At 49.9% G+C, this 57,671-nt stretch carries 46 protein-coding genes, 1 tRNA gene and 1 pseudogene (2 of these 48 only partly in view); 42 read left to right on the top strand and 6 right to left on the bottom strand.

Features of this window, described 5'->3' with window-relative positions; genetic code table 11:
• Nucleotides 1-475 carry the 5' end (the start) of a glycoside hydrolase family 88 protein gene (locus CRO03_RS11915; protein ID WP_097111849.1) on the bottom strand. Its footprint begins 2,012 nt before the window's first position, so only the first 475 of its 2,487 coding nucleotides appear in the window; its start codon is at nucleotides 473-475; its stop codon lies beyond the left edge, outside the window.
• 174 nt (nucleotides 476-649) lie between these two features.
• Entirely contained in the window at nucleotides 650-3,421 is a 2,772-nt protein-coding gene (locus tag CRO03_RS11910) for a TonB-dependent receptor (protein ID WP_097111848.1), read from the bottom strand.
• 420 nt (nucleotides 3,422-3,841) lie between these two features.
• On the opposite strand from CRO03_RS11910, the gene kduD reads away from it, so the two are divergent.
• The 34 genes and pseudogenes from kduD (at nucleotide 3,842) to CRO03_RS11745 (ending at nucleotide 42,422) form a co-directional block, all read left to right on the top strand.
• Entirely contained in the window at nucleotides 3,842-4,600 is a 759-nt protein-coding gene (gene kduD, locus CRO03_RS11900) for a 2-dehydro-3-deoxy-D-gluconate 5-dehydrogenase KduD (protein WP_097111846.1), read from the top strand.
• A gap of 28 nt (nucleotides 4,601-4,628) precedes the next feature.
• Entirely contained in the window at nucleotides 4,629-5,471 is an 843-nt protein-coding gene (gene kduI / locus CRO03_RS11895; RefSeq protein WP_097111983.1) for a 5-dehydro-4-deoxy-D-glucuronate isomerase, read from the top strand.
• A gap of 92 nt (nucleotides 5,472-5,563) precedes the next feature.
• Nucleotides 5,564-6,574 (top strand): TRAP transporter substrate-binding protein, encoded by a 1,011-nt coding sequence (locus CRO03_RS11890; protein WP_097111845.1) that lies wholly within the window; start codon nucleotides 5,564-5,566, stop codon nucleotides 6,572-6,574.
• Nucleotides 6,567-7,067 (top strand): TRAP transporter small permease, encoded by a 501-nt coding sequence (locus CRO03_RS11885; RefSeq protein ID WP_097111844.1) that lies wholly within the window; start codon nucleotides 6,567-6,569, stop codon nucleotides 7,065-7,067. The genes CRO03_RS11890 and CRO03_RS11885 overlap by 8 nt, the downstream gene beginning before the upstream one ends.
• Entirely contained in the window at nucleotides 7,067-8,362 is a 1,296-nt protein-coding gene (locus CRO03_RS11880; RefSeq protein ID WP_097111843.1) for a TRAP transporter large permease, read from the top strand. The genes CRO03_RS11885 and CRO03_RS11880 overlap by 1 nt, the downstream gene beginning before the upstream one ends.
• 42 nt (nucleotides 8,363-8,404) lie before the next feature.
• On the top strand, nucleotides 8,405-9,190 hold the full coding sequence (locus CRO03_RS11875; RefSeq protein WP_097111842.1) for an IclR family transcriptional regulator: 786 nt from the start codon (nucleotides 8,405-8,407) through the stop codon (nucleotides 9,188-9,190).
• Between the two features lie 10 nt (nucleotides 9,191-9,200).
• On the top strand, nucleotides 9,201-10,241 hold the full coding sequence (locus CRO03_RS11870) for a LacI family DNA-binding transcriptional regulator (protein WP_097111982.1): 1,041 nt from the start codon (nucleotides 9,201-9,203) through the stop codon (nucleotides 10,239-10,241).
• 259 nt (nucleotides 10,242-10,500) lie between these two features.
• Entirely contained in the window at nucleotides 10,501-11,868 is a 1,368-nt protein-coding gene (locus CRO03_RS11865) for a glycoside hydrolase family 28 protein (RefSeq protein ID WP_212682409.1), read from the top strand.
• A gap of 58 nt (nucleotides 11,869-11,926) precedes the next feature.
• Nucleotides 11,927-13,483 (top strand): UxaA family hydrolase, encoded by a 1,557-nt coding sequence (locus CRO03_RS11860; protein WP_097111840.1) that lies wholly within the window; start codon nucleotides 11,927-11,929, stop codon nucleotides 13,481-13,483.
• 96 nt (nucleotides 13,484-13,579) lie between these two features.
• Nucleotides 13,580-15,013, top strand: a complete 1,434-nt coding sequence (uxaC, locus tag CRO03_RS11855; protein ID WP_097111839.1) for a glucuronate isomerase — start codon at nucleotides 13,580-13,582, stop codon at nucleotides 15,011-15,013.
• Nucleotides 15,014-15,232: 219 nt separating this feature from the next.
• Nucleotides 15,233-16,699: a mannitol dehydrogenase family protein gene (locus CRO03_RS11850; protein ID WP_097111838.1), complete on the top strand. Its 1,467-nt coding sequence runs from the start codon at nucleotides 15,233-15,235 to the stop codon at nucleotides 16,697-16,699.
• Nucleotides 16,699-17,370: a bifunctional 4-hydroxy-2-oxoglutarate aldolase/2-dehydro-3-deoxy-phosphogluconate aldolase gene (gene eda / locus CRO03_RS11845; protein ID WP_097111837.1), complete on the top strand. Its 672-nt coding sequence runs from the start codon at nucleotides 16,699-16,701 to the stop codon at nucleotides 17,368-17,370. The genes CRO03_RS11850 and eda overlap by 1 nt, the downstream gene beginning before the upstream one ends.
• Nucleotides 17,371-17,380: 10 nt before the next feature.
• Nucleotides 17,381-18,337 (top strand): sugar kinase, encoded by a 957-nt coding sequence (locus tag CRO03_RS11840; protein ID WP_097111836.1) that lies wholly within the window; start codon nucleotides 17,381-17,383, stop codon nucleotides 18,335-18,337.
• Between the two features lie 442 nt (nucleotides 18,338-18,779).
• Nucleotides 18,780-20,393, top strand: a complete 1,614-nt coding sequence (locus CRO03_RS11835; protein WP_097111835.1) for an NADP-dependent glyceraldehyde-3-phosphate dehydrogenase — start codon at nucleotides 18,780-18,782, stop codon at nucleotides 20,391-20,393.
• A 47-nt stretch (nucleotides 20,394-20,440) separates the two neighbouring features.
• The gene (locus CRO03_RS11830) at nucleotides 20,441-21,706 is read left to right on the top strand and encodes a pectate lyase (RefSeq protein ID WP_097111981.1); all 1,266 of its coding nucleotides are present in this window, start codon (nucleotides 20,441-20,443) and stop codon (nucleotides 21,704-21,706) included.
• 15 nt (nucleotides 21,707-21,721) lie between these two features.
• The gene (locus tag CRO03_RS11825) at nucleotides 21,722-22,105 is read left to right on the top strand and encodes a VOC family protein (RefSeq protein ID WP_097111834.1); all 384 of its coding nucleotides are present in this window, start codon (nucleotides 21,722-21,724) and stop codon (nucleotides 22,103-22,105) included.
• Between the two features lie 101 nt (nucleotides 22,106-22,206).
• Complete coding sequence (locus CRO03_RS11820) at nucleotides 22,207-22,488, top strand: type II toxin-antitoxin system Phd/YefM family antitoxin (protein WP_097111833.1); 282 nt, start codon at nucleotides 22,207-22,209, stop codon at nucleotides 22,486-22,488.
• 17 nt (nucleotides 22,489-22,505) lie between these two features.
• Complete coding sequence (locus CRO03_RS11815) at nucleotides 22,506-22,793, top strand: type II toxin-antitoxin system RelE/ParE family toxin (protein ID WP_097111832.1); 288 nt, start codon at nucleotides 22,506-22,508, stop codon at nucleotides 22,791-22,793.
• 104 nt (nucleotides 22,794-22,897) lie between these two features.
• Nucleotides 22,898-25,651, top strand: coding sequence for an FAD-binding and (Fe-S)-binding domain-containing protein (locus tag CRO03_RS11810; protein WP_097111831.1), 2,754 nt, complete (start codon nucleotides 22,898-22,900; stop codon nucleotides 25,649-25,651).
• Between the two features lie 86 nt (nucleotides 25,652-25,737).
• Nucleotides 25,738-26,580 (top strand): alpha/beta fold hydrolase, encoded by an 843-nt coding sequence (locus tag CRO03_RS11805; RefSeq protein WP_245861633.1) that lies wholly within the window; start codon nucleotides 25,738-25,740, stop codon nucleotides 26,578-26,580.
• Nucleotides 26,577-28,064 carry a sensor histidine kinase gene (locus CRO03_RS11800; RefSeq protein ID WP_097111829.1) on the top strand — a complete coding sequence of 496 codons (1,488 nt, stop codon included), beginning with the start codon at nucleotides 26,577-26,579 and terminating at the stop codon, nucleotides 28,062-28,064. The genes CRO03_RS11805 and CRO03_RS11800 overlap by 4 nt, the downstream gene beginning before the upstream one ends.
• Before the next feature lie 36 nt (nucleotides 28,065-28,100).
• Nucleotides 28,101-28,487 carry a response regulator gene (locus tag CRO03_RS11795; RefSeq protein WP_097111828.1) on the top strand — a complete coding sequence of 129 codons (387 nt, stop codon included), beginning with the start codon at nucleotides 28,101-28,103 and terminating at the stop codon, nucleotides 28,485-28,487.
• Nucleotides 28,488-28,511: 24 nt separating this feature from the next.
• Nucleotides 28,512-30,989, top strand: a complete 2,478-nt coding sequence (locus CRO03_RS11790; protein ID WP_097111827.1) for a sensor histidine kinase — start codon at nucleotides 28,512-28,514, stop codon at nucleotides 30,987-30,989.
• 32 nt (nucleotides 30,990-31,021) lie between these two features.
• Nucleotides 31,022-31,459 (top strand): annotated as a pseudogene (locus CRO03_RS18680) (GAF domain-containing protein); the annotation flags it as partial.
• A 51-nt stretch (nucleotides 31,460-31,510) separates the two neighbouring features.
• Nucleotides 31,511-33,283 carry a PAS domain-containing protein gene (locus CRO03_RS11785; RefSeq protein ID WP_425427009.1) on the top strand — a complete coding sequence of 591 codons (1,773 nt, stop codon included), beginning with the start codon at nucleotides 31,511-31,513 and terminating at the stop codon, nucleotides 33,281-33,283.
• Nucleotides 33,253-33,738, top strand: a complete 486-nt coding sequence (locus CRO03_RS18545; RefSeq protein WP_245861631.1) for a sensor histidine kinase — start codon at nucleotides 33,253-33,255, stop codon at nucleotides 33,736-33,738. Before CRO03_RS11785 ends, CRO03_RS18545 begins: the two co-directional genes overlap by 31 nt.
• 21 nt (nucleotides 33,739-33,759) lie before the next feature.
• Entirely contained in the window at nucleotides 33,760-35,385 is a 1,626-nt protein-coding gene (locus CRO03_RS11780; RefSeq protein ID WP_097111826.1) for a diguanylate cyclase, read from the top strand.
• A gap of 135 nt (nucleotides 35,386-35,520) precedes the next feature.
• Nucleotides 35,521-37,434, top strand: coding sequence for a molecular chaperone DnaK (gene dnaK / locus CRO03_RS11775; RefSeq protein WP_097111825.1), 1,914 nt, complete (start codon nucleotides 35,521-35,523; stop codon nucleotides 37,432-37,434).
• A 58-nt stretch (nucleotides 37,435-37,492) separates the two neighbouring features.
• Complete coding sequence (gene dnaJ, locus CRO03_RS11770) at nucleotides 37,493-38,644, top strand: molecular chaperone DnaJ (RefSeq protein WP_097111824.1); 1,152 nt, start codon at nucleotides 37,493-37,495, stop codon at nucleotides 38,642-38,644.
• A 100-nt stretch (nucleotides 38,645-38,744) separates the two neighbouring features.
• Nucleotides 38,745-39,545: a M48 family metallopeptidase gene (locus tag CRO03_RS11765; RefSeq protein ID WP_097111823.1), complete on the top strand. Its 801-nt coding sequence runs from the start codon at nucleotides 38,745-38,747 to the stop codon at nucleotides 39,543-39,545.
• Nucleotides 39,546-39,719: 174 nt separating this feature from the next.
• The gene (locus CRO03_RS11760) at nucleotides 39,720-40,322 is read left to right on the top strand and encodes a hypothetical protein (RefSeq protein WP_097111822.1); all 603 of its coding nucleotides are present in this window, start codon (nucleotides 39,720-39,722) and stop codon (nucleotides 40,320-40,322) included.
• Nucleotides 40,322-40,510: a hypothetical protein gene (locus CRO03_RS11755; protein WP_097111821.1), complete on the top strand. Its 189-nt coding sequence runs from the start codon at nucleotides 40,322-40,324 to the stop codon at nucleotides 40,508-40,510. The genes CRO03_RS11760 and CRO03_RS11755 overlap by 1 nt, the downstream gene beginning before the upstream one ends.
• A gap of 2 nt (nucleotides 40,511-40,512) precedes the next feature.
• Nucleotides 40,513-41,370, top strand: a complete 858-nt coding sequence (locus CRO03_RS11750) for an HprK-related kinase A (RefSeq protein WP_097111820.1) — start codon at nucleotides 40,513-40,515, stop codon at nucleotides 41,368-41,370.
• On the top strand, nucleotides 41,364-42,422 hold the full coding sequence (locus tag CRO03_RS11745) for a nucleotidyltransferase family protein (protein ID WP_097111819.1): 1,059 nt from the start codon (nucleotides 41,364-41,366) through the stop codon (nucleotides 42,420-42,422). Before CRO03_RS11750 ends, CRO03_RS11745 begins: the two co-directional genes overlap by 7 nt.
• A 17-nt stretch (nucleotides 42,423-42,439) precedes the next feature.
• Here CRO03_RS11745 and CRO03_RS11740 read toward each other — a convergent pair whose 3' ends face one another.
• Nucleotides 42,440-43,777, bottom strand: coding sequence for a Na+/H+ antiporter NhaC family protein (locus CRO03_RS11740; protein WP_097111818.1), 1,338 nt, complete (start codon nucleotides 43,775-43,777; stop codon nucleotides 42,440-42,442).
• A gap of 166 nt (nucleotides 43,778-43,943) precedes the next feature.
• Here CRO03_RS11740 and CRO03_RS11735 point away from each other — a divergent pair, with 166 nt between their 5' ends.
• From CRO03_RS11735 to greA, 6 genes are all read left to right on the top strand, one after another.
• Nucleotides 43,944-45,815, top strand: a complete 1,872-nt coding sequence (locus CRO03_RS11735) for an MFS transporter (protein WP_097111817.1) — start codon at nucleotides 43,944-43,946, stop codon at nucleotides 45,813-45,815.
• Between the two features lie 111 nt (nucleotides 45,816-45,926).
• Entirely contained in the window at nucleotides 45,927-47,081 is a 1,155-nt protein-coding gene (locus tag CRO03_RS11730) for an iron-containing alcohol dehydrogenase (protein ID WP_097111816.1), read from the top strand.
• Nucleotides 47,082-47,336: 255 nt separating this feature from the next.
• Nucleotides 47,337-48,146, top strand: a complete 810-nt coding sequence (gene dapB, locus CRO03_RS11725; protein WP_097111815.1) for a 4-hydroxy-tetrahydrodipicolinate reductase — start codon at nucleotides 47,337-47,339, stop codon at nucleotides 48,144-48,146.
• Nucleotides 48,147-48,379: 233 nt separating this feature from the next.
• Complete coding sequence (gene carA / locus CRO03_RS11720; RefSeq protein WP_097111814.1) at nucleotides 48,380-49,522, top strand: glutamine-hydrolyzing carbamoyl-phosphate synthase small subunit; 1,143 nt, start codon at nucleotides 48,380-48,382, stop codon at nucleotides 49,520-49,522.
• Nucleotides 49,523-49,550: 28 nt separating this feature from the next.
• Complete coding sequence (gene carB, locus CRO03_RS11715; RefSeq protein ID WP_097111813.1) at nucleotides 49,551-52,772, top strand: carbamoyl-phosphate synthase large subunit; 3,222 nt, start codon at nucleotides 49,551-49,553, stop codon at nucleotides 52,770-52,772.
• The gene (gene greA / locus CRO03_RS11710) at nucleotides 52,769-53,245 is read left to right on the top strand and encodes a transcription elongation factor GreA (RefSeq protein ID WP_097111812.1); all 477 of its coding nucleotides are present in this window, start codon (nucleotides 52,769-52,771) and stop codon (nucleotides 53,243-53,245) included. The genes carB and greA overlap by 4 nt, the downstream gene beginning before the upstream one ends.
• Nucleotides 53,246-53,296: 51 nt before the next feature.
• Here greA and CRO03_RS11705 read toward each other — a convergent pair whose 3' ends face one another.
• The 3 genes from CRO03_RS11705 to CRO03_RS11695 all read right to left on the bottom strand — a co-directional run bounded on the left by CRO03_RS11705 (nucleotide 53,297) and on the right by CRO03_RS11695 (nucleotide 55,565).
• The gene (locus CRO03_RS11705; protein WP_170949004.1) at nucleotides 53,297-54,445 is read right to left on the bottom strand and encodes an RNA polymerase sigma factor; all 1,149 of its coding nucleotides are present in this window, start codon (nucleotides 54,443-54,445) and stop codon (nucleotides 53,297-53,299) included.
• Nucleotides 54,446-54,449: 4 nt separating this feature from the next.
• Nucleotides 54,450-55,397 carry an alpha/beta fold hydrolase gene (locus CRO03_RS11700; protein ID WP_097111811.1) on the bottom strand — a complete coding sequence of 316 codons (948 nt, stop codon included), beginning with the start codon at nucleotides 55,395-55,397 and terminating at the stop codon, nucleotides 54,450-54,452.
• Between the two features lie 94 nt (nucleotides 55,398-55,491).
• Nucleotides 55,492-55,565, bottom strand: a tRNA-Gly gene (locus CRO03_RS11695).
• Between the two features lie 236 nt (nucleotides 55,566-55,801).
• On the opposite strand from CRO03_RS11695, the gene CRO03_RS11690 reads away from it, so the two are divergent.
• Nucleotides 55,802-56,068, top strand: a complete 267-nt coding sequence (locus CRO03_RS11690; RefSeq protein ID WP_097111810.1) for a DksA/TraR family C4-type zinc finger protein — start codon at nucleotides 55,802-55,804, stop codon at nucleotides 56,066-56,068.
• Between the two features lie 59 nt (nucleotides 56,069-56,127).
• On the top strand, nucleotides 56,128-57,671 hold the 5' portion of the coding sequence (locus tag CRO03_RS11685; protein ID WP_097111809.1) for a DUF2339 domain-containing protein. Its footprint extends 1,183 nt past the window's final position; 1,544 of the gene's 2,727 nt are visible here — the first part of the coding sequence; its start codon is at nucleotides 56,128-56,130; its stop codon lies off the right edge, out of view.

Raw genomic sequence — 57,671 nt, 5'->3', positions numbered from 1 at the left:
GAAAGCTGCCGCCACTGTATTTTGCGTCCTGCCACTCGCCACCCACCTTATGTGATATCTCAGCCTGAGTACGTGCCGGCCAGTTACTTTGGTTAGACAAGGCTGGGTCATCGCTGATTGTCAGGCTTTGCCGGCTTGCTGCAGCTACATCCAGCTGGACAAACAACGTATCAGCCTGACCGTCGCCACTGCGGTCAATTTGTTGCGATGGGATGGCCTTGCCATCAACCGTTGCTACCAGCGTGCTGGCCTCTGCTGCCAGCAAACCTAAATCAGCAAAGGGCAGATACAGGGTTTCAGTGCGGGCAAAAGCAGACGGATTGGCTACCTGAAGGCTGGCAACGGCATTGACTGAACCTGCAGCGTTTTTGCTATCAGTTGCAGATTGCTTTGCGGTTGATGGCACAGACGGGTTACAGCCCGCCAATACTGCCAGAGCCACAGCAGCCAATGTATATCGAATACGCTTGTTCACAATAAAATACCTGTTAATAAACTTGGAGTTCCGTCAGAAAAATCGGGCCGTCCCTGGCTCGCGAAGGTATTAAGCAACATTAACACCTGTGACAGTACCACCTGTGACAGTACCACCGGGGCAAGGTTTGTCGCTGGGAGAAAAAAGCAGGCCATTAAGGCCTGCTACTAAGCGTCAGAACTTATACTGGGCGCCCAGATAATACTGACGGCCGGTACCATGGTAGTAAGTTAAGCGATTACCGCTCGAATCTACCCACTGATCGTCAACCTCATCAGTTAAATTAAGCGCTTCAAAGCTCACTTTCCACTGATCGGTCAGCTGGTACGACAGGGCTGCATCGATATTGCGGGTTGCATTGGTTCCTTCCATATCGTTGTTGTTACGTCCCAGCGCATTGGTTAAGTATCTGTCACGGTAGGCCATTGACACCCGGGCACTGAATTTTTCATCTTCATAGTACAGGGTAGCGCTATGGGTATTTTGTGATAGACCCTGCAAATCACGGGTGGCCAGGATCACGCCATCACGGTCTACGTAGTCCAGCTGGGCTTTAACATAGGTAAAGTTACCGATAAAACCAAAGCGATCCCAGAATTCCGGCAGGAAGCTAAATGGCATCTGATACTGAATTTCAAAACCGTACAAATCACCACCAGGACCATTTAACGGCGTATTAGTTTGCCATTCATCATTCTCAGTACAGCCCGTTGCGGCACCATAACCCGGGCCGGCATTACAAGCATCAATGGCAGCCTGAATAGGCAAGCCGGTTTCAGTAAAGGGTTTGGTTTCGCGCAGGCCCTGCACGTAACTGTCTATATCTTTACGGAACACAGCAACACCCAACAGCGATTCATTGTCAAAGTACAGTTCCAGGCCTAAGTCATAGGTTTTGGCTTTAGTCGGCTCCAGCGTCGGGTTACCGCCGCTGACGCTGCGGGCACCGCCTGACACAGACACAGACACATTTGGCCGGATGCTGGCAAGACCTGCCCGGGCCATGACTTCGGCATAGCCAAAGCGAACAACAACATCATCCATGGGTTCAAATACTAGATTTAACGATGGCAGGAACTCATTGTAGTCATGCTCTGCCGTCACCAGTTCCGGCGTACCACCCACGGTGGCCCATGCCGTTGAAGACTGATCGGTGCGGACATAACGGCCACCGACATCACCGCGGATAACGGTATTACCGACTTCAGTATCAAAAGCCAGTTGCAGGTAAGCGCCTAAGGTTTCTTCCTCTGCAGAGTAGTTATCTACCCGGCGAAAATCGGTGCTGACTTCAAAATCACCGGTATTGCTGTAAATATTATAGCGGGCGTCGATTGCGGCTAAATCAGGGATTAGCCAGGGACCTTGCGAACCCAGACCGGAATCGTAGCTGGCAATTAAATCCGGCGTCATCTCTATACCGGCAGTATTCTCTGATTGACGCCGTGCTTCACGGGTTTCAAATTCAAAGGTTTTATAATGCAAACCACCGCGTAAGGTCAGGCTGTCACTCAGTGCATATTCAAGATTAACGGCGGCATTATCAAAGGTGTTTTCTGCGCCCAGCGGCCGTAAGCGCACGCTGTTAGTTGCCCAGCCGGTCGGGTCGTAGATAGGCGCACCAAACAACAGCTCAGGCGCATCGCGTTTAGCACCTCGATAATCGTAGCTGAAGTCGACGCCACGCTTTTCCATAACAATGGTTGTTTGCACCGGGTTATCAAACTCTGACTTGGCGCGGCCAATCATACCGTCAATTTTTAAATCATCAGTTAGTTGATGCTGCGCCGACAAGGTGAATTGCAAAAAGTCGGTAGATAACTCGTCGTAACGGTTTTCATTGCGTACCACGGCATTTTCAAACGAGGCATAGGTAACGGTGTTGGTGCTATCTACTTCATAATCGAGCACATTCATCGCTGCGCCAATGGCGTTATTATTTAAAATGCCCTGGGTGAACACTTCGTTACGGCTGGAATCATCTTTAGAATACAGAATATCCAGATTAAAGCGGGTTTCCATGGTCGGCCGGTACTCAAAGGCTGCTGCCGCGCCGGTCCGTTTTACGTTGTGGGTGTAGGAATCGTAACGCGGTAAGCGTGGCCGGAAAGCATCGTTAATTGCCTGCAGTTCAGGCGCATCAGCACTACCCTGATAACTGCCAAAATCATTGGTATTATCCCAGCGCACGGTACTGGCGCCTTCGTCGATCACATTGCGCTCAGAGAACGCTGCTGAGATTAAATAACCAAAGGTGCTGTCTTCGTTAATATTGCTGAATAAGAAAGAGGCCTTCGGGTCTACTTCTTCCGACAAATCGTTGTAGCCCGCCTGAACATTGGCGGCAAACGTCATAGCGTCATAATCAAATGGCCGGGCGGTGCGCAGGTCTACTGTGGCACCCAGTGAGCCTTCTTCAATATTGGCTGAAGCGGTTTTACGCACAGTCAATTCACTGAACAAATCAGACGAAAAGGTATTAAAATCAAAACCACGGCCACGGTTAGCGCCGCCTACGGCGTCAGTACCGCCACTGGTTGACTGTGCTTCCATACCGTTAATCCGTACCCGGGTAAAATCCGGGCCTAAACCACGAACGGAGATTTGCCGGCCTTCGCCAGCGACCCGGCTAATAGCCACCCCGGGCAGGCGTTGCAGTGACTCCGCTAAGTTAAGATCAGGAAAGTCAGCAATATCTTCCGCTTTAATGGTGTCGGTGGCACCGGTTGCATAACGCTTCTGATTCAGTGCACTGGCCAGGCTGTCGCGGAAGCTACCGGTTACCGTAATCACTTCAATCTCTTGTTCCTGCGCCTGTTCAGGAGTGGTTTCAGCTGTTTGCTGTGCTAATAACGCCGGTGACGCGCTAAGCAGCGTTGCCATTCCAGCCAGTGTCAGAGCCCTTACCAGTTTGGTAGGGCGAAATTGCGTGTTGCGATAAGCCATGTGTGTTCACCTCGTCCTGATTTGTCTTGTTATCATAGCCTGAGTCATGCCCGGCATTTTTTCGATTTTGTCAGGAGCAAAACAGATTGCTGCCTGTTGATTTGTTTGTTTACCAATTCGTTTCTATACTGAGTTAACGCTTTGTCTACCGGTGGCAAAAAAAGCTTGCAATTTTATGCCACCGATGGCAAAAAGCTAACACCATCAACTAAAATCTGTCAATTAATGCTTTAAACAAAATCAGCTTAAATTGTAACAAAAGGCTGTCAGATTGAATTAAGTTGTTGTATTTAAATAAGTATTTTGGTTGTTTTATTTTTTGCGCTGTTCCATATATGAACAATTTAGCGCTGGCAATCAGCAAAAGCACACGGGCAAATAGCAACCTTATATCTGTTAATTTTAAAATTGGAGGCAGCGATGACAGCATTATTTTCCCTGACGGGGCAACGGGCACTGGTAACCGGGGCCAGCCGTGGTTTAGGCCAGGCGATAGCTGTGGCACTGGCCGGGGCGGGCGCTGAACTGATTTGTACCAGTTCCGCAGCCGGCGGTTGTCAGGAGACGGTGCAAAAAATAGTTGCTGCTGGCGGTAAGGCCACCGCGCTGGCTGCTGATTTAAGCGATGAACAGGCTGTTGAGCAATTAGCAAAAGACGCCATGACAATCGGCCAGATAGATATTCTGGTTAATTGTGGCGGTACTATTTTCCGGGCACCGGCCCATCAGTTTCCAATGAGTGAGTGGCATAAAGTCATAGCGGTAAATTTAGATGCGGCTTTTTTGCTGAGTCAGCGGCTGGGAGCCGAGATGATAGCGCGCAAACAAGGCAAAATTATTAATATCGCCTCGATGCTGTCGTACAGCGGTGGCATCACAGTACCGGCTTATACGGCAAGTAAACACGCTATTGCCGGGGTAACTAAAGCGCTTGCTAATGAATGGGCACATCACAATATTCAGGTAAACGCGATAGCCCCGGGTTATTTTCGCACCGACAATACCGCGGCATTGCAAGCCGACACTGAGCGTAATGCCGCCATTACCGCCCGTATTCCGGCTGCACGCTGGGGCGAGCCGGAAGATTTAGCCGGCGCAGCGGTATTTCTGGCATCTGCTGCCAGCGATTACGTCAACGGCCATGTGCTGGCTGTCGATGGCGGCTGGCTGGCCCGCTGAATTCTTAACAAATTTTTATGAGGTTACTATGACAACAATATATGAAAGCCGTTACCCGACTCATCCGGACGACGTGAAACACTACGATACTGACGAGCTGCGCCAGCATTTTCTGGTCGATAATCTGATGCAGGCTGACAAACTGGTGCTGTGTTACACCCATTACGAGCGGGTGATCGTCGGCAGTGCGGTGCCGGTGGCGGGCCCGGTGCAACTGGCGGCACCAGAGCAGTTAAAGGCCGAGTATTTTTTAAAACGGCGTGAACTTGGCATTATTAATGTCGGCGGAACCGGTACGGTCAGCGTCGATGGCGAGCGTTACCAGTTAAAGAACACTGAAGCGCTTTATATTGGCATGGGTGCACGCGACGTCAGCTTTCACAGCGCTGACGCAGGTAAGCCGGCGAAGTTCTATTTAAACTCCGCGCCTGCGCACCATGCTTTTCCTACCAAACATCTGACCATGGATAATTGCACCGTACTGCAGATGGGCTCGCTGGAAACCTCGAACGAGCGGGCTATTCACCAGCTAATGATTAACGATGTGGTGGAAACCTGTCAGCTGCAGATGGGCTTAACGGTGCTTAAGCCAGGCAGTGTCTGGAATACTATGCCAGCGCATCAGCATGACCGGCGGATGGAAGCCTATTTTTATTTTAACCTTGAAAGTGAGCAACGGGTTTGTCATTTCATGGGCCAGCCCCAGGAAACCCGGCATATCTGGGTAGCAAACGAGCAAGCAGTGGTGTCACCAGCCTGGTCTATCCACAGTGGCTGTGGTACCAGCAATTATGCCTTTATCTGGGGTATGGCGGGTGAGAACCTTGATTATCACGATATGGATAAATTCCCGGCCAGCGCGATGAAATAAATGCGACAGCTGCAGTATCGCTGCAGCACTATTTTTATTGAGTAAGGCATGCAGTAAGACATGCCATGCTTGGCAACAGGGCAGGACGAGATATGAAGAAAATTACCCGCCAGGCCACCACGGGCCTGTTGCTGCTGGCCAGTATCTGGCTTAGTGGCTGTCAGCCGCAGCAGGAGCACGTGACGTTGCGCCTGGCGCATACCCTCGATCAGGAGCATGTGGTGCATAAAGCCATGGTGTTAATGGGCGAGCGGTTGCAGCACTATTCAGATGGCAGTATGCAGGTAGAAATATACAGCGGCGGCCAGCTGGGCAATGAACGCGAACTGATAGAGTTGCTGCAAATCGGCAGCTTAGCCATGACCAAAGTGTCGGCCAGCTCGGTGGAGAGCTTTGTACCGCAAATGCGCGTGTTTAGTGTACCTTATATTTTTAACGACAACGCCCACCTGTGGCGGGTGTTGGAAAGCCCGACCGGCCAGCAGTTATTAACGGATCTTGAGCCTGCCCGCTTGCGTGGCCTGGGTTATTATGATGCCGGCAGTCGCAGTTTCTATTCAACCAATACCGAAATTAACAGCCCGGCCGATTTACGCGGTAAGAAATTCCGGGTACTGGCCAGCCAGACTGCGGTGAAAATGGTAGAGGCCTTAGGGGGCGCGGCGACACCGGTGGACTGGGGTGAGCTCTACACAGCATTGCAGCAAGGGGTGGTAGACGGCGCAGAGAATAACCCGCCCAGTTTTTATTTATCCCGTCATTATGAGCTGAGTAAGTATTACACCCTGGATGAACATACTGCCGTGCCCGATGTGATGATAGTCAGTCTGGCGGTGTGGCAGGGCTTAACCAGCCAACAACAGCAATGGTTGCAACAGGCTGCGGACGATTCAGTGGTGTATCAGCGTGAGGCCTGGGCCGAAGCATCAGAGCAGGCGCTGGCAGCAGTAAAAGCCGCCGGGGTGAAAGTAATTTACCCCGATAAACAACCCTTTCGCGACGCAGTAAAGCCGTTTCATCAGAGTTTACAGCAAACAGAAATTGGCCCGGTGCTGCAGCAAATTGCCGCCTTAGCCGAAAAGTCGGAGGCAGCAAATGATTAAGTTAATGCAGCTTATTGATAACGCCTTAAAATGGTTTCTGGCTTTTCTGATGGCGACTATTGTGCTGGTCGTGTGCTGGCAGGTGGTATCACGCTTTGTGCTCAATGCTCCCAGTTCAATGACCGAAGAGCTGTCACGTACCTTACTGATCTGGATAGGCATGATAGGCGCTGCTTTTGCGTATCGCACTGGCGTGCACCTGGGGCTGGATATTGTTACCCAGAAATTCAGCCCGGCGGGACGACGCCGGGTAGCGTTTGTGCTGACTGCCGCTGTGGCATCGTTTGCGGTAGCGGTAATGGTAGTCGGTGGTGGCAATCTGGTAAGGCTGACCTATGAGCTGAATCAGATGTCGGCGGCGCTGGATATTAAAATGGCTTATATCTATCTGGCCATTCCGTTATCCGGGGTGCTGATAGCATTTTACGGGGTATGTCAGCTGTATGCGCTGGCCACTAACCAAAGCCTGCCGGTTGTGAAGGGAGTACACTGATGGAATTAGCCATTTTAGTTTTATTACTGGTATTTTTTGGCTTATTGCTGTTAAACGTACCTATCTCATTTTGTATTGGCCTGGCCACTCTTGCCACTATTTTGCTCAGTGTCGATTTTATGCCGGCTGTGACTACCATGGCCCAGCGGATGGCCGGGGGTATTAACAGTTTTGCCTTACTGGCTATCCCGTTCTTTATCTTGTCGGGGCTTATTATGGGCCGCGGTGGCATTGCCAAGCGCTTAATTGAGTGCGCAATGGCACTGATCGGTATGCTACCCGGTGGCTTAGCGCTGGTAAACGTGGTGTCCTGTATGTTTTTCGGGGCCATTTCCGGCTCGGCAGTCGCCGCAACCTCGGCCATTGGCAGTTTTATGCTGCCGGAAATGAAAAAGCAGGGTTACGACGTCAATTACAGCGCGGCGGTGACCGCAGCAGCTGCCACCACCGGCATGTTAATCCCGCCCAGTAATATTTTAATTGTGTACGCCATTGCCAGCGGCGGGGTATCGATAGCCGCATTGTTTATTGCCGGCTACCTGCCGGGTATTTTGTTGGGTATCTCATTAATGATTGTCTGTGCTGGCTACGCCAAAATAAAGGGCTATCCGGTCGGCGCCCGGCTACCATTTAAACTGGTGGTGCAAAAAATTGCTGCCGCTGTGCCCAGTTTATTTATGATCTTTCTGGTTATCGGCGGCATCATCAGTGGCATTTTTACCGCCACTGAAGCGGGTGCTATAGCCGTGGTGTATTCGCTTATTTTAGCGGTGGGGATATACCGTGAAGTGAAAACTTCTGAGCTGCCGGCAGTACTGATGAAAGCGGCGGAAACAACGGCTATTGTTATGGCACTGATTGCCACCTCATCAGCCATGTCATGGATTTTGTCTTATGAGCAAATTCCGCAGGCGATTAGTGCGGCTATGCTGACCATAAGTGAAAACCCGTTACTGATTTTGCTGATGATTAACCTGATCTTATTGCTGGTAGGAGCCTTTATGGACATGACCCCGGCAGTACTGATTTTCACCCCGATATTTTTGCCGGTTGCAGTAGAGCTTGGCATGAGCCCACTGCATTTTGGCATTATGATGGTGCTTAACTTGTCAATCGGCCTGGTGTCCCCACCGGTGGGTAGCGTGTTGTTTGTCAGTTGCGCCATTGCCAAAACCCGGATAGAGGCCATTATTAAACCGCTGATGCCGCTGTACTTAGCGATGTTTGTGGTGCTGATGCTGGTGACTTATATTCCGGCGATCAGTGAATGGTTGCCAGCGCAGTTTGGGTTTTAACAGCATTGGCTCTTATATCATTAACAGGGCAGGAGAGAACTGATGGTAAGTTATGTTATTCCTAATCTGGCCAATGCCTGTCGTATTATCAGCCTGGTCAGCGAGTCAGAGCAGGGGCTGAGTTTAACAGAGCTGGAACAGCGCCTGGCGTTGCCGCGCACTACCGCGTTTCGGATATTGCAAACCCTTTGCCAGGAGAAAGTGCTGGCAAAACAAGGTAAACGCTATCAGGTTGGCGCCCAGTTGTTTAAGCTGGGCTTAAATGTGCTGAGCTCACAACGTCTGTCGCAACAGGCGCAGCCTTGTCTGCAGCGACTGGCATTGAAAACGGGCTTAAGTTGTCATTTAGCATTGCCGCATGCCACAGGCGCCCTGTTGGTTGAAGTATGCGACAGCCCTAACCCGCTGCGCCTGGCGGCCAGACCGGGCACGGTCGCGGCTTTTAACTGCTCGGCAGCTGGCAAAGTATTTTTAGCACATCATCACCTGGATCAGCTGGACGAGCTGGCTGCAGCCGGGCTTTTTGTCAGTCGCACTAAGCGCAGCCTGACTGAACCGGCTCAATTATATAGCGAATTACAGCGGGTACTGGCCCGGGGTTATGCTGGCGATGAAATGGAATATCACAATGATGTGCGCTGTCTGGCGGCGCCGGTTCGTAACGAACACGGCCAGGTGGTGGCGGCCGTTGGCGCTACCGGGCCGCTGGCGGTGTTTGGCAAACAGCCAATCACTGCTATCATTGCAGCCTTAAAACAAACTGCTATTGATATTGCACTCAGCACCTACCGGCCGCAACTGCTGGCCAGTAACGTCAGTGGTCATTAAGATGAGAAGTATGCAAAAACAAGCCACCATAAATGACGTCGCCCGGATTGCCGGGGTGTCAAAACGCACGGTCTCCAGGGTTATTAACGGCTCACTCAGTGTTGGCGACGGTACCCGCTTGCGGGTAGAAAAGGTCATCAGCGATTTAAAGTACTCGCCGAACACCCAGGCGCGGGGCTTAGCATCCAGCCGTTCATATCTGCTGGGGCTGATTTACGATAATCCCGATGCTTTGTATCTGGACGACGTCCAGCGCGGGGTGCTGGAGGTGTGCTCTAACCTCGGCTACGAGCTGGTAGTGCACCCGTGTCGTTATCGCAGCGAATCGCTGGTGCAGGACTGTCTGCGCTTTATGCAGCGCTCAAAACTGGATGGGGTGATTGTGCTGCCGCCGGTGTCGGAGTCTGAAAGTCTGGCCCAGGCATTAAAAGACTCAGGCAGCCCTTATGTTCGGCTAAGCTCAGTGGCGCTGGACGAACCTAAACATATCGTGGTGTCGGATGACAGAGCCGCGGCTGCTGAAATGGCGCGCTATTTTGCCCAGCTTGGCCATGAAAAAATTGCCTTTATCAGCGGACCGCAACGTTACAAGTCATCGACCGAGCGGATGGAAGGGTTCCAGTTAGGTTTATCTGCTTACGGTATTAAAATTAAGCCGGAGCAGATCATCGAGGGCAATAACACCTATGAGACGGGAATAGAATGCGCCCGCCATATTTTACAAGGTACTGACCGACCTACTGCTATTTTCGCCAATAATGACCAGATGGCCGCCGGTGTGCTGAAAGTAGCGCATACCATGGGCATTAAAGTGCCAGAACAATTATCGGTTGCCGGTTTCGATGACAACATGCTGGCCTCGCGGGTGATCCCGGCACTGACCACCATTCGCCGGCCGGTGCGGCAGATGGCCTTACTGGCCACCAGTAAAATGATTATGTCGATTGAAAATAACGACAAAGCGGCCAGCAATGTTGCGGCTAAAGTAGCGCCAACCCTGGTCGTGCGCGAATCTACGGCCCGGGTTGCAACCTTCTCACCAGACGAATAATTTAGGCTGAAGCATTCGCTCAGATCGCCGGTTCCGATTTTTTTGCTACCGATGGCAAAAAAAATGGCGTTTTGCTTGCCACCGGTGGCAAATTGGTTATTATATCTGTAGCAGCGTGATAGGCAGCCTGTTTATATGACTACCGTCATGGCAAAAAAAGGAGAAACAGATGATAAATTCGCGTAAGCGCCTACACTTGAAAACCCTTGGTCTGGCAAGCGCCAGCCTGTCATTATTATCTCTGCAGGGGTGTTCAGGTATGGCTTTATCAGCTGCTGACAGACAAAATGACAATGTTGCAAGCGCCGACGAAAAACAGTGGCAACAAGCCGATGCCATTATTGCCGGCATAGCCCCAACTGAGTTTCCGGCACGTGACTTTCTAATTACCAGCTATGGGGCGAAAGCTGACAAGGGTTTTGACAATACCAGCGCCATTAAAGCGGCGATTGCAGCCTGCAACAGTGCGGGCGGCGGCCGGGTCGTGGTGCCAATGGGGCGTTTTGAAACCGGTGCTGTTCATTTATTGTCTAATGTCAATTTACACCTGCAGCAAAATGCCGTGTTGTCATTCTACACCGACGCCAAACATTATCTGCCTTACGTGATGACCCGCTGGGAAGGCGTGGAATTAATGGGCTACTCGCCACTTATATATGCTTTTGAGCAGCAGAATATTGCAGTTACCGGCGAAGGTATTTTAGAAGGCAATGGCTCCAACAGCCAGTGGTGGCCGTGGAAGGGCGATTGGGAACGGCGTAGCTGGGATTACGATGCGAGGGTTGATCAGGCATTGACCCGTGCGCCATTGTTTGAGATGGCGGAGCGCGGCGCACCAGTCAGTGAGCGGGTATTTGCGCAAAACTTTTTGCGGCCTCCGTTTATTCAGCCTTATGGTTGTAAAAGAGTATTAATTGACGGCGTTACCATTCGCAATTCACCGTTCTGGTTAATTAACCCGGTGTTGTCGGAAGATGTAGTGGTGCGCAATGTTAACTTTATCAGTTATGGCCCGAACTCTGATGGTTGTAACCCCGAGTCGTGCAACCGGGTATTAATTGAAAACTGCCTGTTCGATACCGGTGATGATTGTATTGCCCTTAAGTCAGGCCGCAATAATGATGGCCGCCGCCTGGCAACGCCGGTGCAAAATGTGGTGATTCAGGACTGCGTAATGCGTGCCGGCCATGGTGGCGTGGTGCTGGGCAGTGAAATATCTGGTGGCGCCCGTAATATTTTTGCCAGGCGCTGCCGGATGAGCAGCCCCAACCTGGCCCGTGGCATCCGGATTAAAACCAATTCGGTACGTGGTGGCCTGATTGAAAATATTTATATCCGTGATATTGAAATTGGCGAAGTGAAAGACGCCATCGTGATTAACTTCTTCTATGAAGAAGGCGACGCCGGCCAGTTTATGCCGCAGGTGAAAAACTTACACATCAGTAATTTGCAGGTGAAAAAAGCCGAGCGTGCCTTTGTACTCCGGGGTTTTGAACGAGCACCCATAAACGGCGTGAGTTTGCATAATGTTCATTTTAAGCAAACTGACAGTTTAGGCATCCTGGAAAATGTGGCGCAGTTGGACCAAGTTGATTTAACGCTAAATGGTCAGGAATTAAAATTGTGATCGCAATTTTTTTATAGATATTTTGCCACCGCTAGACAAAACAGAGATAGGCTGAATTATGAGCACAGAACAAAAACCAGGTTGTAGCGTTACGTTAAATGCCCTGGCCGATCCGGGCGAGCAGTTAACCCTGCTCCAGGTGCACCCGCGCGACAATGTGTTAGTGGCATTGCAACCGCTGGCCGCTGGCACCACTCTGGCTGCGCCTTATCAGCATATCAGTGCTAAACAAGACGTACCGGCCGGCCATAAAGTGGCCCTGACGACCATTGCCAAAGGCGAGCCGGTAATTAAATACGGCTTCGCCATTGGTGCAGCCACTACTGATATCGCAGTAGGGGAACATATTCATTCGCATAATCTGGCTACCTTGTTAAGCGGACAGGTTGATTATCGTTTTGATGGCTGTCAGGCACCAAAGCTGAGTTTTCCGGCAAGCTTGCCAACCGAATTTATGGGTTACCGGCGGGCCAATGGCAAGGTCGGTACCCGCAACGAGTTGTGGATCATTAATACGGTAGGCTGCGTTAACCGCGCCGCGATGCGGGTTGCTGAGCAGGCGGGTAAGTTATATGGCGATGAGATAGACGGCATTCACGCCTTTACTCATCCGTTTGGCTGCTCGCAGCTGGGCGACGATTTAGCCAATACCCGCACCTTGCTGGCGGGGTTAATTCAACACCCTAATGCCGGTGGCGTGCTGGTAATGGGCCTGGGTTGTGAGAACAATCAGTTAAGTAAACTGCTGGCAGCCAGCCCGGGTGTCGATCACAGTCGCATTCGCTCATTTAATGCCCAGCAGGTAGAAGATGAAATAGAACAGGGCCTGGAAGCCGTTGCCGAGTTAGTGGCACAAATGCGCAACGACAAGCGCACGGCCTGCCCGGTGTCTGATTTAGTAGTTGGCATGAAATGCGGCGGCTCTGATGGCTTAAGCGGCTTAACCGCTAACCCGTTAGTGGGCCGGATTGCTGATTTAGTGGCAGCCGCCAACGGCAAGGTGGTGCTAACCGAAACCCCCGAAATGTTTGGCGCCGAGCAGGTATTTATGGCCCGTGCGGCCAACGAGCAGGTGTTTGGCGATATCGTTACTCTGGTTAACGACTTTAAACAGTACTTTATCGATAACAAGCAACCAGTGTATGAGAACCCGAGCCCGGGCAATAAAGATGGCGGCTTGACAACCTTAGAAGAAAAATCACTTGGTGCGATTCAGAAGGGGGGTTCAGCCATAGTAAAACAGGTTATTCGTTACGGTGAAATGGCCAGCCAAAGTGGCTTAACCTTACTGGAAGGCCCTGGCAATGATGCGGTTTCCTCCACGGCATTAACTGCCGCCGGTGCGACCCTGCTGTTATTTACCACAGGCCGTGGCACACCGCTTGGTTTTCCGGCACCTACCGTAAAAATTTCCTCCAACTCGGCGCTGGCCGGGCGTAAACCGCAGTGGATTGATTATGACGCGGGCGGTTTACTGAAAAAGGACCAGGACGCGACCGAATTCAGCCAGCAGTTTTTCAGTTACCTGCTGGAGGTGGCGTCGGGTAAAACTACCCGCAATGAACAAACCGACAATCGCGAAATCGCCATCTGGAAAAACGGCGTGACGTTATAAAAAGTGACGTTATAAAAAGCGACGCTATAACAGCCTAGTTAACTCAGCCCTGGCGGGGCCAAAACGACATTGATAACAGTGAAACAGGATTTGAATATGACAGAGAAAAAACCGGTACAGCCATTAGAACTTCATCCCGACAGGTTATTTCCGTCAGATCCTGTGCAGCGGGATATCGCCAGGCGGCTGTATCAGCATGTTAAAAACTTACCGATCGTCAGCCCACATGGCCATACCGACCCGAGTTGGTTTGCCGATAACGCCAACTTTGACAATGCTACCGCGCTATTGCTGCTGCCGGATCACTATGTATTCCGCATGCTATACAGCCAGGGCATTAAGTTGGAACAGCTGGGTATTCGCCGTAAAGATGGTGCCGTGGTGGAAACAGATTACCGGAAAATTTTCCAGATCTTTGCCAGGCATTACTATCTGTTTCGTGGCACGCCGTCACGTATCTGGCTCGACAGCGTGTTTTCGGAAGTATTCGGCTTGGCAGACAGTTTGTGCGAGCAAACGGCTGATCACTACTACGACAGCATTAACGAACAGCTGGCCAAGCCAGAATTTAAGCCGCGCGCCTTGCTGGACCGCTTTAACATCGAACTGATTGCGACTACTGAAGGTGCGTTAAATGACTTAAAACACCACGCCAAACTTAAAGGCAGTGGTTACGAGCATAAAGTGATTACCACCTTTCGGCCGGATGATGTGGTTGACGCCGACCGCGCTGATTTTGCTGCCAATGTGGCGAAACTGGGCGAGCTGACCGGTGAAGATACCCAAAGCTGGCAGGGGTACCTGGCTGCACTGCGTCAGCGCCGGGCCTTTTTCCGTGAGCATGGCGCCACCGCCACCGATCATGGTCACCCGACTGCGATTACTGCCGATTTAAACGAAAGTGACGCAGCAGCCTTGTTTGCACGTTGCCTGGCTGGCGATGCCAGTAGCGCTGATGCCGAGCTATTCCGTGGCCAGATGCTGACCGAAATGGCTGGCATGAGCCTGCAAGATGGCATGACCATGCAAATTCATCCGGGTGCCCACCGCAACCATAACAAAGTGATTTTTGAGCGCTTTGGCCCGGATAAAGGGGCCGATATTCCGAGCCCAACCGAGTTTGTCAGCAACTTAAAGCCGTTGCTGCAAAAATATGGCAACGAAGCGGGCCTGAATATTATTTTATTTACCCTGGACGAAACCACTTACGCCCGCGAGTTAGCACCGTTGGCTGGCCATTACCCGGCATTAAAACTGGGCCCGGCCTGGTGGTTCCACGACAGCCCGGAAGGTATGTTGCGGTTCCGGCATCAGGTGACGGAAACCGCCGGTTTTTACAATACCGTTGGCTTTAACGACGATACCCGGGCCTTTTTATCGATACCGGCCCGGCACGATGTAGCGCGGCGAATTGACTGTCGCTTCCTGGCTGGTTTAGTGGCGGAGCACCGGTTAACAGAAGCCGAAGCCCATGAGCTGGCGTATGAGCTGACGTATGGCTTAGTGAAAAAAGCGTACCAGTTGAACTAACTGGCTTTGTGAAAGTTACACCAATATCGCAAGCGCAGCTCAGTAGCAGCGAATAACGCTTTGTGAAATTTACACCGATATTGCAAGCGCAGCTCAGTAACAGCTAAACAAAGCGTCTGCCGCATGGATGCGGCAGAGGAGCCCCCACGGATGGGTTTACGGCGTCTTTGTGTGCTGTTACTGAGTGGAGCCAACACTGCACAATAAGCAGGAATAACCATGAAACAACTAAACAATCAAACCCTGGCCAGCCTGAACGGCAAACTGCCTATTCCAGCTTACAGGTTGGCAGAGCAACAGCCAAAAATTGGCATAGTCCATATTGGCCCCGGCGCATTTTTCCGTGGCCATCAGGCCTGGTATACCGAGCAGGCCCTGCAATTTGGCGGCGACTGGGCCATTAGTGCCGTGTCGATGCGCTCACCAGACGTTAGCCAGGCGTTAAGCCCGCAAGATGGTCTTTATACGCTGGCGGTGCTGGATGCCGAGCAAAGCTATCAGGTTATTGGTTCAGTAGCGGAAGTATTGATTGCCAGCGAACAATATCAGCAAGTACAGGCCCGCTTAACGGCCGCCAGCACCAAATATGTGACGCTAACCATTACTGAAAAAGGCTACTGCCTGAATAATGCCGGTAAACTGGATTTAAAGCACCCGCAAATTCAACAGGACTTAACCGGCACCTCGCAGCCCATAACTGCTGTTGGCATGTTATTCAGCGCGCTTGCCGCGCGCTATCAGGCCAATATTGCGCCCTTTTGCGTTGTAAGTTGTGACAACCTGACCGACAACGGTCATAAGCTGCGCGGCGCTATTATTGCTTATGCTGAGCAGAAAAATGCAACAGTCGCCAACTGGCTGGCGCAGCAACTTATTTGTCCCTGCACCATGGTCGACAGTATTACCCCGGCCACCGACGATGCCCTGCGTGCGCAGGTGACAGAGGTGCTGAATTTAACCGACAATTGGCCAATTAAACGCGAGGCCTTTGTACAGTGGGTTATCGAAGATATTTTACCCGCCGACCGCCCGGCCTGGCAGCAAGCCGGAGTCATTTACGCCCAGGATGTTAGCGCATTTGAAAAAGCCAAACTGCGGCTGTTAAATGCGCCGCACTCCACCCTGGCCTATGTTGGCAGTCTGCTCGGCTACGAAACTGTGTTTGATGCCATGCAGGACCCGCAACTGGTTGACTTTATTGAGCAAATGATTACTGACGAGCTGATACCCTCGTTTAAAGCGCCGGCAGAGCTGGATGTAAAGCAGTACAGCCAGGATATTTTAGCGCGCTTTCGTAACCCGGCTATCCGCCATTTACTCTCGCAAATTGCCTGGGACGGCTCGCAAAAATTGCCAATGCGGGTATTGCCTGCCATCAGCGATAACTTAGCTAAAGGCCAGCCCATTGCCAAACTGGCCTATGCCATTGCCGCCTGGTGCCGTTTTATTGTTAAGCGTTATAACGATAACGAAAAACTGGTCGACCCTTTGGCCGAGCCATTGCTGGCCGTTGCGGCGCAGTGCAGCGGTAAAGCGCAGATTGACGTGCCGTTATTTCTGGCAGTCGATGCCGTGTTCCCGCCCGGGCTTAGCCTAAACCCTGAATTTCAACAGGCAGTCGTTGCTGCCTATCACCAAATTGTTACCCGCCAGGCACTGCCTGCGGCCGCTGCAGGAGCGCGTTAATGTCATCTTTACCTGTTACACATTTACCGGCGTTATTGTCATCTGTGGTCAAAGGCCCGGCATTGCTGCCTATTATTCAGGCTGATACCCCGGCTGAGGCCGTTAATATTGCCAAAGCACTGAGTGCCGGCGGTATTGGCTCAGTGGAAGTGGTACTGCGTACCACGGAGGCGCTGGCTGGCATTACTGCTATCCGTAAGGCATTACCTGAATTGCTGGTTGGTGCTGGTACTATTTTATCTGCAAGTGACGCCACTGCTGCCAAAAACGCCGGTGCCCAGTTTCTGGTCAGTCCGGCCAGTACGCCAAAATTACTGGAAGCGATGATCGACTGCGGTCTGCCATTTGCGCCAGGCGTGGCTACCCCATCAGAAATAGCGATGGCGTTTGAATATGGTCTTACTGAAGTGAAGTTTTTCCCGGCGCATTTATCCGGTGGCATTGACATGCTAAAGGCGCTAAGCAGCATTTTTCAGCAGGTGCAGTTTTGCCCTACCGGTGGTATTGGCCAGCATAATCTGGCGGATTTTCTGGCACTGCCGAATGTGTTTGTAGCAGGTGGCTCCTGGTTAACCCCAGCTGCTATGGTTAAAGCCGGGCAGTGGCAGCAAATAAGCCAGCTGGCGGCACAGGCCACCGCTATTGCCAATAAACTAAAAGCCGCCGCCTGAGGAGCATCGAATGACAAAACGTATCGTTATTATGGGCGAGTGCATGGTCGAGCTGTTTCAGCTGGTCGACAATGTTTATCACCAGAATTTTGCCGGCGATGTGTTTAATACCGCCGTCTACTTAAAACGCACCTGTGAGGTGCCATTAGACGTGCAGTTTTTCACTGCAGTGGGCATCGACCGGATCAGTGACAAGCTGGTACGGGCGGTAGAGCGGGAAAAAATTGATACCAAACTGATGTTGCGCAGTAAAACCGCCCGGCCTGGCTTGTACATGATTAACACCGATGCCTTTGGCGAGCGCAGTTTTGTTTACTGGCGTGACAGCTCAGCGGCCAAGCAGGTGGTGCAATGCTTTATGGCGCAAAGCAATTACGAAGCGCTCAAAGGCTGCGATATGTTTTATTTTTCAGGTATTACCCTGGCGATTTTATCGGATGCCGACCGCACTACGTTATTTACCCTGATAGAGCAGTTAAAGCAGGATGGCAGCCAGATCGTGTTCGATCCCAACTACCGGCCTGCGCTATGGCCCAACGCCGATACTGCCAAAGCGGCTATTTTACAGGCTTACCGTTTGGCCGACGTGGCCTTGCCGGGGCTGGATGACCACAAAGCACTGTTTGATGCCGAGCGTACCGACCAGGTGGTGGAGCATTTAACTGAGCTGGGGGTCACTGAAATTATTGTTAAAGACGGCAAAAACGGCATTAACGGCCGCTTTAAACAAGAGTGTTTTAGCGCTATGGCCCACCCGGTGAAGAAAGTGGTGGACACCACCGCAGCTGGCGATTCTTTTAATGGCGGTTACTTAGCCGCCCGCTTGGGCGGCATTGCCCCACAGCAGGCAGTAAAGTTTGCCGCCCGCCTGGCAGGTTTTGTGGTTGAGCATACCGGCGCCATTGTCAGTAAAGAGCATTTTAATGGCTTCTGGGCGAAGCACCGGCCATCTAGTTTTGTGAAGTGAGCTAGCACCATTAGTTGAGTTGTGTGCGGTGACGCCGCAATAAAGCACGCAGACACGCCGTAAACCCATCCGTGGGGGCTCTGTTACAAACTTCATCCATGAAGTTTGCCCGATGGGCCAGCGGAGCTGTTCAAATTCGTTCCAGACGAATTTGTCCGCATCCAAGCGGGAGACGGTCTGCTTAGCTTTTTCCGGCATCACTTCGAACGATTGGTGTGTCGTCGAACTATCAAAGCGAAGCAGCTAAGGGTATAGCAAAGCGTCTGCCGCAGGGAAGCGGCAGAGGAGTCTACAGGGAAGTATTCACGACGTCTTTGCGTTCCCTTAGCTGTGAAGCCTGCCACCACAATTGAACAACAAAGATCCGGCGAAAAGCCGGACAAGCGATACATCTGACCCTGACTAACAACCAAGGCAATTTTATTGTTAGAAGGAGTAAAGCATGAGTTTAGCAACACTGTTTCCGCAAGCAGCCGATATTCCGGCCCAGTTTGCCCACAATGCGCTGATCACCCAGCGTGAATACCTGATTAATGGCGAACTGTTAAGCTGGGCCGGTGAGCTAAGCCCGGTGCTGAGTCCGGTGCATATTCGCGATGGCGACAGCTTAACCCAGGTGTTACTGGGCCATACGCCATTACTGGACGAACAGGCCGCATTAGCTGCTTTGGATTCCGCCGTTAAAGCCTACAACTTAGGCCGTGGCGCCTGGCCCAGCATGCCCGTGCTGGAGCGAATACAGCATGTTGAAAAGTTTCTGGGGTTAATGCAGTTGCAGCGCGACGAAGTGGTGCGACTGCTGATGTGGGAAATTGGCAAACCTTATGCCGATGCCGCCAAAGAATTTGACCGCACCTGCGATTACATTCGCGACACCATTGCCGCTTTAAAACAGCAAGACCGCGATGCCAGCCACTTTATTATTGAGCAGGGCAGCTTAGGCAAAATTCGCCGTGTACCGGTTGGCGTAGCGCTTTGTATGGGGCCTTTTAACTACCCGCTAAATGAAACCTTCACCACCCTTATTCCGGCGTTGATTATGGGTAATACCGTGATTTTTAAACCTGCCAAATATGGCGTACTGCTGATTCAGCCATTACTGCAGGCTTTTTTACAAAGCTTTCCGGCCGGGGTCATTAATATTATTTACGGCCGCGGCCGCGAAACTGTGGGCGCGCTGATGGCCAGTGGCAAAATCGATGTCTTTGCCTTTATCGGCACCAATAAAGGCGCCAGTGATTTAAAACGGATGCACCCCAAGCCACACCGGCTGCGTGCAGTATTAGGCCTGGACGCAAAGAACCCGGCCATCGTGTTGGCCGATGCTGAGATGAACCGCACCGTTAAAGAATGTGTGGCCGGCAGCTTATCGTTTAATGGCCAGCGCTGCACGGCGTTAAAAATTCTGTTTGTACAACGTAGCATTGCTGATGAGTTTGTCAGCAAATTAACCGCAGCAGTCAGCGCGCTGACTGCTGGTATGCCGTGGCAGACCGGCGTAACCATCACGCCATTGCCTGAGCCCGGTAAAACCGGCTTTTTAACTGAGTTATTGCAAGATGCGCTCAGTAAAGGCGCCAAACTGCAAAACCCGGGCGGTGGCAGCAGCGTGGCATCGTTTTTTCAGCCGGCGGTGCTGTATCCGGTTAGCAGCGACATGCGCTTGTACGCTGAGGAGCAATTCGGGCCGCTGGTGCCGGTGGTGCCGTTTGATGATATCAGCGAAGTTATTGACTATGTGGTTAACTCCAACTTTGGTCAGCAGCTGAGTATTTTTGGCCAGAACCCGCAGCAGGTCGGCGAGCTGGTAGATATCTTCGCTAACCAGGTGGGAAGGATCAATATTAACAGCCAGTGTCAGCGCGGGCCTGATAGCTTTCCGTTTAACGGCCGCAAAGACTCCGCCGAAGGCACCTTATCGGTAGTCGATGCGCTGCGCCAGTTCTCGACTCCAAGCCTGGTGGCTGCTAAGTATCAGGATGGCGACGTCGATTTTGTCAAACAAATGGTCAAAGCCCGCAGCTCGAACTTTTTAGCGACGGATTTTTTGTTTTGAGCAGCCGCGGCTTTCGCTTATGTTCTTCCTTGAGCGTGAGCCTGGCAATGCTGCTGGCGATGCCAGTAGTCGTGTTGGCCGGTGAGCATTGCCGTAATTTTGGCCTGGATACTCCAGGTGGCAGTGGCGGCGCTGTACTGAAAGTTAGCAATCTTAACCCCGCCGGGCCAGGTTCGCTGGCCGCAGCACTGGCTGCAAGTGGGCCGCGAATAGCGGTATTTGAAGTGGCCGGGGTAATTGATCTTGGTCAGAGTAATCTTGAGATCAGTGAGCCGTTTCTGACCGTTGCTGGTGAAACAGCCCCTGATCCGGGAATAACCCTGATTAAAGGTGGTTTGCGGATTGTCAGCCATGATGTGATTGTCCGCCATCTGCATATCCGGCCCGGCGACGCCGGTCTGGCTAAGCGGGTTGGCTGGGACACCGACGGCATAGCGGTTACCGGTAAAGATGCCTGTAATGTGCTAATCGAGCATAACTCAATAAGCTGGGCTACCGACGAGCTGGTATCAGCGTCCGGACCCCGTGACAAAGGGCCTGAAGCGACGTCGAAGCATATTACCTTTCGCTATAATATTCTGGCTGAAGCGTTGGATTACGCCACCCACATTAAAGGTAAACATAGCAAAGGCGCGCTGGTGCATGACTTTAGCCAGCATATTGCTTTTATCGGCAACCTGTTCGCCCACAACGCCCGGCGTAACCCCTATTTTAAAGCCCATACCACCGGCGTGGTGCTAAATAACATTATCTATAACGCCGACGCTAATGCGGTAAAGCTGGGTTTTATTGACAATGAATGGAAACACACAGCTTTTACCCCAAAGAATCCGCAGGTCGCCGTAGTGGGTAATCTGTTGCGTTATGGCCGCGATTCATATTCGGATTTGGCCCTGGTGTCCTATCATGGTGATGCCTACCTGCAGGACAACCTGACCTTTAACCTTGATGATAATGCGATGTATGAGGCTATGGGCGTGATTAACCGTTTAGCCAAGCCACCGCCGTGGCCGAAGGGAATTAACGTTCTCGCCGCCAAAGATCTGGAGCAACAACTGTCGCCCGCTATCGGTGCCCGCTATTGGCAGCGTGATGCTATCGATAAACGCATAGTGCAAAGCTACTATAACCGTGATGGCCGGATTATCGATAGTCAACAGCAAGTGGGCGGCTATCCGCAAATTACCCCGGTACATCGGCCGTTAAACGTACCGGCGGATAATATTAACGACTGGCTGGATAGCTTTATTCCACTAAAAAATACGTCAGCAGACCCTCTCCCTGCAGAGTCTCATTTAACAGAAAATCAGTAACAGGAACCCGGATTTATGCGTATTGAACACGTCGCCTTTAACGTGGCACAGCCACAACAAATGGCTAGCTGGTATATCGAGCATTTAGGCTTTAGTTTAAAACGGGCCCTGAATGACCCGGCGCAAACCCATTTTCTGGCTGATGATAGCGGGGTGATGATGGTCGAAATCTACTGCAACCCGGCCGATAAGGTACCGGATTACCCGGAGATGGACCCTCTGGTATTGCACCTGGCGTTGGTATCTGCCGATCCGGGCATCGACAGCGCCCGCTTAATAGCAGCAGGCGCCAGCCATGTTACCGATGTACACCTGGCAGATGGCTCGCACCTGGCCATGCTGCGTGATCCCTGGGGTTTGGCATTGCAATTGTGCCGGCGGGGTCCGAAAAGTAGTTGAGTAATATCAATCCTTAAACTGATAAAGACTTTGAGGTCGTTGCCAGCTGGAATTTTTTGGACTAATATTTGTACGTAATTTTGTACTGTTGGAAGTCTACTATGAGTCGGATACGTTTTGATCAGGATATTCAGCCGCTATCAGAGTTTCGTGCTGGTGTTGCTTCTTATATAAAGCAGATTAACGAAACACGGCGCCCACTGATTATTACCCAGCGCGGGAAAGGGGTAGCAGTGGTGCTGGACGTGTCTGAGTACGAAGCTATGCAGGAAAAGATTGAGCTTTTGGAGGAAATGCGCGTTGCAGAAACTCAGCTTGCGCAAGGTGCCGGTGTGTTAAATGAAGATGCCCGTGCACAAGTATTGGGCCGCATTAAAAAATGAAGCTGGTTTGATTAAAGATGAATGTTGTTTGGTCCCCTTTAGCTTTGGAAAAGCTGACTGATGCAGCAGAATTTATTGCGCTGGATGACCCCGTTGCTGCTGGGCGTTGGGTCAATGATGTATTCGATAAAGCTCAGTTGTTGGCAACTATGCCTGAAATGGGCCGCGTAGTGCCTGAACTGCTAAATGCTGATTATCGCGAAATTATTTTTGGTTACTATCGGATAATATACAGCCTGAGCCATGAGATCCGCATTTTGACTGTTCGTAATTGCCGGCAGATATTCACTCGAGACGATATTTAATGGAAAAGCGCTAAGCTTTAAAGTTAAAAAAGTTTCTGCAACTACTCTGCTGTTAGCGTTTTATCAGTTAGTCTAAGTTAAGTGTTTTGTCGCCAGAGGTTTGCATGCCACCGCAGTTTTTTCAGGCCGTTAAACAGCTGATCCCCGCTGAGCGTTATTTTGACGATCCTCTTGCTACCCTGGCTTATGGCACTGATGCCAGCTTTTATCGCTTATTACCAAAATTAGTACTTCGGGTAGAATCTGAGGCTGAGGTGGTGGCGCTGCTAAAGCTGGCGAATCAGCACAAGGTGGCGATTACATTCCGGGCGGCGGGTACCAGTTTATCCGGCCAGGCGGTTACCGATTCAGTGTTGCTGGTGCTGGGTGAGAACTGGCAGCAGCGCGAGGTGCGTGGCCTGGGCGAGCAAATTCGTTTGCAGCCCGGGGTAATTGGCGCCGCGGCCAACAGTGTGCTGACAAAATTTCAGCGTAAAATCGGCCCCGATCCGGCATCGATCAATAGCTGTAAAATTGGCGGCATTGTCGCCAATAATGCCAGCGGTATGTGCTGCGGTACCGCCCATAACAGCTTTAATACCCTGGCAGCGATGCGGCTAGTACTGTTTGATGGCACCGTGCTGGATACCGAAGACAGCGCCAGTGTCGCTGCTTTCAAAGATAGCCATGCACAGTTGCTGGCTGCATTGTCGGCACTAGCAGAGCAAACCCGCGCTGATGAAACCCTGTGCACCAGAATCCGCCATAAATACCGTTTAAAAAATACCACCGGTTTTTCGCTGAATGCCTTAACCGAATTTACCGATCCGATTGATATTCTGACTCACCTGATGGTCGGCTCTGAGGGCTGCCTGGGTTTTATCAGCGCCATAACCTACAACACCGTGCCCGATTATCCGCACCGGGCCAGTAGCCTGCTGGTGTTTCCTTCGGTCGAGCAATGCTGTCAGGCGGTAAACGTATTAAAGCCGCTGCCGGTATCGGCGGTGGAGCTGTTAGACCGGCGCAGTTTGCGCTCCGTCGAGCACAAAGCTGGCATGCCGGATTGGGTGAAGCAGGTATCCGATAATGCCTGTGCTTTACTGATTGAAAGCACCGCAGTATCAAGCCAGACCTTACAACAGCAACTCGCTGAGTTACGGGCGGTGGTGCAGGGTTTTGAACTGGAGCGACAGGTTGATTTCAGCACTGATCCGGTCGTTTACAATCAGCTGTGGGCTATCCGCAAGGGGACCTTTCCGGCAGTGGGCGCGGTGCGTGAAACAGGCACCACGGTGATTATTGAAGATGTCACCTTTCCACTGGCGCAACTGGCTGCCGGTGTGGCGCGGCTGCAGCAATTATTCACCAAATACAGTTATGACGAAGCCATTATTTTTGGTCATGCCTTAGAGGGCAACCTGCATTTTGTATTTACCCAGGGCTTTGATGACCCCGCGGAGGTACTACGTTATGACAGTTTTATGCAGGAGGTGGCACAGCTGGTGGCAGTGGAATTTGGCGGCTCGCTGAAAGCAGAGCATGGCACGGGCCGTAATATGGCGCCTTTTGTTGAGCTGGAGTGGGGCAGCGCTGCTTATCAGCTAATGTGGAGGTTAAAAAAGCTGTTAGACCCGCAGCATATTCTTAACCCAGAAGTGGTACTTAGTCATAACCCGCAATTGCATTTGCAGAATTTAAAGCCACTACCGGCAACGAATCCGTTAGTGGATAAATGCATTGAATGCGGGTTTTGCGAACCGGTTTGTCCGTCCCGGAACATGACGCTGACGCCACGCCAGCGCATTGTCACCCAGCGGGAAATTTCGCGCCTGCAGGCGACGGCTGAGGACTCAACCCGACTGAAGGCACTGAGTAAAGCCTATCAGTATGCCGGTAATGATACCTGCGCTGCCTGTGGTATGTGCAGTACCGCTTGTCCGGTAGGCATTAATACCGGTGATTTAACCCGGGCGCTTCGTGCTGATAACAACCGGCGCTGGCAGGGTGTGGCGGCTGTTATGGCACGCCATTTTGCCGCTGTAAGCGCCATGGCGCGTGTTGGCCTGAAGGCCGGGCAGCTTCTCAAAAAGGTGTTACCCGGCTGGCACCAAGCTATGCCTACGGTTAGTCGTAAAAAACTAACAGCCACTTATAACACCACGCTGGCAGACATCACCCTTACGCCAGTGATCTATCTGGCCAGTTGCAGCAGCCGGGTCATGACGCCGCAAGCTAATAGCCAGGACAGCCGCAGCTTAATGCAGGTAAGTACTGACTTACTGGCCAAAGCCGGTTATCAGCTGATTATTGCTGAGGGGTTGGCCAGCCAGTGCTGTGGTATGCCGTTTCAGTCAAAAGGCCAGTTTGCTGCGGCTGAGCAAAAGCAACACGAATTAAACCAATGGTTAATGCAAAAGAGTAATTGGGGTCAGATCCCAATTTATTCTGACAGCAGCCCTTGTAGTTTAACGCTGCAGGGCAAGCTGGACCCACGTTTGACGATAATTGATAGCGTCGACTTTCTGTATCAGCACGTGTTACCGAAACTCACCATTACCCCGCAGGCCGAGCCGGTGGCGTTGCATATTAGCTGTAGCGCCAGCCAGTTGGGCCAGAGCGAAAAACTACAGCAATTAACCGCCGCCTGTACCGGGCAGGTGGTGATACCCGAAGGGATCAGTTGTTGTGGTTTTGCCGGCGATAAAGGCTTTGTATTGCCAGAACTGAATGCGTCGGCGCTATCAAACTTAGCGGCGCAGGTAAGTAAGTGCTCACGGGGGGTGTCGAGTAGCCGTACCTGTGAAATTGGTTTATCGCGGCATAGCGGACTGGAGTATCAGCATCTGGTGTATCTGCTGGATCAACTAAGTGCTTAGATTGCTGGCGCTCACTTATTGCAGCAGTTATATTCAGCTAATCTGCGTGTTAATCGCTGCCTGGCCGTCTTTTTTAGAGGTTACTGATGTCAGAATCGCTGCCGGAGAGCATTATGAATGTCCTGAAAAGAAACAATGTAAAAGTAACGGGTTCAAAAAACGCTCCAATTATTATGTATGCGCACGGTTTTGGCTGCAGCCAGGCAATGTGGGCTGCTGTTACCCCCGCTTTTGAACATTGCAGCCAACAAATTCTGTTTGATTTTGTCGGTAGTGGCCAGTCAGATATCAGTCAGTACAGCTTTTCGCGTTATGCCAGCCTTAACGGTTATGCTGAAGATATACTTGAAATTTGTGATGCGTTGTCGTTATCTGCTGATATTATTTTTGTCGGCCATTCAGTAAGTTGCAGTATAGGCATTCTGGCGGCTAACCGCAGGCCAGGGCTTTTTAAATCAATGATTTTACTTGGTCCCTCACCTTGTTTTCTGAATGTTCCGCCTGATTACCAAGGCGGGTTTGAACAGGCAGATTTAGCAGGCTTAATAGAGCTGATGGATCAAAATTACCTTGGCTGGGCTAATTATCTTGCGCCTGTTGTCGCAGGTGCCGGCGCTGAGCCGCAGATTGCCGGCCAGTTATCCGACAGTTTTTGTTCTACCGACCCTGTTATTACCAGGCACTTTGCCCATGCTACTTTTTTTTCCGACAACAGAACCGATTTTGCCAGACTTGTAGTACCGACATTGATATTGCAGCACAAAGAAGACGCCCTGGCATCAGTTGAAGTGGGGCAATTTGTCCACCAGCAGATAAAAGATAGTCAATTTGCTATTCTTGATGTGGCTGGACATGCTGCGCATATGAGTCATCCGGCGCTAGTGATTGAGGCCATGCAGCGCTTTTTGCAGCAGGAACTCAACTGTTGAACAATCTGGGTGAACTGAATGCGTTACCCTGTGCGGTAATAGTGACTGATACCGAAGGCGCTATTCTGTTTATTAATCAGTGGGCACAAACTGCCTTTAGTTTAACAGAGGTTGCACTGCCTGACAGGCTGGAACACATACTCCCTCGTGCGGGCCAGATTTTTTTGCAAACGCACATTTTACCAATGCTACGCAACGAGGGCGAGGTGAAAGAAATATATCTGCAAGTTAACGGCGCAGCATCAACTCAAATTCCGATGCTGCTAAATGCCAAACAAGGATTGTTTGGCGAAATAGCCTGCTTTCGCTGGGTTATGCTGCCGGCTCAGCACAGGGCTGAATTTGAGCAGCAGTTATTAAAAAACAGGCAGCAAATACAAGAGTTTGCTACAGAGGCTGACTCTGGCAGGCAAACTCTGCAAACGGTTATGGATGGCGTCAAAGATGTTGGCATTCTGGCACTTGCTGCGGATGGCAGTATCCGTTTTGCCAATAGTGGTGCCGGGCTGATTTTCAAAACAGCACCTGAAGCGCTGATCAACAGTCGCATCGTTGACTGGCTTTGCTTACCAGACAACTTACTACACGCTTTTTCTTCGCCGTCTGGAGTCGATGCTACTGTGCAGCCGATGTTGACGCATGATTTTGAATCGATGTTGCAGTTAACCGACGGTCAGAAAATTGATGTGCAGGTGCAGTTAAGACAATTGGAACCATTTACCACATTACAAGCATTCAGGTTTATTGTTATTGTCACTGATATCCAGCAACGTAAGCAGTATCAGGTCTTGCAGGATAATTTTATTGCCAATGTCAGTCATGAACTCAGGACGCCGCTAACCTCTATTCTTGGCGCGCTTAAACTTCTGAGTAATGATAAGAAGTCTGTTTTCACAGCGCAAAGCCAGAATCTAATAGATCTCACCGTAAAAAATGCCGGCAGATTACAGCAACTAATTGTAGATATTTTAGATTTCTCAAAACTGTCTGCCAGTAAGATGTCTGTAAACATCCAAACGGCATCTTTAACAAGCCTGCTGCAACAGGCAAGCCAGGAACAGCAGCATTACCTGCCGGAAAAGCAGATACAAATAGTGCTAAGTCTGCCGCCGTCGGATATCGCTGTTCAGACAGATGCCGGTCGGTTTTTACAAATTATGTCTAATTTACTGTCGAACGCTCAAAAGTTTTCGCCCGCTAAAAGTGTGATAAAAGTTCATACTGAAATAGCCACGTCCTTTGTAAAAGTAAGTATTGTAGACGAAGGGCCAGGAGTATCTAAGGATTTTGCACCTTTGTTGTTTAGCCAATTCAGGCAACAGAATGGCGCAGCAAGCCGGGATTATGAAGGGGCGGGTTTAGGCTTGTCGATTTGTAAACAGCTCACAGAATTAATGGCCGGTGAGATAGGTTATCAGCAAAGCGCAGCCGGTGGTGCTGTTTTCTGGTTTACCGCTCCGCTGGCAGTAAGAGGTAACCAATGAAAAAAATTCTTAATTTGTCATAACAGGAGGCTGCAAATGGCGTTAGAAAGAGTAATGCATGTAGAAGACGATGAGTCTATCCGGACTGTGGCAGAAATTGCGCTAACTGATGTTGCTGGCTTTACTTTGTTAAGCTGTGACAGTGGTCAAAGTGCGTTAGCCCAGGCAGAGGCTTTTGCCCCGCAGCTTATTTTACTGGACGTGATGATGCCGCAGATGGATGGTCTGCAAACGCTGGCTGCGCTGCGTCAGCTACCTTCGCTGAAAACCACACCAGTGGTGTTTATGACCGCAAAAATACAACAATCTGAGAGACAACGGTACTTAGATGTCGGCGCGATTGGCATTATCGAAAAGCCGTTTGAGCCAATGGAACTGGGCGACACCCTTAGCAAACTGTATCAACAACACATCACTTCCTAGATCGCGGGTCAGAGGGTAGGCATTATGACCAATATGGCTAAGCAAGGCATAAATACTGAGCCCCGCCTCAGGTATTTGTTGTTATTACTACTGTTTGGGTTAGCTGCGGTAGGTTTAAATTACACCCGGCTACCGTTATTTTTCAGTGTTGAATTTATTTTTGGCTCAGCCATCGCAGTACTGGCATTGTTGCTGTTGGGGCGTTCAGCTGCTATTGCAGTTGGTTGCGTGGCTGCTTCTGTTACGTTATTTATCTGGGGCCATCCTTATGCCTGGTTGATTTTTACCGCTGAAATTATTTGGTTAAGCTGGCGTTGGCGGCCGGATAACGGTCTTAGTCTGGTAAAGCAGGATGTGTTGTTCTGGTTATGCGTTGGCTTGCCAGCCGTCAGCCTGTTGTATGCATACGGCCTGGATGTCAAATGGCAAACCGCTGTGCTTATAGCACTCAAACAGATGATCAATGGTGTGTTTAACACCTTACTTGCCAGCTTGTTGATATTGGTATTGCAGTCGCAACATTGGGTTGGCCGCTTTTTTATGTTGCCGTTAATTAGTTTACGCCAGTTGTTATTCCATATTCTGATTGCCTTAACGTTATTTGCCGGCTGTATTCCTTTGTTAATCGATGCACGGAAGCAGCAGGCTGAATACGTATCCAGTGTTGAGCAAAGGCTGCAATTGTTAGCCGCTACTTTGCAAAAACAACTGCAAGTGCAAGGGCCAGTTGACCAGCTTACAACTGCTGAGGTCACTGCGTTGCTGGATCTATTGTTACCTGATGATAGTGTCGGTGTGCTGTTGTTCGATAGCAACGGCAGCGTGCTAAATAGCGCAGGCTTAATCACAAGCCTGGATAGCATGGTAAATTCGATTCCAGAGCCAGGTTTTTCGCACTGGCAGCCTGAAGGTGTGTCGCCGCTTTTACAGCGCTGGAGCCAGAGTCGCTTTGTTATTGTGCAACACCCTTTAACCGTGCCGGGCATTGGCGCTATTATAATTGAATACAGTGCCATGGAGGTGATGGCTAAACTTGAACAGGATAGTGCCCGCCAGCTAACCCTGCTAGTGGCGTTTTTATTGCTGGTCACTTTGGTGGCTAACTGGCTGAGCAGAGTGATAAGTCTGCCATTGCGAAGGCTGGCGCTGGCCAGTGAAAAACTGAAGTCCAGTATTGCGGCCGGCGCTGATACTGACATTCCGACCAGTAAAGTTGAAGAATATAATACGCTGGGGCAAAACTTGCAGGCTATGAGCCGGGAGTTAGCTGCCGCTTTTACCATTGGCAAAGCGAACGAAGCTGAGCTGGCACGAAAAGTTAATGAGCAAACCAAACAATTGCAGCAGGCTAATAGTCAGCTTGAAGCCATTCTGGCTGCGGCTTCCGATTTTTCTATTATTGCCACTAACCAGGAGGGGATTATCAGTTATTTCAGCCGCGGGGCAGAAAGGATGCTGGGTTACAGCGCGGCAGAATTAGTTGGTAAGCAATCACCGGCTATCCTGCATGTGGCGGACGAGGTCACGCAACGATCGCAAGAGTTAACAGCGCAGCTACAACAGCCAATTACAGGTTTTCGGGCTTTTGTGGTGCTTGCTGAGCAGCAAGGCACTGAAACCCGGCAATGGCATTATGTTCGTAAAGACGGCAGCTGCTTGCCAGTATCTCTGACGGTCACACCTATTTTGAATCAGTCCGGGGTTATCACCGGCTATTTAGGGGTGGCAAAAGATATTTCTGAGCGTCATCGTAATGAAAAGCTGAAGAACGAATTTATCTCTACCGTAAGTCATGAGTTGCGTACACCATTAACATCCTTATATGCCGCTATAAGAATGGTGAACTCAGGCAGATTGGGTGACTTGCCGGCAAAGGTAGCTAACTTATTACAACTGGCCGAGAACAACAGTAAACGACTTGGCCGTTTAATCAATGATTTGCTGGACATAGAAAAACTGACTGCCGGCAAGTTCCAGCTGTCATTAGAGGTGCAGTCTTTGCAGCCACTGGTGATCCAGGCCATTAATGAAATTTCCAGCTATGCCACTCAGTACAAAGTGATATTGCAAACGGATTTTGCTGCAGAGCCGTTATTTGCCAGAATAGATGCTGCCCGCTTTGTTCAGGTAGTCACCAACTTGTTATCTAATGCCATTAAGTTCTCACCCGTTGATGCGATAGTAAAAGTTAGCATGCATGCCGACTCAGCTTTTGTCCGGCTTGAGGTAACTGATCTGGGTGAAGGCATAGCTGATGATTTTAAAGATCGGATATTTGAGAAATTTGCCCAGAATGATGCAGCCAGTACGCGACAGCAGGGTGGTACCGGGCTGGGGCTGGCGATAAGTAAAGAGCTCACCGAGAAAATGGCCGGTAATATCGGCTTTGTTTCAGTGCCTGGCCAGGAAACAACCTTCTGGTTGAGCTTTAGCCGTTGTCCTGCGCCGGACCAAAATCCAGTTGAAACTGCCGCTGAAGTAACAGGCTCTGTGGAGAACTAATGCAGCCACCAATAATACCAGCAGATGAAAACATGCGGTTGCAGGCTCTTATCTGCACCGGGTTGCTTGATACTGCCGCTGAGCCCAGGTTTGATCGATTAACCTCACTGGTGCAGCAGTGTCTGGCTACCGATATTGTGCTTATTTCGCTGGTTGATAAAAACCGGCAGTGGTTTAAGTCACGCCAGGGACTGCAAGCGTGTGAGACAGGCAGAGATATCTCCTTTTGTGGTCACGCCATTTTAGGTCGCGATATTTTTGAAATCTCAGATGCCAGCCTGGATCCGCGTTTTGCTGATAACCCTCTGGTTATCAGTGCGCCGTTCATCCGATTCTATGCCGGTGTGCCGTTGCATTATAACAGCCAGTGTATTGGTACCTTATGTATTATTGACCCAAAACCACGCCAGTTAACCGAAGCAGAGCGGCAGATTTTACGGAATTTCGCCGACGTAATAGAACAGGAAATTGCTGACCGATTTCAGGAACAGTCGCATCAGCAACTTGCTGCCAGTGAATTAATGTATCGCTCGGTGTCAGAAGGCACCCGTATTGGTACCTGGCAATGGAATGTGCAAACCGGTGAAACAGTATTTAACGAGCGCTGGGCAGAGATTGTCGGTTATAGCTTAGCCGAGCTGGCTCCGGTAGATATTAATACCTGGCTTGGCCTGGCGCATCCTGATGATTTGCCGGGTTCTGGTCGTTTATTAGAGCAGCACTTTGCGGGGCAGTTAGCCTTTTACGACTGTAAATGCCGGATGAAGCATAAAAATGGCCATTGGGTATGGGTACATGATCGGGGACGGGTAGTAAGCTGGACCGAAGATAATAAGCCACTAATGATGTATGGCACCCACGCTGATATCACCGAACAAAAACATGCTGAGCTGGAGCTAAAAGCCAGCCGCGATCAATTTCAGACTTTGGTCGCCAATATTCCGGGTATTACTTATCGCTGTAAAGCCGATAAAGACTGGACCATGTTATATATGAGCGGCAGCATCGACCCGCTTTCCGGTTATCCGGCCAGCGATTTTATTTACAATGAAGTTCGTAGCTATGCCAGTGTTATTCATCCTGATGATAGCGAACGATTAGATTTGGCTGTGGGGCAGGCCATTAAAGATAACCAAAGCTGGTTACTGCAATATCGGATTATTCATAAGTGCGGCGCCATACGTTGGGTAGAAGAGCGTGGTCGGGCAGAATATAACGAGCAAGGTGAAGTGAACTTTCTTGATGGTTTTATTCTGGATATCACTGAAGAAAAAACATTGAAACAACAGTTGTTAAAGCTAACCTCTCAGTTACCGGGCGTTGTTTATCAGTATCAGCAGTGGCCGGATGGCCGGGCATGTTTTCCCTACGCCAGTAATAATCTTCAGAAAATTTATGGTGCTTTGCCGGAGCAGGTAAAAGACGATGCGACATTTATTTTCAGTAAAATTCATCCGGACGACCTGGCTGGACTGGCTAACAGTATCGAACTATCAGCGGCAAACTTGTCACTCTGGCAGCATCAGTACCGGGTTTGTCTGGATAACAAAAAGCCAACCTGGGTCTCAGGCCGTGCTACGCCCGAGCGCATGCCTGATGGCAGCACGTTATGGCATGGCTATATTGAAGATATTACCACTTCAAAACAGCACTATTTAGAGCTGGAGCGGCTCAATAAAGAATACAAGCTTAGCCAGCAGCGGCTGGAAATGGCCAGTGAAACGGCGTTAATTGGTTTTTGGCAAGCGTCGTTGGTAACGGGAGAATTGTGGTGGTCGCCGGTTATTTACCAGATTTTTGGCTTTGATGAAAATACTACCCCTAGTGTCGCGTTGTTTAAAAGCACCTTACACCCGGATGACAAAGATCTGGTTACGGCCAGTGAACAACGTGCACTTGAAACGGGTTTGCATGATGTTGTTCACCGGATTATCCGCCCTGACGGGGCTATCCGTTGGGTGCATGAACTGGCCAGGTTGCTGCCGGTTGATGAAAACCCAGATCAAATTCTGGTCGGCTCGGTGCAGGATGTGACCGAGCGGATGCAGTTGCAGCAAATGAAAGACGCCTTTGTTTCGACAGTGAGTCATGAGCTCAGAACACCGTTAACTGCAATTAAAGGCGCGCTTGCCTTGCTTAATTCTGGCAAATTAGACCAAGTGCCTGAAAAGTTAAAGAAATTAATGCAAGTAGCCGGCAGTAACAGTGATCGCCTGGCACAGCTGATTAATGATTTACTGGATGTTGACTTGCTATTGGCAAAATGCCGTTTGATATCCAGCCACTGCCTGTAAAGTCAGAAATTCAGCAGGCCATTGATAATTTGCAACCCTTTGCCAGCCAGCATCAGGTCACTTTTGAGTTGCAGCCGATAGCTGCAGATTTAGTCGTGCTGGCTGACTCACTGCGGTTGCAGCAGGTGCTAACCAATTTATTGTCAAATGCGATTAAGTTTTCACCGCAACAAGGAGCAGTGTTAGTGACAGCGCGCCGGCAACGCGGTACGGTGCTGTTTGAAATAACAGATTTTGGCGCAGGCGTGCCTGCTGCTTTTCGCCCCCGTATTTTTGAACGTTTTGCTCAGGCGGATGGTTCTAATCAGCGCAAGAGTGGTGGCACAGGCTTAGGTTTAGCTATTTGCAAAGAATTAGTGCAGCAAATGGGTGGAACCATCGGCTTTACCTCTGAGCCGGCAAAAGGGTCGACCTTTTACTTTTCGCTGCCCGCAAAGACAGATACTATAAGCTAACTAAACCTTAGGAAAAGTGTTATGCCGTCATCTAAAACTCAGGTTGATATTAGTGAGGCTTTCAGCAGGGTAAGGCAGCGATTTGAACAAAGTCTGCCAGTGCGGGCAGAGGCTATGCTTGAGCTGGTGCTGCAGCACAAAACAGGTAATGAGCTAGGCCGACTAAAGGCTGAAACTCACAAGCTTGCCGGGGCTTGTGGTACTTTCGGTTATCCGCAACTTGGTACTTTGGCCAGGAAAATCGAACAGTATATTAGTAATATATCAGCTTTATCAGCCGAAAAGCAGTCAGTAAAAATTCCTGAATTAAACCAAATGCTTTACTCGTTTAAGGAGGGGGTGGCACAAGCGCTAAGTTCAACTTCACCGATTGCCACCTCGAATGAAAGCGTCGCAGACGAGCCGCGTGCGATCTGGTTGTTACTGAATAATCAACTTCTGATAAGTGAGCTGGTATCGCAGCTAAATGCATTTGGCCTGACTGTTGTGCAGCTAGCAGATTTTGATAGTTGTTTAAGGATGCTGCAAACCGAAACGCCAGCCTTGCTGTTTACCCAGATAGAGCCTACTAATGGTACTGATTTATTTAAACAAAATTTATTGTTAAATACGCTGCAGCAGCGACAATCCAGGTTGTTAGTTTTTTCAGACAACGATGATTTCGAACTGCGGATTAAAGCGGCTCAGCATTATGCCGACGATTTTTTTGTATCGCCTCTGGATGTACCGAATATGATAAGTCGCATATCGGAGCTGCTGGAACAGTCTTCAGGTGGTAAAGGCCGGGTCTATATTGTTGATGATGATGCCATGCTGGCAGAACATTATGCGTTGGTATTGAACCGGATTGGGATTGATACCTTTATCAATAAGCAGCCGCAACAAATTGTTAAAGAGCTCATCAACTTCCAGCCTGATTTAATTTTGATGGATATGTATATGCCGGATTACACCGGAGCCGAGTTGGCCGGGGTAATCCGGCAATATCCGCCGCTGCGCCGGTTGCCTATTGTTTTTTTATCTTCGGAGCAAAATAAAAATCTACAAAACCGTGCTATGTCGCATGGTGCAGATGATTTTATTACTAAACCAATTGACGATCTACAACTTGCTCAGGCGGTAAAAGTGCGGCTTGCCCGCAGCATGCAAATAAAGAATCTGGTAGAGAAGGATAGTTTGACAGGCTTAATTAAGCATAGTGCCATTAAAGAAGTGGCAGAATTCGAGTTTGAAAGAGCCGGGCGAACAGGTAAGCCTTTAAGCATTGTTATGCTGGATATTGATCATTTTAAAACGGTTAATGATGCTCATGGCCATGCTACCGGTGATATCGTCATTACCGCATTGGCGACGTTAATGAGAAAGCGGATAAGGAAGACTGACCGGGCCGGGCGCTACGGCGGTGAGGAATTTATGCTGGTACTGCCTGATTGTGATGCAGAGCAGGCACGGCTTTTAACAAAGCAGATACTGGAAAACTTTGCAATCCTGCATTTTGATACCGCCGGTCAGCCATTTGGCTGCACTTTTTCCGCCGGCGTTGCCTCCAGTGCGGACAGTCAGGCAGAAAATGCCGAGCAATTGATTAATCATGCTGATGAAGCGTTATATCGCGCTAAACATGCTGGTCGTAATCAGGTTTGTTAACGCCCTGAGCTTGCCCAGCTCGCCAGCTTTTAATTCTAAAATTTTTTAACTAATAACCTTGAATCGATCAGGGCTAATCCCCATTAAACGCTCAACGCAATTTTTAATTGTTCAGAATATAAGTGGAGAGCAGTTATGGGTAGAATAATCGGTATTGACTTGGGTACAACCAATTCATGTGTTGCTGTGTTAGATGGTGACAAACCTCGGGTTTTAGAAAATGCAGAAGGCACGCGCACCACGCCTTCAATTATTGCTTATGCTGAAGATGGTGAGGTATTAGTAGGTCAGCCGGCAAAACGTCAGGCGGTAACTAACCCTAAAAATACTCTGTATGCGATTAAGCGTTTAATTGGTCGTCGCTTTGAAGACGAAGAAGTGCAGCGCGACATTAAAATTATGCCGTTTAAAATTGTTAAAGCGGATAATGGTGATGCCTGGGTTGAAGTAAAAGACAAAAAACTGGCCGCGCCGCAAATTTCAGCTGAAGTGCTGAAAAAAATGAAGAAAACCGCTGAGGATTTCTTAGGCGAGCCGGTAACCGCTGCGGTTATTACCGTACCAGCCTACTTTAACGATGCGCAGCGCCAAGCTACTAAAGATGCAGGCCGGATTGCGGGCCTGGACGTTAAACGGATTATCAACGAGCCAACCGCTGCGGCACTGGCTTATGGTATGGATAAAAAGAAAGGCGACACCAAGATTGCAGTTTATGACCTGGGTGGCGGTACTTTCGATATCTCTATTATTGAAATTGATGATGTTGACGGCGAGCAAACCTTTGAAGTGTTATCAACCAATGGTGATACTCACTTAGGTGGTGAAGACTTCGATAACCGGGTAATTAACTACCTGGTAGAAGAATTCAAGAAAGAGCAGGGCATGGATTTACGAAACGATCCGTTGGCCATGCAGCGCTTGAAAGAAGCGGCTGAGAAAGCCAAGATTGAGCTGTCATCAGCATCGCAAACTGAAGTTAACCTGCCTTACATCACGGCAGATGCTTCAGGCCCGAAACACTTAAATATCAAAGTGACCCGCGCTAAGCTGGAGTCACTGGTTGAAGACTTAGTACAGCGTACTTTAGAGCCGCTGAAAAAAGCCTTAGCCGATGCTGATTTAAGCGTCAGCGAAATTAACGAAATTATTCTGGTGGGTGGTCAGACCCGGATGCCAAAAGTACAGGAAGCCGTTACTGCTTTCTTTGGCAAAGAACCGCGTAAAGACGTGAACCCGGATGAAGCCGTAGCAGTCGGTGCTGCCATTCAGGGTGCGGTACTGTCTGGTGACGTGAAAGACGTATTGCTGCTGGACGTAACGCCACTGTCCTTAGGTATTGAAACCATGGGTAGCGTGATGACGGCGCTGATTGAGAAAAATACCACTATTCCGACCAAAAAGTCGCAGGTGTTCTCAACCGCCGATGATAATCAGGCTGCAGTAACCATTCACGTGTTGCAGGGTGAGCGGAAGCGCGCGACTGATAATAAATCACTGGGCCAGTTCAATTTAGAAGGTATTCGCCCGGGTCGTCGTGGCGAGCCGCAAATTGAAGTGACCTTCGATTTAGATGCGGATGGTATTTTACATGTGTCGGCGAAAGATAAAGACACCGGTAAAGAGCAGAAGATCACCATTAAATCGTCTTCAGGTTTATCGGAAGATGAAATCGCCGCCATGGTGCGTGATGCTGAAGCCCATGCTGAAGAAGATAAAAAATTCGAAGAGCTGGTGCAAACCCGCAACCAGGCTGATGCGATGGTTCATGCCACGCGCAAACAGCTGGAAGAAGTGGGCGACAACTTAGCCAGCGACGACAAAGCGGCCATTGAAACGGCAATCAGTGAACTGGAAACCGCGCTGAAGAGTAGCGATAAAGCAGAAATTGATGCCAAGTCACAGGCATTAATTCAGGCTTCGCAAAAGCTGATGGAAGCGGCCCAGGCTAAAGCCCAGCAGGGTGGAGCCGATGCCGGTCAGCAACAAGCTGCTGGCAATGACGATGTTGTTGACGCTGAGTTCGAAGAAGTAAAAGACGACAACAAATAATACGGGCCCGGGCTGCAGCATGCTGCAGCCCTTTGACTAAGAAGTAAGCACTAAATTTATGTCAAAGCGTGACTACTATGAAGTATTGGGTGTCGCTAAAGGCGCCGATGATAAAGACATCAAAAAGGCTTATAAACGCCTCGCTATGAAATTTCACCCTGATCGTACTCAGGGCGATAAAGGCATGGAAGAGAAGTTTAAAGAAGTCCAGGAGGCCTATGAGGTTTTATCAGACGAGCAAAAACGCGCTGCCTACGATCGTTTTGGCCATGCCGGGGTAGATCCTAACCGCGGTGGCGGTGGCGGTGGTTTTGGCGGCGGTGGCGCCGGTGCTGGCGACTTTGGTGATATTTTTGGCGATGTGTTTGGCGACATTTTTGGTGGCGGCGGACGTCGAGGCCAGTCGCGGGCGCAGCGCGGCTCAGATTTACGCTATAACCTCGAACTTAACTTAGAAGAAGCAGTGAAAGGTAAGTCGGTCGATATTAAAGTGCCGACCTACGTTAACTGTGACAGCTGTGATGGCTCAGGCGCCAAAAAAGGCACCTCAGCAAAAGGCTGCCCAACCTGCCACGGTGCAGGCCAGGTGACGATGCGCCAGGGCTTTTTTGCCGTACAGCAAACCTGTCCAACCTGTAATGGTCGCGGCAAAATTATTCCGGAGCCGTGCACTAAGTGTCATGGCGAAGGCCGGGTTGAGAAAACCAAAACCTTGTCAGTGAAAATTCCGGCAGGGGTTGATACCGGTGATCGGATCCGCTTAACCGGTGAAGGTGAAGCAGGCATGCATGGCGCGCCAGCAGGCGACTTATACGTGCAGGTAAACGTTAAAGCGCATCCGATTTTTCAGCGAGATGGCAATAACCTGTACTGCGATGTACCACTGAGTTTTGCTACTGCAGCATTGGGCGGTGAAATTGCCGTGCCCACATTAGATGGCCGGATTAAACTGAAAATTCCGGCTGAAACCCAAACCGAAAAAATGTTCCGTCTACGCGGTAAAGGCGTGCAGTCGGTGCGTGGTGGTGGTGTCGGTGATTTGGTTTGCAAGGTAGTAATTGAAACCCCGGTTAATCTTAGCGACAAGCAAAAAGAATTGTTGCGTCAGCTGGACGAAAGTATGGCCGGTGAGAGCGAAGCAAAACATCGGCCCAAATCAAAAGGTTTTTTTGACGGCGTTAAAAAATTCTTCGATGATTTAACTGGTTAACAAAAACAAAAAACCACCTTCGGGTGGTTTTTTTTGCAACTACCGATACAATTAACAGCATAGGTACACTTGCTGACCTTGCCATAATAAGGATTTTGATATGCTGAAAAAGTTTTCACTGGCTGCAGTTGCTGCAATAGTTTTGGTGGCTTGCGTTCAGTCGCCTACTGGCCGTAACCAGATTATGCTTTTCAATGATAGTCAACTTAGTGCAATGGGCGATCAAACGTTTGAAACAATGAAAGCAGAAACGCCGGTCAGTAAAGACGCCAGAGCTAACGACTATGTGCAATGTATTGCCAGTGCCTTGTTACGGGTAACTCCGGAAGAGTACCTGACTAACCCGTGGGAAGTGGTGGTGTTTGACAGTGAGCAAGTTAATGCCTTTGCCTTACCCGGTGGTAATATCGGTGTGTATACCGGCTTACTTAAAGTTGCGGAGAATCAGGAACAACTGGCAGCAGTGATAGGTCATGAAATTGCTCATGTAATGGCTAGTCATAGCAACGAACGGTTGTCTACCAACCAGTTTATCCAATCGGCTCTGGCACTCGGCGATGCCGGTACCAAAGCCTATGGCGTGCGCTATCAGCAGGAAATTATGACGGCATTAGGTTTGGGTGCCCAGCTTGGCGTAACACTGCCTTTCAGCCGGACCCATGAATCAGAAGCCGATGTTATTGGCCTGGATTTAATGGCCAAAGCGGGGTTTGAGCCACGTCAGGCGGTAAATTTGTGGCAGAATATGGCAGCAGCCAGCAGCAATAACACCCCACAGTTTTTATCCAGTCACCCGGCACCAGAGAACCGGATAACGGAATTGCGAGCCAGAATGCCGGAAGCAATGGCGACGTTTAACGAGCGGAAAAAAGCCGGGCGGTTGCCGAATTGCCGGAAATAACAGGCTGCCAACGCAGTTGTGGCGTCAGTTAAATTTACAATATTAAATTTTTCTGATGCTGTGTGTTAAGTAACTTAATAAATTTCAAGCGTTTACAGCTTTGGAGTAAAATTTGCATGTTGCAGTGGATAAATTAGCTATACGCTGAAACATCAGGACAAGGGTGAAAAGTCTATGGACAATAAGGATATCAAAGCAGCGAGTGGCCGTCGTAAGTTTTTAGTGCGGGCAGGTATGGGCTCGCTACCCGTGTTAATGGCCCTTAAAAGTAAAGGCGCCTGGGGCTACACTACTCAAAATTGTAATTTGAGTGCGTCAATGTCGCAAATGCAATCTGCTCAGGCTGAGCAGTTTGAAACCTGTACTGCGTCATTTAATTCGCACGGTGCCGCGAAGCAATATTTTGATGTTAATAAGGGGCTCGGCAAGGGTAACGAACGAAGCGGTTATTACCACTCTGCTTCAGAGAACTATCATCGTAACCCCGAGTTTACCTATAATTTTAACGGCTTCGTTATTAACGAAAAAACCATGTTCAGTGAGATTTTCCCGGGCGGTGCAGGTGTTAGTCTGGCAGAAGCCGTGCACAATGGTTCTACCTCACTGGAGCGGGATATAGCCGCTTTATTTTTGCATTCAATGTTTTACCGGGGCCAGGGCATGTATCCTGAGCCTGAGGCATTCGTCGACGCGTACAGCAATGCCATGCTAACAGGTAAAACGGACCAGTTGGCGGAAGTACTGCAGATGTATATTGATGGTGAAAAAGAGTTTTAATGCAGAAGAACGATTCGCTGTATACTGAGACAACTTATGCTGCCTGGCTAGCTGATGCCAGGCAAACAGATAGTAACCAGCAGATCGTTCAGAAGATTTTCCCGGCCGATAATACCGCTGTGTCTTTTAACAAAATCAGTTATGCTACCTGTAAGCTGTTATCGGAACATTTTGCCGAGCAGGAGTAAGTTTGTCGCTTTTTTCATTGCATACCCCGCCCTTTACTGTTCGCATAGCAACTGACAGCCCGACGTTATTTACTGATTTATCCAGTTTATATCCAGATGAAGTACTGCGGCTTCAGCCTTGCCCTGAACATATTTATGATTTTCATATTGATTACCGGCGCCGTTTCAGTGGCAAGAGCCGGCCATACCATTTTCGAACCGGCAGCGAGCATTTTCGAATGGCTGATGCCAACCAGCTGATCCCAACGTTTGAATGGGGTTTGAACTGGTGTGTCTCAGCATATCAGCAACAATATCTGGCCATTCATGCTGCAGTACTTGAGAAGGACGGCAAGGCGTTGATTATGCCCGCACCGCCAGGTAGTGGTAAAAGTACCTTGTGTGCGCTGCTGATGTTGCGGGGATGGCGGTTATTATCTGATGAGATGTGTCTGATTGACCCTGGCAGTGGTCAGTTACAACCCTACGTGCGGCCGGTTAGTTTAAAAAATGCGTCAATTGAGGTTATCCGGCAATACCAGCCCGGCATCTCTGTTTTCCACCGCACACCAGATACTGAGAAAGGTACAGTCGCCTATTTACGGCCAACTGACATAAGCTGGATACAGTCTGACACTCCAGCAGCGCCAGCATGGATCCTGTTTCCGGCGTATCAGGCTGAGGCTGAGCCAGTGGCAGTATTTACCATGCCCAAAGCAGATACTTTACTTTATCTGGCACAGAACAGCTTTAATTATGCGGTTTACGCAACTGAAGGGTTCAGATTGTTAAGCCAGTTGGTAGACAATACTGAAAGCTACCGGCTTGAGTACAGTGATACCAGCCAGATGATTGAGTTGCTGGAACAATTGCTATGCTAGTGCCTTTATTAATTCAGTGTTTTCGTGATCCTGAACAGTTTCAGGCTAAGGCCAGTGCTGCATGTTGGACAGACTTACTGCAACAGGCGCGCAGTATGGGACTGACAGCACAGCTTAGGGCACTATTTGACCGTCATAAATTGCTGGATAGCTTGCCTGAAACAGTACAAAAACATTGCGAATGGGGCTGGCGCTATTATCAGAAACAGCAAGCCAGCTTATTTTATGAGTTATTTGAGTTGGAGCCTTGCCTGGCTGAAGCTGACTATCCCTGTTTACTGTTAAAAGGCGCTGCCTATCAGGCGTTAGGCCTTACAGTCAGTGAAGGGCGTTTGTATTCGGATATTGATTTGCTGGTAAGCCGGCAGCAGTTAAATGACTGCAAGGCTAAGCTCTTCTTTGCTGGCTTTTTTGAACCTGCAGTGTCGGCATACGATAAACATTTTTACCTGGAACTGTCCCATGAAAACCCGCCGCTTTACCATGTAAAACGTGGTACGGCGCTGGATTTACACTTTGCTTTGTTTCCCTTGGCCGGGCGTAAAAACCTGATAACAGAGAATGTTTTTGCAAGCGCCAGTCCGATTGCAGGCTCATGTTTTCAGGTACCCAGCCTAAGCTATTTATATATACATGCCGCTATCCATTTTTTCTGGCAGGAAGAGCAGCACAAGCTGACAAAAGATTTAATCGATTTAGATTTGCTGTACAGCCAGCTAGCTGAGCAAAAGTTACTATCACAGCTCTTATGTGATGCTGAGCAGTTTGGCGCACTGGAACCAGTAGTAAATACTTTATTACTTATTGAAAAGCTATTTGAGCGGAGCCTGCCTGAAGAGGTAGCCAGACAACTGCGCAAAAGCCCGCTGCGGCGGGATTTCGCCAGGTTCATATTGCAGATGCAACTGCAGTCTGGCACAAAAGCTTATATAGCCGGCACACTTTGGTATCTGCGGGGCTATCGGCATAAAATGCACTGGCGGGCGTTAGTCCGCCATGTCTGGGTTAAAACTAACCTGGCGTGGCGGCACTATCGGCAGCGACCCGGGTAACTGTGCTGTTGGCTCGCTCAAGCAGCTCTGCTTTCTGCTGGGGTATTTTCAGGTTGGCGTAGCAAAATAATGCCGCAGGCTACGGCAAATAAGATCAGGCAATAAAAGCTGTTCGTCACAACCTGCCACGGTGAAATACCAAAGCTGGCTCCTAACAACAGGGCCTGCGCGCCATAGGGCACCAAACCCTGACTGATACAGGCGAAAATATCTAATAAACTGGCGCTGCGCCTTGGGGTGATCTGATGTTGCTGTGCCAGATTCTTCGAGACATCACCGGTTAGCACAATGGCGACGGTATTATTAGCAATACACAGGTTGCTGGTGAAGGCCAGTGCGGCTATTGCCAGTTGTTGCGCCTTATTGCCTGCCAGTTTGAGCTTGCTGGTCATGCTCTGAATTTTGCCAGAGATCCAGCTCAGCCCCCCTTGTTGTTTAATAAACTCACTTAAACCGCTTACCAGCATCGCCAACAGGAAAATTTCCTGGACGCTGGCAAAACCAGCCGCGATGTCTTTACCTAAGCCAGCGATTTGATAGTCGGCAAATACACTGCCTTGTGCTGCTGCCAGCACAATACCCAACAATAATACCAGAAACACGTTCAGGCCCATTACGGCCAGCACTAAAATGGCGGCATAGGGTAAAACACCGGTCCAGCTGAAGTCGGCAGCAGCCACCGGCGCAGTATTACTGGTCACAAAGCTGTACAGAATTAAGGTCAGTACAGCGGCCGGCAGGGCGATTTTAATATTTTCCTTAAATTTATCAGACATTCTGGCACCCTGAGTTCGGGTGGAGGCGATAGTGGTATCAGAGATGATAGATAAATTGTCGCCAAACATGGCGCCACTTAACAGTACCCCGGCTACCAGCGCCGGGTCCATATTTGCCTTGGTCGCGAGGCCGGCAGCTATAGGTGCTAATGCGCCTATGGTACCCATCGAGGTGCCCATTGCTGTCGATATAAGAGCGGCAATAATAAACAGGCCTGGTAACAGCCAGGCTGCAGGCACGATACTTAAACCCGCATTTACTGCCGCATCCACACCGCCGGTTGCCGTTGCTACGCTGGCAAAGGCGCCAGCTAGCAGGTAAATCAGACACATGGTAATGATGTTGTGGTTGCCAGCACCTTTTATCAGCACGTCTATTGATTGCTGCAGTGGCGAGCGGTGTAGCCAGATCGCCAGCATTAACGCCGGAATTATTGCGACATGGCCGGGCAACTGGTAAAACGCATAATCAACGTTTTGCCCCTGAAAATATAAACCACTACCTAAGAACAGCAGGATGAACAACCCCAATGGGATAAGGGAGCGTTTAGCGCCGGGCTGACTAACAGCATTGACCATGGTGTACCTCAACAAAAATGGGTTGCGAACTATATAGATGGCCAGACGTCTTGTCAATAATTGCAGGAACTGCTGGCGCCTGACAGCTAACTTAGGGTATTTTGTTGAAAAAACCTACCGTTTTCAGTGCTGTTTTATTTAGGTAGCGGTCACAGAAGGTGTTGCCATGTCAGCCAGAAAAATTATTAAAAGCCGTCGTTTTCTGCCATTTTTCTTAACTCAGGCGCTCGGTGCGTTCAACGACAATGTCTTTAAAAATGCGCTGATGTTACTACTGGCATTCACCGCAGCCAATGCTTTGCCATGGAGTACCGATGTCACCATGAACCTGGCTGCTGGCTTGTTTATTTTGCCATTTTTGTTGTTTTCCGCCACGGCGGGCACACTGGCTGACAGCATGTGTAAAAGCAGACTGATCCGGCTGTTAAAACTCACTGAAATTATCCTGATGTTGCTGGCTGCAGTAGCTTTTTATTTTCAGCAGTACTTAGTGTTGTTGGGCTTATTATTTCTGATGGGCAGCCAGTCGGCGTTTTTTGGCCCGGTTAAATACGCTATTTTGCCGCAACTGCTTGACGATAAAGAGTTGCTGGCCGGCAATGCCTGGGTAGAAATGGGCACTTTTATTGCTATTTTATTAGGCACAATTACCGGTGGTTTACTGGTAGGCACAGAGCATGCCTTGCTCTGGGTTGGCGCTATTATTGTGCTGTTTGCTGCACTGGGCTATTTAACCAGCCGCGCTATTCCTGCAGTAGGCCAAGTGGATAAAGCCGAACGTTTCAGCTTTGCTCCCGTTAAACAAACGTTGCAAACCATTAAAATCAGTTATGCCAATCGCACCCTGTATCTGGCGATTATGGCGATCAGTTGGTTCTGGTTTTTGGGCGCCAGCTATTTAACTCAGTTCCCTAACTTTACTAAAACTGTGCTCGGTGGCGATAATACGGTAGTCACAGCATTGCTGGTCGCATTTTCAGTTGGGGTCGGGCTGGGTTCTATGCTGTGTGAGCGACTATCCGGCAACCGGGTAGAACTGGGAATAGTGCCTTTGGGTTCTATTGGCCTAACGGTATTTGGCTGTAGTTTGTATTTTAGTGCGCCAGAACAGGTAGCGGTGCAGTTACTCAGTCTGGGCGCATTTTTACAAAGTGGATATGGCTGGTGGGTGTTATTTGATCTTACCCTGATAGGGGTGTCAGGCGGCCTGTTTATCGTACCGCTGTATGCCATATTACAAAAGCGGGCAGAGCCGGGCCAGCGAGCCAGAATGATTGCTGCCAATAATATTTTTAATGCGCTGTTTATGGTGGTTAGCGCTCTGGCCGGCATTTTGTTTCTATCGGTACTGGGTTTAACGATACCGCAATACTTTCTTATCCTCGCTATTATGAACGCAGTAGTAGCGCTATATGTGTATAGTCAGGTACCGGAATTTACGCTGCGCTTTGTTATTTATCTGCTCAGTCATACTTTATATCGGGTTCGCAGCCATGGCCTGGACCACATTCCGGAGGAGGGTGCAGCAGTGCTGGTAGCAAACCATGTCAGCTACGTTGATGCGATGCTGATTGCTGGTGCCGTGCGCCGGCCGGTAAGGTTTGTCATGGAAAAAGCCATTTATGACCTGCCTGTCGCCAACTGGTTATTCAAGGCGGCCCGAACCATTCCTATCTGCAGCAAACAAAAAGATGAGCAGGTGTATGAAGCGGCTTTTGCAGCGATTAAGCGCGAGCTGGCTGATGGTAATCTGGTCTGTATTTTCCCTGAGGGCCGGCTGACTAAAACCGGTGATATCGATAATTTCCGGCCGGGTATTGAGCGGATTATCAGCGAAAGCCCGGTGCCCGTGGTGCCGATGGCCTTGCAGGGACTGTGGGGCTCATTTTTCAGCCATCATGGCAAAGGCGCTTTCAAACTTAAAGGTCGTTGGTGGTCAAAAGTACAATTAGTTGCCGCTGAGGCCATACCGGCTGCTGCAGTCAGTGCTGCTGATTTAGAGCGACGCGTGCGCACATTGCGCAGTGATACGCGCTGACTGCAGGAATAAACGGGATATAAGCAAGGGCAACCGGCCTTGAAGCAAGCCGGCAATGCCCACATAACCTGAAAAGGCCTGTTAATCAGCAGTAACTTACCCGGAGTATAAATGCTTAACTTTTCGTATCAGAACCCCACCCGTATTGTGTTTGGTAAAGATCAGCTTAACCAGCTGGCTAAATTAATTCCTGCCGGCAGTAAAGTGCTTATGTTGTATGGTGGCGGTTCAATTAAACATAACGGCGTGTATGATCAGGTAGTAGCGGCCCTTGCTGGCTTTGACTGGCAGGAGTTTAGCGGTATTGAGCCTAATCCCAGTTTTGAAACCCTGATGAAAGCTGCTGACTTAGTGCGCGAGCAAAAAATTGATTTTCTGTTACCGGTTGGCGGTGGCAGCGTGATTGATGGCGCAAAGTTTGTCGCTGCCGCCGCGGTATATCCTGGTGATGCCTGGGATATTTTAGCCAACCGCGGCAAGGTTGAAAGTGCCATTGCCCTGGGCTGCGTGCTGACCTTGCCGGCCACGGGCACCGAGAGTAATGGTAACTCCGTGGTTACCCGCTATGAAACCCAGCAAAAACTGTCATTTTCCAGTTCACTGGTGTATCCGCAGTTCGCTATTCTTGACCCGACCGTCACCTTTAGCCTGCCGCCGCGGCAAGTAGCCAATGGCGTGGTAGATGCGTTTGTCCATGTAATAGAGCAGTATTTAACTTATCCGGTGAATGCGCCGGTACAAGACCGGTTTGCTGAGGGTTTATTGCAAACTCTGGTAGAGCAGGGCCCTAAAGCACTGAGCGAGCCAGATAACTATGACGTGCGGGCCAATATTATGTGGGCGGCCACCATGGCACTGAATGGCCTGATTGGTCAGGGTGTGCCGCAAGACTGGGCAACCCATATGATTGGCCATGAAATCACCGCAGTCTATGGCCTGGACCATGCCCAAACCCTGGCCATAGTGTTGCCGGCGTTAATGCAACAGCAGCGCGCGCAAAAGCGCGAGAAGCTACTGCAGTTCGGTAGGCGGGTATGGCAGCTGAGCCATCAGGATGAAGAGCGGTTAATTGACGATACCATTAGCCACACCCGGGCCTTTTTTGAGCAAATGGGCGTGCCCACCCGGTTGGCAGACTATGGCATTGCCGCCGATGCGGTGGATAAGCTGGTAGCTAAACTGCAAGCCAATGGCATGCTGAAACTGGGCGAGCATGGTGATATTGATCTGGACGTTTCACGGCAGATTCTGCAAAAAGCGGTGTAGTAAAAGCGTATTGATGTGAAATAAAGGTCGGAACATCTGCCGGGCTCGCCACAGCAACTCGCTGCCGCTGGCGCGTCCGCTCAGACACTCTGTGTCGACCCAACAGACGCCACGACCTTTATTTTTTCAAGATCTGCTTACTCATCTCAACAATGTTTTATATAAGAAATAGCCATTAAGATGGCTATTTTGCTTTCTAGTATTGGCTGCTTTTGCTTTAATAGCCGCCATTGTTATTTTTATACCGAGTAAATTATGCCTGCTATCGGAATTTTCGGCGCAAACGGCCGGATGGGTCGTGCCCTTACCACTGTTGCCAATGAGCAGCAGTTAAACTTAACTGCCGCCACCGTGCGTGCCGGCTCGTCATTAATTGGCGTCGATGCCGGCGAGCTGGCTGGCTGTGGCAAGCTGGGGCTGGCATTAAGCGAAACCGGCACAAGTAGCATTAAAAATGCTGACATCTGGGTCGACTTTACCATGCCGCAGGCGATGCTGGCGCATCTGGAGCTGGCGGTAGCAGCAAAGAAAGCCATGGTTATTGGGGTAACCGGCCTTAGCGATGAGCAGTACCAGCAGCTGCAGCAGGCCAGTGAGCATATTCCGATTGTCTGGGCGCCTAATATGAGTGTCGGGGTGAACCTGCTGCTGCATTTAGTGCAAACCGCCGCCCGGGTAATGGGTCAGACTGCCGATATCGAAATTATTGAAGCGCATCACCGTTATAAGAAGGATGCGCCGTCAGGCACTGCCATGGCCATAGGTGCCACTATTGCCAAAACCCTGGGACGCAATTTAAATGATGTGGCAGTGTATGGCCGTGAGGGCATAACTGGCGAGCGTAACCAGCAAACTATTGGCTTTGCCACGGTGCGGGGTGGCGACATTATTGGCGATCACACTGCACTTTTTGCAGATTTAGGCGAAAGACTGGAAATAAGCCACAAAGCGTCCAGCCGTAATACCTTTGCCCAAGGTGCACTGCGTGCTGCTTTGTGGTTGCAAAATAAACAGCCCGGACTTTATTCCATGCAACAAGTGCTCGGATTGGCCGACTTAACATAAGCTTTTGAGCAACTAAACTTAAAAACGTGTTAAAGCAGGTATATTTGTAAAAAACTAAAATATCCATAGCCAAAAGTACGCTTTTCGCCTAAAATAAGCAGGTTTGCCCGGTCTCTGGCTTGCGCCACTCGACCGGTCCGCTCATCCTTTAAAAACGGGATTAGAATTTTGGGTCAAAACGGGTTGTAAAACACAAATAGTTTTCGCCCGTTTTTTGCTGTTTGGAGGTTATTTTGACTAAGTCCGCCCTGCTCGTACTGGAAGACGGCACCGTATTTCACGGTACAGCCATTGGCGCTGAAGGAGTTTCTGTAGGTGAGGTGGTGTTTAACACCTCGATGACCGGGTATCAGGAAATCTTAACTGATCCCTCATACGCAGAGCAGATAGTAACACTTACTTACCCACATATTGGCAACACCGGAACCAATAGTGAAGATGAAGAATCCGGACAGGTTTGGGCCAAAGGCCTGATCATTCGTGACCTTCCATTGTTAGCCAGTAATTTCCGTAATCAACTCTCACTTAGTCAATACCTTTCACAACACAATATTCTTGGCATTGCCGATATCGATACCCGCAAGTTAACCCGTATTTTACGGCAGAAAGGTGCGCAAAATGGCTGCATTATGGCTGGCGATAACCAGGATGAAACCAAGGCGTTGCAACTGGCTCAGGGCTTTGCAGGCCTGGCCGGCATGGATTTAGCAAAAGTAGTCAGCGTTAAGTCATCTTATCAGTGGACCGAAGGCAGTTGGGTATTGGGCGAAGGCCATCGTGCTGCAGCCGCAGAGCAGTGCAATCAGCAGTTTCATGTGGTCGCTTATGACTTTGGGGTAAAACGCAATATCCTGCGGATGCTGGCTGACCGCGGCTGTAAGCTTACCGTGGTACCGGCGCAAACGCCCGCCAGTGACGTGTTAGCACTTAAGCCGGATGGCATCTTCTTATCAAATGGCCCTGGCGATCCGGCACCATGTGATTATGCCATCGAGGCGATTAAAACCTTTTTAGACACTGACATCCCACTGTTCGGCATTTGTTTAGGCCATCAGTTACTGGCGCTGGCCAGTGGCGCTAAAACCTCAAAAATGAAGTTCGGCCACCATGGGGCCAACCACCCGGTGCAAAATCTTGATAATAAGAAGGTGCTTATCACTGCCCAGAACCATGGTTTTGCGGTAGACGAAGCCACGTTACCAGGCCACTTAAGAGCCACCCATAAATCGCTGTTTGATGGTTCACTGCAAGGCATTCATCGTACGGACAAACCGGCGTTTAGTTTTCAGGGTCACCCTGAAGCCAGCCCCGGCCCGCACGAAGCCTCTGAGCTGTTCGACCACTTTATTGCGCTGATGCAACAGCATAAAGCCTAAGCAAACACGAATTACGGAGAGCGACCCCATGCCAAAACGTACCGACTTAAAAAGCATTCTGATTATAGGCGCTGGCCCAATCGTAATTGGTCAGGCCTGTGAGTTCGACTACTCAGGCGCTCAGGCCTGTAAAGCCCTGCGGGAAGAGGGTTACCGGGTGATTCTGGTAAACTCTAACCCGGCTACTATTATGACTGATCCGGACATGGCCGATGCAACTTACATTGAGCCTATCCACTGGCAGGTAGTAGAAAAAATCATTGAAAAAGAGCGTCCTTGCGCTGTGTTGCCGACTATGGGCGGCCAAACTGCCCTGAACTGCGCGTTGGAATTAGAACGCCATGGTGTGCTGGCAAAATACAATGTAGAAATGATTGGCGCTACCGCTGATGCTATCGACAAAGCAGAAGACAGAAGCCGCTTTGATAAAGCAATGCGTTCTATCGGCCTGGCCTGTCCGCGTGCCGGTTTAGCCCATTCAATGGAAGAAGCCTATCAGGTACTGGAAGACATTGGCTTCCCTTGTATTATCCGGCCCTCTTTTACTATGGGTGGTTCAGGTGGCGGTATTGCCTACAACCGCGAAGAATTTGAAGAAGTCTGTACCCGTGGCCTTGATTTGTCGCCAACCAAAGAGTTGTTAATTGACGAATCGTTAATTGGCTGGAAAGAGTATGAGATGGAAGTGGTGCGCGATAAAAACGATAACTGCATTATCGTTTGTGCCATTGAAAACTTCGACCCGATGGGTGTGCATACTGGTGACTCCATCACGGTAGCACCGGCGCAAACGCTGACTGACAAAGAATATCAAATTATGCGTAATGCCTCGTTGGCGGTACTGCGCGAGATTGGTGTTGAAACAGGCGGTTCTAACGTCCAGTTTGGCATCAACCCGGTTGATGGCCGGATGGTTATTATTGAAATGAACCCGCGGGTGTCACGCTCCTCAGCGTTAGCCTCAAAAGCCACGGGCTTCCCGATTGCCAAAGTAGCTGCCAAACTTGCAGTGGGCTATACCCTGGATGAACTGGCTAATGATATTACCGGCGGCAGAACACCAGCCTCATTCGAGCCAAGTATCGACTATGTTGTCACCAAGGTGCCTCGCTTTAACTTTGAAAAGTTTGCTGGTGCTAACGATCGCTTAACTACTCAGATGAAATCAGTCGGCGAAGTGATGGCGATTGGCCGTAACCAGCAGGAATCGTTGCAAAAAGCGCTACGTGGTCTGGAAATTGGTGTATCTGGTCTGGACCCGATTATTGATATCGCCCAGCCTGAAGCCAAAGAGAAACTGACCCGCGAGTTGCGTGAGCCAGGTTCGCACCGCATCTGGTACATTGCCGATGCTTTCCGGTTTGGCATGAGCATGGATGAAATATTTGCGCTAACCAATATTGACCGCTGGTTCCTGGTGCAAATTGAAGATTTAGTCAAAGAAGAGCAGGCGCTGGCGACTGACGGCTTTGCTGCCCTGGACCAGGCCCGCCTAAAGCGGTTAAAGCGCAAAGGTTTTGCCGATGCACGGATTGCTGAGGTATTAGGGGTTAGCGAAAACGAGGTACGGAAAAAGCGCCATGGTTACAAGCTGCATCCGGTTTATAAGCGGGTAGATACCTGCGCCGCTGAATTTGCCTCTGATACCGCTTATATGTACAGCACTTATGATGAAGAGTGTGAAGCGGCACCAACTAACCGCGATAAAATAATGATTATCGGTGGTGGCCCGAACCGCATCGGCCAGGGAATCGAATTTGATTACTGCTGCGTACATGCGGCACTGGCGCTGCGCGAAGACGGTTATGAAACCATTATGGTGAACTGTAATCCGGAGACCGTATCAACCGATTATGATACTTCAGACCGCCTGTACTTTGAGCCAATTACCCTGGAAGACGTGCTGGAAATCGTGCGGATAGAGCAGCCCAAAGGCGTTATCGTCCAGTATGGTGGCCAGACCCCATTAAAATTAGCCCGCGCGTTGGAAGCGAATGGCGTGCCAATTATTGGCACATCACCGGATGCGATTGACCGCGCCGAAGACCGCGAGCGCTTTCAACAGGCGGTTGAGCGGTTAGGCTTAAAACAGCCGCAAAATGCCACCGTCACCAGTGTCGATGAAGCCTTATCACGCGCTCATGAAATCGGTTTCCCGATGGTCGTTCGCCCATCTTATGTATTGGGTGGCCGGGCAATGGAAATTGTCTATGATGATCAGGATTTACGTCGCTATATGACCGAAGCGGTCAGCGTGTCGAATGACTCGCCGGTGCTGCTGGATAACTTTCTGGATGATGCAATTGAAGTCGATATCGATGCCATTTGTGATGGCAAAGAAGTGATTATCGGCGGCATTATGGAGCATATCGAGCAGGCCGGGGTTCATTCGGGTGACTCAGCCTGTACCTTACCCCCACACAGCTTAAGTCCGGCAATTCAGGATGTGATGCGCGAGCAGGTGAAGAAACTGGCGCTGGAGCTAGGCGTAGTGGGCCTGATGAACACCCAGTTCGCGGTAAAAGACAACGAAGTGTATTTAATTGAAGTTAACCCGCGGGCTGCACGTACTGTGCCTTTTGTGTCCAAGGCAACCGGCATGGCAGTAGCGAAAGTGGGGGCCCGTTGTATGGTGGGGCAGTCACTGGCGGCGCAGGGTATTACCAAAGAAATTATTCCGCCGTATTTTTCGGTGAAAGAAGTGGTGATCCCGTTTAATAAATTCCCTGGCGTTGACCCTATTCTTGGTCCGGAAATGCGCTCTACCGGCGAAGTAATGGGCATTGGCGACACCTTTGAAGAAGCCTTTGCCAAAGGTGAGTTAGGATCAGGCACGCTGATCCCAACGGGTGGCCGGGCCTTGCTTTCGGTTCGCGACAGCGATAAAGTGCGGGTTGTTGAGTTGGCCAAACGGATGGTTGAAATTGGCTTTGAGCTTGACGCCACAGGCGGTACAGCCAAAGCGCTGGCTGCTGCCGGTGTGCCTTGTCGTACTGTAAACAAAGTATATGAGGGCCGGCCACATATTCTTGACCGGATTAAAAATGGCGAATACAGCTACATCGTAAATACCACTGAAGGGCGCCAGGCAATCGAAGATTCGAAAGTATTACGCCGTGGTGCGCTGCAGCACAAAGCCAACTATACTACAACGCTAAACGCGGCGTTTGCGACCTGTAAAGCGAACGCTGCCAGTGCCTTTAATAACGTTAATTCTATTCAGGAATTACATAAGAGAGTGAACGGATGAGTCAAATCCCGATGACAATTCAGGGCGCAGAAGCATTGCGTGTTGAACTGCATGAGCTTAAATCGGTAAAACGGCCTGCAATAATTCAAGCTATTGCTGAAGCCCGCGCCCATGGCGATTTAAAAGAAAATGCCGAATATCATGCTGCCCGCGAGCAGCAAGGTTTTTGCGAGGGGCGTATTCAGGATATCGAAGGCAAGTTATCGAATGCTCAGATTATCGATATCAGCAAAATGCCCAACAACGGCAAAGTCATTTTTGGCGCCACAGTATCTATTTTAAATCTGGATACCGACGAGGAAGTGACCTACCGGATTGTTGGTGATGATGAAGCTGATATTAAAAATAATTTAATTTCAGTTAATTCGCCTATTGCCCGCGGTTTAATTGGCAAAGCGGTAGATGATGTCGCGAATATCACCACTCCGAAAGGTGTGGTGGAGTTTGAAATTACTGCGGTTAAGTACATCTAATGGTTATCGCTTAATCTGAATAAAAACGCCAGGCAGATCCTGGCGTTTTTTTTAACCCCAAAACCATCTGTTGCTACGAACCAGGCCGCTAATTAAACCAGCATAACCGGCCATACCACCGCCTAGCATACCAAGCCAACACCATAAGCGATTACGACGATAAACCTTAGCTGCCGTTGCATCATGCTGCATTTTTGCCAGTAAACGTGGCTTAATAGTTTGCCATACACCGTATTGCAGATACCCCAGGCCTGCTAAAAACAGGCTGAAGCTCACTACCGGGGCCAGTGCGCCTGCAGTAAACTGATAAGACAGTGCCAGCAATATACCGCTTAACAATACCCAGCCAACACTGATGTTGCGGTATTTAAGCAGCAGCTGACGCTCCTTAACACTTTCGGCTCGCTTCAGCGGTTGCCGCATACCCAGAATAACGCCAAGCACCCCTCCCAGCGCGCCGATCATGGCACCACCAAACAACCAGCTAATTTTGGCCAGGCCGCTACTGTTCGCAGCAAGCGCACTAGCCGATGCTGCAGCCACCGGCGGGCTGGCCAGAGTTAGGGCACTGCAAATGGCGGTGGTTAAGCCCATACCAGGCGCTGTAGTTAAAATTAGTTTGCCATATTTTGCCAGTAACTGGTCTTTTAGTAATTCCCGTACCCGCTGCAATTTTTTGCGGACATTACTCTCTGTTATTCCCAATAACTCGGCTACCTGCTGACTGTTTTGCTCTTCCCGATAAAACAGCAGCACTATTTCCCGGCTATCCGCGGGCAACTGGCTGATAAAGTCAGCCATTATCTGGTTTTGCTGGGTCTTCACTAAACTATCAGCTAAATCGTCAGAAGATTGGTTGTCGCAGGCAAAATCTGCAAGTATGGCTTCAGCCTTTTCACCGCCCACTTTCCTGCCAACTTTGTTATCGCGCAGATAATTAAAAGCCCGGTAGCGGGTAGTCTGGCGCACCCAGGGCAAAAAGCTGGCCGGGTTTTGCAACGTATTGAGTTGTTGCCAGATATGAATAAACACTTGCTGAGTAATATCTTCACTGGCATCTAAATCTTTCACAATGGCCAGCGCAATACTGCTGACACTGCGCTGGCAGGCTTTAACCAGACGGGTAAAGGCCTCTTTATCACCCATACTAGCGGCTTGCACATCTGGTAGCAGCAGCTGTTCGGTCATTGATATGCTCATGCTGTTACTCCTTTAATGCTGCAGCGATGCGTTGGTTAAGCCAGGATGGTTGGTCCAGCATGATAAAATGCCGTGACTCATTATTAAACTCAAGGTTAGCGTTAGCAATAGTGGCAATTTGTTGCTGATACAGCGCTGCAGCCGCTGTGCGCTGCTGAGCATTTTGTAAGGCGCCACTGGCACCAATTAACAGTACTTTGCTTTGAATCGTATGTACCTGCCCCCGTAAATCCGTAGTAAGCAATTCATACACAGCCTGGCCCACACTGGCCGGATCTGAAGCCTTAGCCATCGCCACTACTTGCTGTTGATGTTCAGTTGAACTTGCCTGAATTTGTACTCCTTGCGCAGCCATGTTTGCCAGTTGCTCTGCAGTCATACCCTGATAAAGCGTTCTGAAATATTCGGCTTGCGGTGTTACCTGAGCGACTGTGGTGTTGGCATCACGGCTAAATACCGGCGCCAGAAAAGGCAGGCCATCTACCGCAATAATATTACCAATTTTATCAGGTGCGCTGCTGGCTAAACTAAAGGCCAGAAAGGCGCCTAAACTATGGCCAACCACTGCTGGCCGCTGCAGTTGTTGGAGTTCAATGTAGTTAAGTAAATCGCGCTGCACCCGCGGCAGCAGCTCGCCGCTAATGGCTGGCGTACCGGCAAAGCCGGCAATGCTGATTAAGTGCAGCTGATATTCACCAGCCAACGCTTCGGCAGTTGGCCGCCACACCCTGGCGTCAGACATTAACCCCGGGATCATAATAACCGACTTACCTTTGCCGATAACTTCGACCTTAAAGCTCTGAACGCTAAAGCTATCTGTCGCATCTGCTTTAACATTGGCAGCTAACATGCCGCCAACAATGGTTAGGCTGATAACAAAGTAAGTCCAGAAACCGGGTTGTTTTTTAGTGCTGGTGTTGTTATCAATGCCGTTTTTTATACTGCTGTTCATAAAAAATTCCTTAGTAATAAGTGAGTGACATTACTAAGTACCGGCAGCAGGATGTGCTGTGACAAAAAATATGAAAAAGTTTCGGCTTTAAAATTGGAGCGGGTGGCGGGAATCGAACCCGTGTCTAAAGCTTGGGAAGCTTTCATTCTGCCATTGAACTACACCCGCATGCTATTACCATGCTAAGTACCGCGCTAAATTACTGCAGCAATAGCCTTGTCGTCAACGAGCAAATATTTGGAAACTAACTAAATACCATTAGGTGATGCTAACAGCATTAAAACGTAAAGATAACATTAGTTGTCTGAACAGTATGAGCTGAGTATCGAGTCAGACATACTATAATCGCAGCTGATGCTAATCTTACTATTAAGGCAGGTAATTGTAAGAGACTGGAGAATACTATGGCAGGCGGTTGGTCACGCGATGGCGCCGTACAGGACCAAATTGACGCAAGCGTTGACGATGCAGTGCAACGGGTGCGAAATAAATTGACTGCAGGTGACAGCGCCGTTCATTGTGATGAGTGCGACAAACTTATTCCAGAGCCGCGCCGCAAGGCGGTGCCGGGAGTGCGACTATGTATTGCGTGTCAGGCTGCGCTGGAAAAAGAAGACACTAAAGCGGGCGGCATTAATCGTCGGGGCAGCAAGGATAGTCAGCTTAGATAAATTTGCTTTAAGGCTGCACAGTTTTTATGCTGGATTAACTTTATGTAGGGAAGCGCAGCATGTTTAGTGTAATGGCGGTGTTAGTGGTGTTGCTGGTACTGATTGGCTCGGTATGCGGCATTATTGCTTTAGTGCAGCTGAGTGGCTTGCGTCAGCAACTGGCGATGTTGGCAGTGCAATTGCAACGGCTGCAACCCGCTTCGCAGCACAAGGCTACACAAATTACTCAAGCTGTCTTAACTTCAGACCCGAAAACCCCTGACCCGAAAATTCCAAGCTCAGATATTTCAGAGGAAGCGTCAGCTAATAAGCCTGTCTTCGCGGCAGCATCGGCAGAAACCTCTGCCATGGAATTTATTGCACCACTTAACGTAAACCTGAGCGCTACTGCAAATATTGATATGGCTGGTTCGCAGGCGCAGCCAGCAGGGACTAACTGGCTGGGCTGGCTGGAGCGGCAATTAATTGATCGTGGCATGGTATGGCTGGGCGGGGTAGCGCTGGCGTTTGGTGGGGTTTTTCTGGTGCGTCACTCGCTGGACGCTGGTTGGTTTTCACCTGTTTTGCGGATTGGCAGTGGCGTGGTGATGGGTTTAATACTGCTGGCAGCCAGCGAATGGTTACATCGTAAACGGCTGTTTAGCCAGGCGCTGGACAATTATATTCCGGCAGCGCTGGCCAGTGCCGGCTTTATTACCTTGTATGCGGCTTTATTAATGGCTTACCAGTTTTATCAGCTGTTGCCTGCCGGGCTAACCTTTGGCTTGCTGGCAGTGGTAGCGGTAAGTGCTTCCTGGTTCTCACTGCGTCAGGGGCCGATTTTAGCGGTAATTGGTATTGTTGGTGCTTATGCTGTGCCGCTGCTGGTAAATACCGGCAGCAACAATTTAGTGGCGTTGCTGCTGTATATTGGCGCTGTTACCACGTCATCGGTATTGGTTGAGCAGCGGGTGCGGCGGGCCTGGTTGTGGTATCTGCCAATGGCAGCTCACTGTTTATGGTTGCTGGTGGCAATTAGCAGCAGTAAGGTCTCGCAAGTTTGGCTGCTATGGCTGGCCCTGATAGTAAGTATGGCTTTACTGGTCTGGCTACCGCGAATCGGCTGGCGTGGTCGACGGATGCAATGGGCAAGTGTACCGATTGCCACCTGGTGGCCGCCATTGCGCGAGCATGGCCTGGGCCTGGTAATATTGCTGTTAAGTCTGTTCTGCTTGTGGCAATTCAACAACCTGACCAGCTATCTGGCGGTTACCGGTTTGATAGTACTGCTTTACCTGATGGCTGCCACAGATGGCCGGTCTGAGTTGTGGTTATGGCTGGCGGGTGCTGTGGCGCTGTGCTGGCTGGTGCTTAACCCAATAGATTCAGCCGAATCGCTGCAATGGTTAAGTGGTCCTTTGCTGCAAATTCAGTTGTTGTTAGCACTAATGTGTATGCCTTTACTGATGCGTTTCTGGTTAGTCAGCCGCTTCCATTGGTCGGCGGCGCTGGCTGTGTTGCCGGTGTTGCTATTAGGGCTTAGCTATAACCTGGCTGATAATACAATTCAGCAGCAGTTGCAGTCAGGCTGGATGCTGTATGCAGCCCTGCTCGTTATAATGCA

Source organism: Arsukibacterium tuosuense, assembly GCF_900215315.1.
GTDB lineage: Bacteria > Pseudomonadota > Gammaproteobacteria > Enterobacterales > Alteromonadaceae > Alishewanella > Alishewanella tuosuense.
Note: the sequence above shows the minus strand (reverse complement) of the source record. Positions and strands in the feature narration are given on the sequence as shown.

Excerpts from the sequence above, each read along its gene's own strand:
- CRO03_RS11880 (WP_097111843.1), top strand. The coding sequence starts at position 7,067 with ATGGAATTAGCCATTTTAGTTTTATTACTGGTATTTTTTGGCTTATTG.
- CRO03_RS11910 (WP_097111848.1), bottom strand. The coding sequence starts at position 3,421 with ATGGCTTATCGCAACACGCAATTTCGCCCTACCAAACTGGTAAGGGCT.
- CRO03_RS11815 (WP_097111832.1), top strand. The coding sequence starts at position 22,506 with ATGAATGTTGTTTGGTCCCCTTTAGCTTTGGAAAAGCTGACTGATGCA.
- CRO03_RS11735 (WP_097111817.1), top strand. The coding sequence starts at position 43,944 with ATGTCAGCCAGAAAAATTATTAAAAGCCGTCGTTTTCTGCCATTTTTC.
- CRO03_RS11825 (WP_097111834.1), top strand. The coding sequence starts at position 21,722 with ATGCGTATTGAACACGTCGCCTTTAACGTGGCACAGCCACAACAAATG.
- CRO03_RS11755 (WP_097111821.1), top strand. The coding sequence starts at position 40,322 with ATGCAGAAGAACGATTCGCTGTATACTGAGACAACTTATGCTGCCTGG.
- dnaK (WP_097111825.1), top strand. The coding sequence starts at position 35,521 with ATGGGTAGAATAATCGGTATTGACTTGGGTACAACCAATTCATGTGTT.
- CRO03_RS11840 (WP_097111836.1), top strand. The coding sequence starts at position 17,381 with ATGACAAAACGTATCGTTATTATGGGCGAGTGCATGGTCGAGCTGTTT.
- CRO03_RS11820 (WP_097111833.1), top strand. The coding sequence starts at position 22,207 with ATGAGTCGGATACGTTTTGATCAGGATATTCAGCCGCTATCAGAGTTT.
- CRO03_RS11700 (WP_097111811.1), bottom strand. The coding sequence starts at position 55,397 with ATGAACAGCAGTATAAAAAACGGCATTGATAACAACACCAGCACTAAA.
- uxaC (WP_097111839.1), top strand. The coding sequence starts at position 13,580 with ATGACAGAGAAAAAACCGGTACAGCCATTAGAACTTCATCCCGACAGG.
- CRO03_RS11805 (WP_245861633.1), top strand. The coding sequence starts at position 25,738 with ATGTCAGAATCGCTGCCGGAGAGCATTATGAATGTCCTGAAAAGAAAC.
- dnaJ (WP_097111824.1), top strand. The coding sequence starts at position 37,493 with ATGTCAAAGCGTGACTACTATGAAGTATTGGGTGTCGCTAAAGGCGCC.
- CRO03_RS11745 (WP_097111819.1), top strand. The coding sequence starts at position 41,364 with ATGCTAGTGCCTTTATTAATTCAGTGTTTTCGTGATCCTGAACAGTTT.
- CRO03_RS11830 (WP_097111981.1), top strand. The coding sequence starts at position 20,441 with ATGCTGCTGGCGATGCCAGTAGTCGTGTTGGCCGGTGAGCATTGCCGT.
- CRO03_RS11850 (WP_097111838.1), top strand. The coding sequence starts at position 15,233 with ATGAAACAACTAAACAATCAAACCCTGGCCAGCCTGAACGGCAAACTG.
- CRO03_RS11885 (WP_097111844.1), top strand. The coding sequence starts at position 6,567 with ATGATTAAGTTAATGCAGCTTATTGATAACGCCTTAAAATGGTTTCTG.
- CRO03_RS11765 (WP_097111823.1), top strand. The coding sequence starts at position 38,745 with ATGCTGAAAAAGTTTTCACTGGCTGCAGTTGCTGCAATAGTTTTGGTG.
- CRO03_RS18545 (WP_245861631.1), top strand. The coding sequence starts at position 33,253 with ATGCCGTTTGATATCCAGCCACTGCCTGTAAAGTCAGAAATTCAGCAG.
- CRO03_RS11860 (WP_097111840.1), top strand. The coding sequence starts at position 11,927 with ATGAGCACAGAACAAAAACCAGGTTGTAGCGTTACGTTAAATGCCCTG.
- carB (WP_097111813.1), top strand. The coding sequence starts at position 49,551 with ATGCCAAAACGTACCGACTTAAAAAGCATTCTGATTATAGGCGCTGGC.
- kduI (WP_097111983.1), top strand. The coding sequence starts at position 4,629 with ATGACAACAATATATGAAAGCCGTTACCCGACTCATCCGGACGACGTG.
- CRO03_RS11875 (WP_097111842.1), top strand. The coding sequence starts at position 8,405 with ATGGTAAGTTATGTTATTCCTAATCTGGCCAATGCCTGTCGTATTATC.
- CRO03_RS11865 (WP_212682409.1), top strand. The coding sequence starts at position 10,501 with ATGGCTTTATCAGCTGCTGACAGACAAAATGACAATGTTGCAAGCGCC.
- CRO03_RS11730 (WP_097111816.1), top strand. The coding sequence starts at position 45,927 with ATGCTTAACTTTTCGTATCAGAACCCCACCCGTATTGTGTTTGGTAAA.
- kduD (WP_097111846.1), top strand. The coding sequence starts at position 3,842 with ATGACAGCATTATTTTCCCTGACGGGGCAACGGGCACTGGTAACCGGG.
- CRO03_RS11690 (WP_097111810.1), top strand. The coding sequence starts at position 55,802 with ATGGCAGGCGGTTGGTCACGCGATGGCGCCGTACAGGACCAAATTGAC.
- CRO03_RS11795 (WP_097111828.1), top strand. The coding sequence starts at position 28,101 with ATGGCGTTAGAAAGAGTAATGCATGTAGAAGACGATGAGTCTATCCGG.
- CRO03_RS11790 (WP_097111827.1), top strand. The coding sequence starts at position 28,512 with ATGACCAATATGGCTAAGCAAGGCATAAATACTGAGCCCCGCCTCAGG.
- CRO03_RS11890 (WP_097111845.1), top strand. The coding sequence starts at position 5,564 with ATGAAGAAAATTACCCGCCAGGCCACCACGGGCCTGTTGCTGCTGGCC.
- CRO03_RS11785 (WP_425427009.1), top strand. The coding sequence starts at position 31,511 with ATGTATCGCTCGGTGTCAGAAGGCACCCGTATTGGTACCTGGCAATGG.
- CRO03_RS11705 (WP_170949004.1), bottom strand. The coding sequence starts at position 54,445 with ATGAGCATATCAATGACCGAACAGCTGCTGCTACCAGATGTGCAAGCC.
- greA (WP_097111812.1), top strand. The coding sequence starts at position 52,769 with ATGAGTCAAATCCCGATGACAATTCAGGGCGCAGAAGCATTGCGTGTT.
- CRO03_RS11870 (WP_097111982.1), top strand. The coding sequence starts at position 9,201 with ATGCAAAAACAAGCCACCATAAATGACGTCGCCCGGATTGCCGGGGTG.
- CRO03_RS11760 (WP_097111822.1), top strand. The coding sequence starts at position 39,720 with ATGGACAATAAGGATATCAAAGCAGCGAGTGGCCGTCGTAAGTTTTTA.
- dapB (WP_097111815.1), top strand. The coding sequence starts at position 47,337 with ATGCCTGCTATCGGAATTTTCGGCGCAAACGGCCGGATGGGTCGTGCC.
- CRO03_RS11740 (WP_097111818.1), bottom strand. The coding sequence starts at position 43,777 with ATGGTCAATGCTGTTAGTCAGCCCGGCGCTAAACGCTCCCTTATCCCA.
- eda (WP_097111837.1), top strand. The coding sequence starts at position 16,699 with ATGTCATCTTTACCTGTTACACATTTACCGGCGTTATTGTCATCTGTG.
- CRO03_RS11835 (WP_097111835.1), top strand. The coding sequence starts at position 18,780 with ATGAGTTTAGCAACACTGTTTCCGCAAGCAGCCGATATTCCGGCCCAG.
- CRO03_RS11810 (WP_097111831.1), top strand. The coding sequence starts at position 22,898 with ATGCCACCGCAGTTTTTTCAGGCCGTTAAACAGCTGATCCCCGCTGAG.
- CRO03_RS11780 (WP_097111826.1), top strand. The coding sequence starts at position 33,760 with ATGCCGTCATCTAAAACTCAGGTTGATATTAGTGAGGCTTTCAGCAGG.